This is a genomic window from Piscinibacter sp., assembly GCF_047600445.1.
Classification (GTDB): Bacteria; Pseudomonadota; Gammaproteobacteria; order Burkholderiales; family Burkholderiaceae_C; genus Piscinibacter.
Genome location: NZ_JASGKT010000001.1, coordinates 1 through 56,810, shown reverse-complemented (window position 1 = coordinate 56,810; position 56,810 = coordinate 1). Strand labels below are relative to the sequence as shown.

General features: G+C 69.6%; 51 protein-coding genes and 4 tRNA genes (1 of these 55 running past the window's edge). 43 read left to right on the top strand and 12 right to left on the bottom strand.

Annotation, left to right across the window (positions count from 1 at the left end; genetic code table 11):
- Together QM792_RS00275 and QM792_RS00270 are read right to left on the bottom strand one after the other, a co-directional pair.
- On the bottom strand, positions 1-261 hold the beginning of the coding sequence (locus QM792_RS00275) for a hypothetical protein (protein WP_415147166.1). It extends 2,718 nt beyond the left edge of the window; the window shows 261 of its 2,979 coding nt (coding positions 1-261); the start codon lies at positions 259-261; its stop codon lies off the left edge, out of view.
- Between the two features lie 25 nt (positions 262-286).
- A complete protein-coding gene (locus QM792_RS00270) occupies positions 287-1,207 on the bottom strand; it encodes an FAD:protein FMN transferase (protein ID WP_415147165.1) in 921 nt (306 codons plus the stop codon).
- Here QM792_RS00270 and QM792_RS00265 point away from each other — a divergent pair.
- Together QM792_RS00265 and QM792_RS00260 are read left to right on the top strand one after the other, a co-directional pair.
- Positions 1,206-1,340, top strand: a complete 135-nt coding sequence (locus tag QM792_RS00265) for a hypothetical protein (protein ID WP_415147164.1) — start codon at positions 1,206-1,208, stop codon at positions 1,338-1,340. The genes QM792_RS00270 and QM792_RS00265 overlap by 2 nt on opposite strands.
- A 202-nt stretch (positions 1,341-1,542) precedes the next feature.
- Positions 1,543-3,669 (top strand): TonB-dependent siderophore receptor, encoded by a 2,127-nt coding sequence (locus QM792_RS00260; RefSeq protein WP_415147163.1) that lies wholly within the window; start codon positions 1,543-1,545, stop codon positions 3,667-3,669.
- A 4-nt stretch (positions 3,670-3,673) separates the two neighbouring features.
- On the opposite strand, the gene QM792_RS00255 is transcribed toward QM792_RS00260, so the two are convergent.
- The 3 genes from QM792_RS00255 to QM792_RS00245 are packed head-to-tail and all read right to left on the bottom strand — an operon-like array spanning position 3,674 to position 6,598.
- Positions 3,674-5,026: an NAD(P)H-dependent oxidoreductase gene (locus QM792_RS00255; protein ID WP_415147162.1), complete on the bottom strand. Its 1,353-nt coding sequence runs from the start codon at positions 5,024-5,026 to the stop codon at positions 3,674-3,676.
- Positions 5,023-5,904 carry a phytanoyl-CoA dioxygenase family protein gene (locus QM792_RS00250; protein ID WP_415147161.1) on the bottom strand — a complete coding sequence of 294 codons (882 nt, stop codon included), beginning with the start codon at positions 5,902-5,904 and terminating at the stop codon, positions 5,023-5,025. The genes QM792_RS00255 and QM792_RS00250 overlap by 4 nt, the downstream gene beginning before the upstream one ends.
- A gap of 10 nt (positions 5,905-5,914) precedes the next feature.
- On the bottom strand, positions 5,915-6,598 hold the full coding sequence (locus QM792_RS00245; protein WP_415147160.1) for a GntR family transcriptional regulator: 684 nt from the start codon (positions 6,596-6,598) through the stop codon (positions 5,915-5,917).
- Between the two features lie 143 nt (positions 6,599-6,741).
- Between QM792_RS00245 and argG the strand changes: the two genes are divergently transcribed.
- Genes argG through QM792_RS00230 form a run of 3 tightly spaced genes read left to right on the top strand, consistent with a single transcriptional unit; the run spans position 6,742 to position 9,196 of the window.
- Positions 6,742-8,079, top strand: a complete 1,338-nt coding sequence (argG, locus tag QM792_RS00240; RefSeq protein ID WP_415147159.1) for an argininosuccinate synthase — start codon at positions 6,742-6,744, stop codon at positions 8,077-8,079.
- Positions 8,076-8,777, top strand: a complete 702-nt coding sequence (gene gph / locus QM792_RS00235; RefSeq protein ID WP_415147158.1) for a phosphoglycolate phosphatase — start codon at positions 8,076-8,078, stop codon at positions 8,775-8,777. Before argG ends, gph begins: the two co-directional genes overlap by 4 nt.
- A complete protein-coding gene (locus tag QM792_RS00230; protein WP_415147157.1) occupies positions 8,774-9,196 on the top strand; it encodes an HMA2 domain-containing protein in 423 nt (140 codons plus the stop codon). Before gph ends, QM792_RS00230 begins: the two co-directional genes overlap by 4 nt.
- Here the strand turns inward: QM792_RS00230 and QM792_RS00225 are convergent.
- The 5 genes from QM792_RS00225 to QM792_RS00205 form a co-directional block, all read right to left on the bottom strand.
- A complete protein-coding gene (locus tag QM792_RS00225) occupies positions 9,152-11,308 on the bottom strand; it encodes a heavy metal translocating P-type ATPase (RefSeq protein WP_415147156.1) in 2,157 nt (718 codons plus the stop codon). The genes QM792_RS00230 and QM792_RS00225 overlap by 45 nt on opposite strands.
- Before the next feature lie 10 nt (positions 11,309-11,318).
- Complete coding sequence (locus QM792_RS00220; RefSeq protein WP_415147155.1) at positions 11,319-11,639, bottom strand: hypothetical protein; 321 nt, start codon at positions 11,637-11,639, stop codon at positions 11,319-11,321.
- Positions 11,623-11,943 (bottom strand): hypothetical protein, encoded by a 321-nt coding sequence (locus QM792_RS00215; protein WP_415147154.1) that lies wholly within the window; start codon positions 11,941-11,943, stop codon positions 11,623-11,625. The genes QM792_RS00220 and QM792_RS00215 overlap by 17 nt, the downstream gene beginning before the upstream one ends.
- Positions 11,940-12,179: a hypothetical protein gene (locus QM792_RS00210; RefSeq protein ID WP_415147153.1), complete on the bottom strand. Its 240-nt coding sequence runs from the start codon at positions 12,177-12,179 to the stop codon at positions 11,940-11,942. The genes QM792_RS00215 and QM792_RS00210 overlap by 4 nt, the downstream gene beginning before the upstream one ends.
- Before the next feature lie 160 nt (positions 12,180-12,339).
- Complete coding sequence (locus tag QM792_RS00205) at positions 12,340-12,954, bottom strand: chalcone isomerase family protein (RefSeq protein ID WP_415147882.1); 615 nt, start codon at positions 12,952-12,954, stop codon at positions 12,340-12,342.
- 391 nt (positions 12,955-13,345) lie between these two features.
- Between QM792_RS00205 and trpE the strand changes: the two genes are divergently transcribed.
- The 14 genes from trpE (at position 13,346) to QM792_RS00135 (ending at position 31,362) form a co-directional block, all read left to right on the top strand.
- Positions 13,346-14,830 carry an anthranilate synthase component I gene (trpE, locus tag QM792_RS00200; protein ID WP_415147152.1) on the top strand — a complete coding sequence of 495 codons (1,485 nt, stop codon included), beginning with the start codon at positions 13,346-13,348 and terminating at the stop codon, positions 14,828-14,830.
- 21 nt (positions 14,831-14,851) lie between these two features.
- On the top strand, positions 14,852-15,802 hold the full coding sequence (locus QM792_RS00195) for an alpha/beta hydrolase family esterase (RefSeq protein ID WP_415147151.1): 951 nt from the start codon (positions 14,852-14,854) through the stop codon (positions 15,800-15,802).
- Between the two features lie 152 nt (positions 15,803-15,954).
- The gene (locus tag QM792_RS00190) at positions 15,955-17,667 is read left to right on the top strand and encodes an FAD-dependent oxidoreductase (protein WP_415147150.1); all 1,713 of its coding nucleotides are present in this window, start codon (positions 15,955-15,957) and stop codon (positions 17,665-17,667) included.
- 178 nt (positions 17,668-17,845) lie between these two features.
- The gene (locus tag QM792_RS00185) at positions 17,846-19,282 is read left to right on the top strand and encodes an aldehyde dehydrogenase family protein (protein ID WP_415147149.1); all 1,437 of its coding nucleotides are present in this window, start codon (positions 17,846-17,848) and stop codon (positions 19,280-19,282) included.
- 17 nt (positions 19,283-19,299) lie between these two features.
- A complete protein-coding gene (locus QM792_RS00180) occupies positions 19,300-21,078 on the top strand; it encodes a thiamine pyrophosphate-binding protein (protein WP_415147148.1) in 1,779 nt (592 codons plus the stop codon).
- A 175-nt stretch (positions 21,079-21,253) separates the two neighbouring features.
- Complete coding sequence (locus tag QM792_RS00175) at positions 21,254-22,486, top strand: ABC transporter substrate-binding protein (RefSeq protein WP_415147147.1); 1,233 nt, start codon at positions 21,254-21,256, stop codon at positions 22,484-22,486.
- A gap of 25 nt (positions 22,487-22,511) precedes the next feature.
- Positions 22,512-23,381, top strand: coding sequence for a branched-chain amino acid ABC transporter permease (locus tag QM792_RS00170; protein ID WP_415147146.1), 870 nt, complete (start codon positions 22,512-22,514; stop codon positions 23,379-23,381).
- Positions 23,378-25,924 carry an ATP-binding cassette domain-containing protein gene (locus QM792_RS00165; protein WP_415147145.1) on the top strand — a complete coding sequence of 849 codons (2,547 nt, stop codon included), beginning with the start codon at positions 23,378-23,380 and terminating at the stop codon, positions 25,922-25,924. Before QM792_RS00170 ends, QM792_RS00165 begins: the two co-directional genes overlap by 4 nt.
- A complete protein-coding gene (locus QM792_RS00160; RefSeq protein ID WP_415147144.1) occupies positions 25,921-26,772 on the top strand; it encodes a sugar phosphate isomerase/epimerase family protein in 852 nt (283 codons plus the stop codon). Before QM792_RS00165 ends, QM792_RS00160 begins: the two co-directional genes overlap by 4 nt.
- Positions 26,769-27,689, top strand: coding sequence for an NAD-dependent epimerase/dehydratase family protein (locus QM792_RS00155; protein ID WP_415147143.1), 921 nt, complete (start codon positions 26,769-26,771; stop codon positions 27,687-27,689). Before QM792_RS00160 ends, QM792_RS00155 begins: the two co-directional genes overlap by 4 nt.
- Before the next feature lie 5 nt (positions 27,690-27,694).
- Positions 27,695-28,117: a cupin domain-containing protein gene (locus QM792_RS00150; protein WP_415147142.1), complete on the top strand. Its 423-nt coding sequence runs from the start codon at positions 27,695-27,697 to the stop codon at positions 28,115-28,117.
- A gap of 15 nt (positions 28,118-28,132) precedes the next feature.
- The gene (locus tag QM792_RS00145) at positions 28,133-29,104 is read left to right on the top strand and encodes an NAD-dependent epimerase/dehydratase family protein (protein ID WP_415147141.1); all 972 of its coding nucleotides are present in this window, start codon (positions 28,133-28,135) and stop codon (positions 29,102-29,104) included.
- Entirely contained in the window at positions 29,101-29,844 is a 744-nt protein-coding gene (locus QM792_RS00140; protein WP_415147140.1) for an SDR family oxidoreductase, read from the top strand. Before QM792_RS00145 ends, QM792_RS00140 begins: the two co-directional genes overlap by 4 nt.
- Positions 29,845-29,850: 6 nt before the next feature.
- Positions 29,851-31,362, top strand: a complete 1,512-nt coding sequence (locus QM792_RS00135; protein WP_415147139.1) for an FAD-dependent oxidoreductase — start codon at positions 29,851-29,853, stop codon at positions 31,360-31,362.
- Here the strand turns inward: QM792_RS00135 and QM792_RS00130 are convergent.
- Positions 31,350-32,366: a LysR substrate-binding domain-containing protein gene (locus tag QM792_RS00130; RefSeq protein ID WP_415147138.1), complete on the bottom strand. Its 1,017-nt coding sequence runs from the start codon at positions 32,364-32,366 to the stop codon at positions 31,350-31,352. The two genes, QM792_RS00135 and QM792_RS00130, sit on opposite strands and share 13 nt — an antisense overlap.
- Before the next feature lie 156 nt (positions 32,367-32,522).
- On the opposite strand from QM792_RS00130, the gene QM792_RS00125 reads away from it, so the two are divergent.
- From QM792_RS00125 to rpoC, 21 genes are all read left to right on the top strand, one after another.
- A complete protein-coding gene (locus QM792_RS00125; RefSeq protein WP_415147881.1) occupies positions 32,523-33,449 on the top strand; it encodes a LysR substrate-binding domain-containing protein in 927 nt (308 codons plus the stop codon).
- A 61-nt stretch (positions 33,450-33,510) separates the two neighbouring features.
- Entirely contained in the window at positions 33,511-34,917 is a 1,407-nt protein-coding gene (gene tcuA, locus QM792_RS00120; RefSeq protein ID WP_415147137.1) for an FAD-dependent tricarballylate dehydrogenase TcuA, read from the top strand.
- Positions 34,904-36,055: a tricarballylate utilization 4Fe-4S protein TcuB gene (gene tcuB, locus QM792_RS00115; protein WP_415147136.1), complete on the top strand. Its 1,152-nt coding sequence runs from the start codon at positions 34,904-34,906 to the stop codon at positions 36,053-36,055. The genes tcuA and tcuB overlap by 14 nt, the downstream gene beginning before the upstream one ends.
- A 225-nt stretch (positions 36,056-36,280) precedes the next feature.
- Complete coding sequence (locus tag QM792_RS00110; RefSeq protein WP_415147135.1) at positions 36,281-36,865, top strand: anthranilate synthase component II; 585 nt, start codon at positions 36,281-36,283, stop codon at positions 36,863-36,865.
- Positions 36,865-37,884, top strand: coding sequence for a low-specificity L-threonine aldolase (ltaE, locus tag QM792_RS00105; protein ID WP_415147880.1), 1,020 nt, complete (start codon positions 36,865-36,867; stop codon positions 37,882-37,884). The genes QM792_RS00110 and ltaE overlap by 1 nt, the downstream gene beginning before the upstream one ends.
- 11 nt (positions 37,885-37,895) lie before the next feature.
- The gene (gene trpD, locus QM792_RS00100) at positions 37,896-38,930 is read left to right on the top strand and encodes an anthranilate phosphoribosyltransferase (protein ID WP_415147134.1); all 1,035 of its coding nucleotides are present in this window, start codon (positions 37,896-37,898) and stop codon (positions 38,928-38,930) included.
- Positions 38,927-39,721, top strand: coding sequence for an indole-3-glycerol phosphate synthase TrpC (trpC, locus tag QM792_RS00095; RefSeq protein ID WP_415147133.1), 795 nt, complete (start codon positions 38,927-38,929; stop codon positions 39,719-39,721). The genes trpD and trpC overlap by 4 nt, the downstream gene beginning before the upstream one ends.
- Complete coding sequence (locus QM792_RS00090) at positions 39,718-40,392, top strand: uracil-DNA glycosylase (protein ID WP_415147132.1); 675 nt, start codon at positions 39,718-39,720, stop codon at positions 40,390-40,392. The genes trpC and QM792_RS00090 overlap by 4 nt, the downstream gene beginning before the upstream one ends.
- Positions 40,393-40,412: 20 nt before the next feature.
- Positions 40,413-40,498 (top strand) — tRNA-Tyr (locus tag QM792_RS00085).
- Positions 40,499-40,530: 32 nt separating this feature from the next.
- Positions 40,531-40,604 (top strand) — tRNA-Gly (locus tag QM792_RS00080).
- Positions 40,605-40,669: 65 nt separating this feature from the next.
- Positions 40,670-40,744: transfer RNA gene (locus QM792_RS00075), tRNA-Thr, on the top strand.
- Positions 40,745-40,783: 39 nt separating this feature from the next.
- Positions 40,784-41,974, top strand: a complete 1,191-nt coding sequence (tuf, locus tag QM792_RS00070; RefSeq protein ID WP_415147131.1) for an elongation factor Tu — start codon at positions 40,784-40,786, stop codon at positions 41,972-41,974.
- A 13-nt stretch (positions 41,975-41,987) separates the two neighbouring features.
- Positions 41,988-42,063 (top strand) — tRNA-Trp (locus tag QM792_RS00065).
- Between the two features lie 143 nt (positions 42,064-42,206).
- Complete coding sequence (secE, locus tag QM792_RS00060; protein WP_415147130.1) at positions 42,207-42,590, top strand: preprotein translocase subunit SecE; 384 nt, start codon at positions 42,207-42,209, stop codon at positions 42,588-42,590.
- Positions 42,591-42,603: 13 nt separating this feature from the next.
- Positions 42,604-43,191 (top strand): transcription termination/antitermination protein NusG, encoded by a 588-nt coding sequence (nusG, locus tag QM792_RS00055; RefSeq protein ID WP_415147129.1) that lies wholly within the window; start codon positions 42,604-42,606, stop codon positions 43,189-43,191.
- Positions 43,192-43,311: 120 nt separating this feature from the next.
- Entirely contained in the window at positions 43,312-43,743 is a 432-nt protein-coding gene (gene rplK, locus QM792_RS00050) for a 50S ribosomal protein L11 (RefSeq protein ID WP_415147128.1), read from the top strand.
- A gap of 1 nt (position 43,744) precedes the next feature.
- Positions 43,745-44,455, top strand: coding sequence for a 50S ribosomal protein L1 (rplA, locus tag QM792_RS00045; RefSeq protein ID WP_415147127.1), 711 nt, complete (start codon positions 43,745-43,747; stop codon positions 44,453-44,455).
- A gap of 206 nt (positions 44,456-44,661) precedes the next feature.
- The gene (gene rplJ / locus QM792_RS00040; protein WP_415147126.1) at positions 44,662-45,192 is read left to right on the top strand and encodes a 50S ribosomal protein L10; all 531 of its coding nucleotides are present in this window, start codon (positions 44,662-44,664) and stop codon (positions 45,190-45,192) included.
- Positions 45,193-45,244: 52 nt separating this feature from the next.
- Entirely contained in the window at positions 45,245-45,622 is a 378-nt protein-coding gene (rplL, locus tag QM792_RS00035) for a 50S ribosomal protein L7/L12 (protein WP_415147125.1), read from the top strand.
- 252 nt (positions 45,623-45,874) lie between these two features.
- The gene (gene rpoB, locus QM792_RS00030) at positions 45,875-49,999 is read left to right on the top strand and encodes a DNA-directed RNA polymerase subunit beta (RefSeq protein ID WP_415147124.1); all 4,125 of its coding nucleotides are present in this window, start codon (positions 45,875-45,877) and stop codon (positions 49,997-49,999) included.
- A gap of 18 nt (positions 50,000-50,017) precedes the next feature.
- The gene (gene rpoC / locus QM792_RS00025; RefSeq protein ID WP_415147123.1) at positions 50,018-54,247 is read left to right on the top strand and encodes a DNA-directed RNA polymerase subunit beta'; all 4,230 of its coding nucleotides are present in this window, start codon (positions 50,018-50,020) and stop codon (positions 54,245-54,247) included.
- A 68-nt stretch (positions 54,248-54,315) separates the two neighbouring features.
- Here the strand turns inward: rpoC and QM792_RS00020 are convergent, their stop codons facing one another.
- A complete protein-coding gene (locus QM792_RS00020) occupies positions 54,316-54,720 on the bottom strand; it encodes a putative toxin-antitoxin system toxin component, PIN family (RefSeq protein ID WP_415147122.1) in 405 nt (134 codons plus the stop codon).
- A gap of 150 nt (positions 54,721-54,870) precedes the next feature.
- Between QM792_RS00020 and rpsL the strand changes: the two genes are divergently transcribed.
- The 3 genes from rpsL to QM792_RS00005 all read left to right on the top strand — a co-directional run.
- Positions 54,871-55,248 (top strand): 30S ribosomal protein S12, encoded by a 378-nt coding sequence (rpsL, locus tag QM792_RS00015; RefSeq protein WP_293433541.1) that lies wholly within the window; start codon positions 54,871-54,873, stop codon positions 55,246-55,248.
- A gap of 131 nt (positions 55,249-55,379) precedes the next feature.
- A complete protein-coding gene (rpsG, locus tag QM792_RS00010; RefSeq protein WP_415147121.1) occupies positions 55,380-55,850 on the top strand; it encodes a 30S ribosomal protein S7 in 471 nt (156 codons plus the stop codon).
- Between the two features lie 87 nt (positions 55,851-55,937).
- Positions 55,938-56,810, top strand: an 873-nt coding sequence (locus QM792_RS00005) for a GTP-binding protein (protein WP_415147120.1), incomplete at its 3' end; no start/stop codon positions are given.

Below are 56,810 nucleotides of genomic sequence, written 5' to 3'. Positions count from 1 at the left end.
CGCGGTCAGGTTGTGCTCGGGCGCGCTCGGGCTGGACTTCTCGCGCAGGATCAGGTCGCCGCCGGCCGCGAAGGGCGCGCCGTTGGTCGGGTTGATGGTCAGCGTGGTCGAGCGCTTGGCGTAGACGATGGGCACGTTGCCCTCGACCGTGACCGTGCCCTCGCTGGTGCTGCCGCCGGAGCAGCCGGCCAGCAGCGCCGCGGCCGCCGCCGCGCAGCCCAAGGACGCGATGCAGCCCTGCTTGTGCGTGAGTGTCCTCATCTTCACCTCCACTGAGTTGGCGCGGTCATTGCCGCGCCGTTTCGATCTGTCTTGTCTGCTGCGGGCCGCCCGCCAGCAGGCCCGGGGAATAGTGCAGCGCGCCGCGCGCGTCGACCACCACGGCGTCGACGCCGTCGAGCGACTCGACCAGCGCCAGCCCGCGCTCGACGCCGAGCACGAACACCGTCTTCGACAGGCCCTCGGCCATCAGCCCGTCGGGCGCCAGGATGGTCACGCTGCGCACCGCGCCGGGCGAGCGCCCGCTGCGCGGGTCGATCAGGTGGTGGCAGCGCACGCCGTCGCGCTCGAAGTAGCGCTCGTAGTCGCCCGAGGTCGAGATGGCGGTGTCCTCCAGCGGCAGCACCGCCACCACGCCGTCCTCGCGGCGCGGGTCGCGGATGGCGATGCTCCAGGGGCGGCCGCGGCGGTCGCCGAGCACGCGGCTGTCGCCGCCGGCGCTGACGATGGCGTGTTTCACGCCCAGCTCGGTGAGGATGGCCGCGGCGTTGTCCACCGCGTGGCCCTTGGCGAAGCCGCCCAGGTCGATGCGCATGCCCTCGCGGCCGAAGCGCAGCGTGCGCGTCTTCGCGTCGAGGGCCAGGTGCCGCCAGCCGATCGCCGCGAGGCCGCGCGCCAGCGCCTCCTCGCTCGGCGCGGTGCCGGCGCGGTAGTCGTACAGGTTGCCGACGCTGGCGAAGCTGATGTCGAAGGCGCCGTCGGAAAAGCGCGAGAAGGCCAGCGCGCGCTCGATCAGCCCGTACATCTCGGGCGACAGCGGCACCGCTTCACGCGCCGCGTCGCGGTTGATGCGCGACAGCTCGGAATCGGGCTTGTGCGGGCTCATCGCGTGGTCGATGCGGTGCATCTCGTCCATCACCGCGGTGATGGCGCACTGCGCGTCGCGCTCGTCCTCGCCCCACAGCTCGACGCGGATCGCCGTGCCCATGATGGCTTCCTCGCGCTGGAACCAGCTCCCGCGCGCGGACGGCGTGGCAATGGCCGCCGGCGGCGCGATCTGCGCCGCGGCTCGTCTGCCGAACGTCAAGCCGAACAATGCCAAAACCCGCCCCTGTGATTGATGCGGCGCATCTTGGGGCCTGTTCGGGGCCAAATTGCGTCAAAACTTGGCAAACGGCAATTGGCTTACATCCCGTCTCAGAAGAAACCTGCTAAGCGCGGCGGCGCAGGTGTGGCGATGTTTTTTTGCCATGGGCGGAGGTGGATGGCGGAGGGTGTGTTGGTATTGAATAGAATGCGAATCGTTATCATTATTGACTTACCATGCGCCAACGAACCATCTGCTCGCTCGCCGGCCTGGCGATGCTCTGCGCCGGCGCCGCCGTGCGCGCCCAGGTCGCTCCGGCGCCGGCTGCCGAACCCGTGCTGCCCGCCGTGCCGGTGCGCGCCGGCAGCGTCGAGGAAAAGGCCACCGCGCCGGTGGAGGGCTACCTCGCGCGGCGCAACAGCAGTGCGACCAAGACCGACACGCCGCTCATCGAAACGCCTCAGTCGGTGACGGTGATCACCGCCGACCAGATCCGCGACACGGCCGCGACCAGCATCGTCGGCGCGCTCGCCTACGCGGCCGGCGTGATCGACAACGGCGGCTTCAACCCGGCCGGCGAGAAGTATTCGCTGCGCGGTTTCGCGAGCTGGGGCGACATGTTCCGCGACGGCCTCTACTACGGCGGTGCCTGGGGTTCGCGTCAGGAGCCGTGGGGCGTGGAGCGCGTCGAGGTGCTCAAGGGCGCAGCCTCGGTGATATTCGGCAAGGCCAGCCCGGGCGGCGTGGTCAACACCATCAGCAAGCGGCCCACCGGCGAGCGGTTCGGCGAAATCGAGGCCTCGCTGGGCAGCTATTCGACCCGGCATCTCGCGGCCGACATCGGCGGGCCGCTCGGCGAGGCCGGCAGCCCATGGAGCTACCGCCTGACGATGCTGGCGCGCCAAGGCGACACGCAGGTCGACCACGTGCCGAACGATCGCGTCTACTTCGCGCCGGCGCTGACCTGGCGGCCCTCGGCGGCGACCTCACTGACGCTGCTCGGCCAGCTGCAGCGCAGCGACGTCACCTTCATCAACGGCCTGCCGGCGCTCGGCTCGCTGCTGCCCAGCGTCAACGGGCGTTTGCCGACGCGCCTGTTCACCGGCGAACCCGGCTGGGACACGGGCAAGGATAGTTCCGACTACCTCGGCTACCTCTTCGAGCACCGCTTCGACGACACGCTGCGCCTGGACCACCGCCTGCGCTACGGCGTCAACAAGGTGCACTGGCGCTACTCGTACATCACCGGCATCGACGCCGACGAACGCACCGCGCACCGCAGTGCCTACGACCGCCGCGACCGCACCGCGATGCTGACCAGCGACACCTTCCTCGAATGGAAGCTGGGCGGCGCCGACATGCGCCACACGCTGATCGCCGGGCTCGACGCCTCGCGCATCAAGGACGACACGGTTGACGCGAACTGGAACGTGCAGATGGCTGACTTCGACCTCTACGCGCCCGTCTACGGCCAGCCGGTGGTCTACGGCGAGCCCGACGTCGACTGGCACAGCAAGAGCGTGAAGACCGGCCTGTACCTGCAGGACCAGATCCAGATCGGCTCGCGCTGGACGCTGCTGGCCGGCGTGCGCCACGACCGTGTGCATGCCACCGACAACTTCGGCGGCAACGAGCGCGACCGCGCCACCACCGGTCGGCTCGGCGCTGTCTACCAGCTCGGCGGCGGTTTCGCGCCCTTCGCCAGCTATTCGCAGAGCTTCGAGCCGGTGTCCGGCTACGACCCCGACGGCAAGCGGCTCGAGCCGACGCGCGGCGAGCAATACGAGCTGGGCCTGCGCTGGCAGCCGGCCGACGCCGACACGCTGGTCAGCGCCTCGCTGTTCCAGCTGAAGCAGACCAACGTCAGCACCACCGACCCGGCCGATCCGCTGCACCCGCGCCAGATCGGCGAGGTGCGCTCGCGCGGCTTCGAGCTGGAGGCGAAGACACGCATCGCCCGGCGCGTCGATCTGACGGCCGCCTACGCCTACATCGACTCGGTGATCAGTCGCAGCCTGGATCCTGCCGTGCTCGGCGACGTGCGCCCCGGCCTGCCACGCCACAGCGCCTCGCTGTGGGCCGATGCGGCGCTGGACGGCTGGGGCCTGGCCGGCGCGAGCGTCGGCTTCGGCCTGCGCCACGTCGGCGAGCAGCGCAACGAGGAGATGAGCGATGCGCGCGCCCGCAAGACACCGGCCGCGACGCTGGTCGACCTGCGCCTGAGCTACGAGACCGGGCCATGGCGTCTGGCCTTGAATGTCGTCAACCTGGCCGACAAGATCTACTGGGCGACCTGTTCCTACGACGAATGTGTTGCAGGCGCGCGCCGCACGCTCACCGGCACGGTCGGCTACCGCTGGTGAGGCGTCAGCGGGCCGCGCTCGCGCCGAACATCGCCTCCATCGCGCGGCGCGTGCGGTAGGCGTCGGTGCCGGTGTCCATCGCCACGTCGTCCCAGGTCAGGCTCTGGCCCTTCTTCACCGCGCGCACCAGCTTCACGTTGTGCGCCAGGCCGAGCGGCAGGCCGCCCATCGCCGCCGAGGCGGCCGCCGGCAGCAGCTTGCCCCACACGGTGTAGCCGCCTTCGCCGTCGAGCATCTCGCCGGCGGCGAGGTCGCGCTTGGCGGTGGCCACCACGTCGGCGTTCCAGCCGCGCGCCACGCCGGTGGGCTCGCCGCGCAGCGCCACGCTGGCCACCGAGACGCCGACCTCCAGCCCGATCAGGTGCCAGCGCTTGTAGAGCGTGAAGTAGCGCCCGCTCGGGTCGGTGTGGGCGTTGTATTCCTCGAAGCAGTTCTTGATGTACTCGGTCTCGGCCTCGACCGTGACCCACACGCCCATGCGGATGTCGTAGGGGATCCTGCGGCCGTCCGGCTCCAGCGAGGAGATCACCTCGACCATGCCCTTCTTCTCGAGCACGCCGCCTTCGCTCTTCGGCCGCGTCACGTAGGGAATGTCCTCCACGCTCGCCGGCGGGTAGAGCAGGCCGTTGCTGGGCACCGCCAGGTCGGTGGCGTTGGAGACGGCGGTCGATTCGATCGAGGGCTTGGAGCCGTCGAGGAAGCTGTTGAACATCTTCGGGTTCAGGCCGCCGCGCCGCGCCTGCTCGGGCGTCAGGCCGTAGTGGCCCCACACCGTCTCGGGCGTGGACTCGCAGAAGTGCGGCAGCCACTTGTGGCCGCGCCCGGCCGCGACGACCGGGAAGCCGCAGGTGCGCGCCCAGTCGACCAGGTCGCAGATCAGCGCCGGCTGGTCGCCGAAGGCCATCGAGTAGACGACGCCGGCCTCGGCCGCGCGCCGCGCCAGCAGCGCGCCGCAGAAGGCGTCGGCCTCGACGGTGACGTTGACGACGTGCTTGCGCTGCTCGAAGGCCGCCAGGCAGTGCTCCACCGCCGCGATCGGGTTGCCGGTGCACTCGACGATCACGTCGATGGCCGGGTGCCGCACCAGCGCGCGCCAGTCGTCGCCGACGTGCGTGGCGCCGGTCTTCAGCGCTTCGTCCAGCGAGCCGGCCTGCGTGCGCGCCGCCTCCCAGCCGACACGCGCGAGGTTGGCCTGCGCGGCGGCCGGCGACAGGTCGGCGATGCCGACGAGCTGCACCCCGGGCGTGCGCGGAATCTGCGCCAGGTACATCGAGCCGAACTTGCCGGCGCCGATCAGGCCGACGCGCACCGGCTTGCCGTCGGCCTGGCGCTGAAGCAGCTTGGCGTGCAGGTTCATGCGGCGGCCTTGGTGGTGGCAAAGGGTTCAGACGAAGTCACCAGCGCGCTGCCGGGCATGCCGTTCTTCCACGGCAGATCGACCGGGTAGGGCTTGCGCAGGCAGTCGTCGGGCAGGCACTCGATGGGCGTGAAGTCGCGGTGCGCGATGTACTCCGGCCGCTTGAAGCGACGGATGTGGTTGCCGACCGCGCACAGGCTGAGGTAGACGCTGACGCGGTTCCACGGGCTGAGGTTGCTGCTGGACGCATGCACCAGGCAGGAGTGGAACAGGATCATCGAGCCGGCCGGACCCTTGGGCGAGACGATGCCGCCGTTGCGGCCGCCGGCGCGCTCGACCAGCTTGCCGATCAGCTCGTTGTCCACCGTCCACAGCGGGTAGCTGGTCGTGGTCAGGTCGTGCCTGGCCTCGACCACGCCCTTCTTGTGGCTGCCGGGGATGAACATCAGCCCGCCGTTGAAGTCGTTGACCTCGTCGAGGAAGATCGCCACGTTCATCGCGCGCTCGGTGGGCATCAGGTCGTCGTTCAGCCAGGTGCCGTAGTCCTGGTGCCACTGCCAGACGTCGCCCTCGAAGGCCATCTTGCCGTTGATCTTGAACTGGTGCATGTAGAGCTTCTCGCCGAACAGGTCTTCCACCGGCTCGACCATGCGCGGATGCCGCGCCAGCCGGGCGAAGGGCTCGCTGTACAGGTGCGCGGCGAAATTGGTGCGCACCGCGTCCGAGCCCTTCTCGCGCACGTTGTAGGCCTCGCGGCGCGAATACAGCTCGGGCACGGCGTCGGTCAGCGTCCTGGTCTCCTCGGCGCTGAACAGGCCGGGGAAGAACAGGTAGCCGTCGCGGTCGAATTGCGCGATCTGCTCGGGGGTCAGTCTCATCGGTGTCTCCTCAGGCGTTGTGTCGGGCCTCGGCGCCGATGGCGGCGTCGAGGTGGCGGGTGATGTGTTCGCTGGCGCGCGCGTCGTGTTCGTGCATCAGGCGCTCGGCGCGCGCCGCGTCGCCGGCGGCGATGGCCTCGGCGATGGCGGCGTGTTCGCCCCACACCGTCTCGCGCTGCGACGAGGCCTGCAGCACCGCGCCCATCGCGCGGCGGATGTGGGCCCAGTGCAGGTGCGCGCTGCGCGCGATCAGCGGGTTGCGCGCGGCGGCGTAGACGGCGTTGTGGAAGGCGGCGTCGGCCTCGATCATGGCCTGCACGTTGCGCCCGCGCGCCGCCTTGCGGCCGCGCTCGACCAGCTTCGCGTCGAGCTGCGCGCGCTGCTGCGCGGCCAGGCGCGCCGCGAGCGCGTCGAGCGCGCCGCGCACCTGGTAGACGGCCGCCGTGCCCTCGGCCGTCAGCGGCGCGACCAGCACGCCGCGGCCGGGCGCGTCGAGCACCAGGCCGTCCTGCTTGAGCAGGCGCAGCGCCTGCAGCACCGGCTGGCGCGACACCGAGAGCTGCCGCGCCAGGTCTTCCTGCGTGATGCGCGCGCCGGGCGCCAGCGTGCCGTCGCTGATCGCGCCGAGCAGCGCCTGGTAGACCTGGTCGACCAGGTCGGGCGCGACGTGCAGCTTCAGCAGCGGGGCGTTCATGGCGGGGTGGTTTCTGAACTCTGTATACAGAGTACGCTATTCCTGACCGATGTCAATCGGCGCCGGACCCGGAGGTGGCCGGCCGGCGCCTCGAATTGGCCCGAAAATACGCGGCTTCGCCCCGCTCCCGCCTTCCCGATCACATGGCAACCATCCTCCAATCGCTTCCCGCCGGCCAGAAGGTCGGCATCGCCTTCTCCGGCGGCCTGGACACCAGCGCCGCGCTGCACTGGATGAAGCTCAAGGGCGCGCTGCCCTATGCCTACACCGCCAACCTGGGGCAGCCCGACGAGCCCGACTACGACGACATCCCGCGCCGCGCGATGCAGTACGGCGCGCAGAAAGCGCGCCTGATCGACTGCCGCGCGCAGCTCGTCGCCGAGGGCATCGCCGCGCTGCAATGCGGCGCCTTCCACATCTCCACCGCCGGCGTCACCTACTTCAACACCACGCCGATCGGGCGCGCCGTCACCGGCACCATGCTGGTCACCGCGATGAAGGAGGACGAGGTGCACGTCTGGGGCGACGGCAGCACCTTCAAGGGCAACGACATCGAGCGCTTCTACCGCTACGGCCTGCTCGCCAACCCGGCGCTGCGCATCTACAAACCCTGGCTCGACCAGGCCTTCATCGACGAGCTGGGCGGCCGCGCCGAGATGTCGGCCTTCATGACCCAGGCCGGCTTCGGCTACAAGATGTCGGCCGAGAAGGCCTACTCCACCGACTCCAACATGCTCGGCGCGACGCACGAGGCCAAGGACCTGGAGCACCTCTCCAGCGGCATGCGCATCGTCAACCCGATCATGGGCGTGGCCTTCTGGCGCGACGAGGTGGAGGTCAAGCGCGAGGAAGTCTCGGTGCGCTTCGAGGAAGGCGTGCCGGTGGCGCTGAACGGCCAGGGCTTCGCCAGCCCGGTCGAACTGCTGCTGGAGGCCAACCGCATCGGCGGCCGCCACGGCCTGGGCATGAGCGACCAGATCGAGAACCGCATCATCGAGGCCAAGAGCCGCGGCATCTACGAGGCGCCCGGCCTCGCGCTGCTGTTCATCGCCTACGAGCGGCTCGTCACCGGCATCCACAACGAGGACACCATCGAGCAGTACCGCGACAACGGCCGGCGCCTGGGCCGGCTGCTGTACCAGGGCCGCTGGTTCGATCCGCAGGCGCTGATGCTGCGCGAGACCGCGCAGCGCTGGGTGGCGCGCGCCGTCACCGGCGAGGTGACGCTGGAGCTGCGCCGCGGCAACGACTACACCATCCTGAACACCGAGTCGCCCAACCTGACCTACAAGCCCGAGCGGCTGACGATGGAGAAGGGTGAGTCCACGTTCTCGCCGGCCGACCGCATCGGCCAACTGACGATGCGCAACCTCGACATCGCCGACACGCGCGAGAAGCTCGCCACCTACTCGCAGGTGGGCCTGCTGCCCTCGGGCGGCTCGGAGCTGCTGCCGCTGCTGAAGGACGACGGCGCGAAGTGAGCGTGGATCCGTCGCGCTGCGAGGCGGCCATCGTCGACCTCGACGGCACGCTGGTCGACACGCTGCCCGACTTCGTCGCCGCGCTCGACGCGATGCTGGCCGAGCTGGGCCTGCGCGCGATCGAGCCGGGCTTCGTCGCGCGCAGCGTCGGCAAGGGCTCGGAGCACCTGCTGCGCCGCACGCTGGCCGAGGTGGGCGCGCCCGAGGCGCTCTACGAACGCGCCTGGGCCGCCTACCAGCGCCACTATCGCGCGCTGAACGGCCGCGCCGCGACCGTCTACCCCGGCGCCGCCGAGGGCCTGCAGCGCCTGGCCGATGCAGGCTGGCGCCTGGCCTGCGTCACCAACAAGCCGGGCGAGTTCGCGCGCGCACTGCTCGCCGCCACCGGCCTGGCGCGCTTTTTCGCCCACACCTTCGGCGGCGATGCCTTCGCGCGCCGCAAGCCCGACCCGCTGCCGCTGCTCGAAGCCTGCCGCGCGCTGGGCAGCGCCCCGGCGCGCACGCTGATGATCGGCGACTCCAGCAACGACGCCGCCGCGGCGCGCGCCGCCGGCTGCCCGGTGCTGCTGGTGACCTACGGCTACAACCACGGCGAGCCGGTGCGCGGCGTCGATGCCGACGGCTTCGTCGCGCGGCTCGACGACATTGAGATTGCGCAGGGCGCCGCGCGCCGAGGCGGCGCAGCATCCGGGCCATGAGCCGCATCGTTTCTTCGCTTCCCGGCCGCATCCGCGTGCGCGACAAGACGCTGCGCGACGCGGCGAGCCTCGCGCAGATCCACGCCCAGGTCGAGCGGATCGCCGGCGTGAGCGCCGTCGAGTCGAATGCCGTGACCGGCAGCGTGCTGCTGCGCTTCGACGCCGCGCGCCTGGACGTGGCCGCGCTGGAGGCGAGGATAGACCGCCTCGTCGACGCGCTGGCCGCGCGCGCCAAGAGCCAGGGCGACCGGCGCATGCGCGTCAACAAGGCCGCCAAGCTCGGCATGCTGGGCAGCCTGGCGACCTCGATGGCGCTGGTGGCCGCGGGCAGCAAGAAGGGCCACGCCGCCGCCGGCTGCGTCTTTCTCGCCTGCCTAGGCGTTCACCTGACGACGCACCGGCGCCGCCTGCTTCGATAGCGGCGGCTTCGTCGCGCGCGGTCGCCGCGGCAGCCCCGCGCCCGACAGCGCGCGCAGCAGGATCGCGATGGTGCTGCCGTTGTGCAGCATCGACGCCGCCACCGGGCTGAGCAGGCCGAACGCGGCGGCCGACAGGATGCTGGTGTTCAGCCCCACGGTCAGCTTGAAGTTGCTGGCGATCAGCGCGCGCGTGGCCTGCGCCAGCGCCATCGCGTCGGCCACCTTGCCGATGTCGTCCTCGAGCAGCGCGATGTCGGAGGCCAGCCGCGCGATGTCGGCGCCGTGGTGCATCGAGATGCCGACGTGCGCGCCGGTCAGCGCCGGCGCGTCGTTGACGCCGTCGCCGACGAAGGCGATGCGCGCGCCCTGGGCGGCCAGCGCGGCCAGGATGTCGGCCTTCTCGTGCGGCAGCAGCCCGGCGTGGAAGCCGTCGAGCTTCAGCTCCGCGGCCATCGCGGCGGCGCGCTCGGGGTGGTCGCCGGTGAGCATCAGGATGCGCGCTACGCCCAGCTCGCGCAGCCGCGCCACGGTGGCGGCGCTGTCGTCGCGCAGGCTGTCCTTGAGCGCCAGCACGCCGAGCAGCTCGCCGCCGAAGCCGATGTACAGCAGCGTCTTGCCCTCGCGGTGCAGCCGCTCGATCACGTCGGCGTGCGCGGCGGTGGAGATCGCCTCGTCGTCCTCGACGAAGTGGCGCGAGCCGACCACGATGCGGCGCCCTCCGATCACGCTGGCCACGCCGTGCGCGACGATGAACTCGACCTCCTTGTGGTCGAAGTGGCGCGGGTGCGCGAGGTGGTGCGCCGCCTCCACCACCGCCAGCGCGAGCGGGTGGAAGTAGTGCTCCTCCACCGAGGCGGCCAGGTTGATCAGGTCTTCGGCGGTGTAGCGCGCGTCGAAGGCGATCGCGTCGGTGACGTGCAGCTTGCCGCTGGTCAGCGTGCCGGTCTTGTCGAACACGAAGGTGTCGGCCTGGGCCAGCCGCTCCAGCGCGCCGGCGCCCTTGACCAGGATGCCGCCGTTGCCGCCGCTGTACATCGCCGCCTTGAAGGCCACCGGCGTCGAGAGCTTGAGCGCGCACGAGTAGTCGGCCTGCAGCACCGCGGCGACGCGCCGCCAGTCGCCCGACACGCCCCAGGTGGCGCCGGCCAGGCCCAGCACCATAGGCACCAGCCGGTCGGCCAGGCGCGAGGCCTCGAGCTGGGTGTTGCTCTTGGCCGCCAGCGACTGCTCGACGTAGTCGGCGATGCGCGCCGCCGCCGAGTTGCCGCCGACCTGCTCGGCGTAGATGCGCAGCCGGCCTTCCTCGACCAGCGTGCCCGAGAGCACGCGGTCGCCGCGGCGGCGCGCCACCGGCACGCTCTCGCCGGTCATCGTTGCCTCGTTGAGCAGCGCCTCGCCGCCGAGCACCGTGCCGTCCACCGGCACGACGCTGCCGGTGGCGGCGATCACGGTGTCGCCGACGCGGAGCGCGGCCGCGTCGACCAGCACCTCCGCGCCGTCGCGCTCGACCCAGACCTCGCTGCTCGACGGCTTGAGCAGCGACTTCAGCAACTCGTCGGAGCGGCGCTCGATCGAGTGCTCCAGGTACTCGCCCAGCGCGAGCAGGAAGGAGGTGGTGTTGGCGGCGAGGTAGTCGCGCCGGCCGATCGAGATCGTCACCGCCAGCGCTTCCAGCACGTGCGAGGTGATGCCGCGCCGCAGCAGGTCGTCGACCGCCTTGCCGAGCAGCGGCACGGCGGTGGCCAGCGCCAGCGGCGCGCGCAGCCCTGGGCTCAGGCGGTTGCTGGCCAGCGCCAGCGCGCCGCTGGCCGCCACCATGCCCAGCTCGGCGCCCGGCTCGTGCGCCGCCGCCGCGCCCTGGTGCATGGCCGGCGGCTCCAGCGCGAGGATCGCCGCGGCGAGCCGCCCGGCGTCGGTACGCGCCGGCTCGTGGGCCACGACGATAGAGCGCGCGGTGGCATTGACGCGCACCGCCAGCACGCCGGCGAGCGACTCCACCGCGCGCGCGATGCGCGCCGGCTCCAGCGGCATGCCGGCGCGGCAGCGGTAGCGCAGCCGCACGCGGCCGCGCGAGCGGTGCAGCGGCTCGACGGCGGCGAACCAGACCCCCATCGTCGGCGGCTCACTCGCCCTGGTGGCGTTCGACCTCGACCTCGGCCTTCAGGTCGGCCATCTGCTCCTTCATCTCCTCGAAGCCGCCGGCCACGCCGGCGTAAAGCCTCATGCCGGCCTTGAGCAGCCTGCCGCGCAGCTCGGCGTCGGACAGCACCCAGGCCGCCGCCGCGCCCACCGCCGCGCCGAGCAGGAACTGCTCGGTGCTGCCGAGCGAGCCCAGCAGGCCCGGCCTCGATGCGGCGTCCGGGTTGCCGTTGCCCCAGCCGTTGCCGGCATCGCCGTCGTCGCGCCGGCCGGCGCCGTTGCGCTTGTCACGCTTCTTGCCCATCGCTTTTCTCCCGTGTCTTCTGCCGCCGCGGCGCGCCGTCGTCGCGCAGCAGCCGTTCGATCAACAGCACCCCGGCGGCGCCGGCGGCGGTGGCCGCCAGCGCGCGGGCGACGTCGCCGCGCTGCCAGCACGCGGCCGCCTGCTGGCCCGCCGCCAGCGCCGCGCCGCCTTGCAGCGCATGGCGCAGCACGCGCTTCGCCTGCGCCGGCGTGGCCGGCGCGGCCTGGTCGCGGAAGGCCGAGACGCAGCCGGTGGTGACGAAGCCGGTGACGAAGCCGTCGCTCAGGCGTCGTGCGGTTTTCATGCGCCGGCGCCCTTGCGCGTCTTCTTCGCGGCCGCTTTTTTCGCCGCCGTCTTCGCCGCCGCACGCTTGCGCGGCGCGGGCGGCGGCGCCGCTGCTTCGACCGCTTCTTCCGTTTCTTCCGCTTCTTCGGCCATCGGCACGTCGGCCTCGGGCGCGTCGCCGCCCTGGCGCTTGAGCAGGCGCAGCGCCGCCGCGCCGGTGAGCACGCCCAGCGCGAACGGGAACAGAGGGAACATGTCAATCCTCCTTCGGGCTTGAATGGCTGCGTTCGAGCAGCCGCATCGACGCGCCCGCGCGGTATGCGCGGAACGCCGCCGCCGACGGCGAGCCGGTGCCATTGCGAGCAGCCTAGCAGCCGCCCGGCGCGCGCCCTTGATGCGCGTCAGCGCGCTTCGTTCAGTTGTTGAACGGGTCGCGCGGCGCCGGCGCCTTGCCGAGCAGCGCGTCCTTCAGCTGCGCGTCGGCCGGCGACGCTCCGAGCCAGATCTTCAGCAGCGAGGCGAAGAACTCCGGCTCCTTGATCGGCTCGATCGAGGCCTTGCCGTTGATCAGCACCGTGGTGCCCTGGCCGGGCACGTAGTCGACCGAGAACGATTCGCCGGCGCTCAGCTTCTTCTTGGCCGAGAACAGCTCCGACAGGCGTATCGTGCCGGCGATCGACTTGGAAAACTCCTCGCGCGGCGAGTTGTCCTGCATGCCGCGCGTGAACAGCTTGCCCAGCTCGTTGGCGTCGATGTCGCGCAGCATCACGATGTGCATGCGCTTCGGGCCCGGCGCGGCCAGCACCGCCTCGGTGGTGGGCGCCTTCGCGCCGAGGTACAGCCCGGCGGTGTAGACCTTGAACACCGCCTTGTAGCGGATGCCGGCGCCGTTGAGCAGCAGCCGGGTGTTGCCGACCTGCGCGCTCGGCTCGTACTTGACGCCGGCCAGTTCGGTGACGGGTTGGGAACGCGCCAGCGGCGCGGCGAGCAGGGCCGCCAGCGCGGCGGAGACGACGAGGCTGCGACGGATCACGGCGCTCTCCTGGATGGTTGGAGTCTGTGTGCGCGGACCGACCGGGCCGCCAAAGCGGCAAGTGTGGCAAAGGCGCGGCGCCGCTGTCCATGACGCATTGCACGATCCGGGATGGCGCCTCGGTGCGGCGGCGCCCGCTGCTACACTCGGCGCCATCATGTTCTCGACGCGCAAGCAAACCACGGGGTCGAACGACCGGGGAGCCTGGCCCTGGCGCCGCTGCTCCCGCCGCCACGCCGGGCGCTGAGCGCCGGCACGTTTGCTTGGCCGCGGGCGCCGCGTTCGTCGTCGACGACCCGAAGCGCGCCCGCCGGCTCCAACCCAGCACCGAATCGAACCGTCATGCGAGGGCGCCGCGCCCTCGCCGGGCCGTGGAGGGCCCCGAGCCGTGATCACCGAACTCGAATTCAAGAGCCTGGCCGCGCAGGGCTACAACCGCATCCCGCTGCTGACCGAGGCCTTCGCCGACCTCGAGACGCCGCTGTCGCTCTACCTCAAGCTCGCCTGCGCCAACGGCAGCGGCAAGCACAGCTTCCTGCTCGAATCGGTGGTGGGCGGCGAGCGCTTCGGGCGCTACTCCTTCATCGGCCTGCCGGCGCGCACGCTGCTGCGCGCCAGCGGCTTCAGGACGGAGGTGGTGAGCGACGGCGCCGTCGTCGAGACGCACGAAGGCAACCCGCTGGACTTCATCGCCGAGTACCAGAAGCGCTTCAAGGTGGCGCTGCGCCCCGGCCTGCCGCGTTTCTGCGGCGGCCTCGCCGGCTACTTCGGCTACGACGCGGTGCGCTACATCGAGCCGAAGCTGGCCAAGACCTGGAAGCAAGGCGGCGTGGACACCCCCGACATCCTGCTGCTGCAATGCGAGGAGCTGGCGGTGATCGACAACCTGTCGGGGCGCCTGTACCTGATCGTCTACGCCAATCCGTCCGAGCCCGAGGCCTACTTCAAGGCCAAGCGGCGCCTGACCGAGCTGGGCGACAAGCTGCGCTACAGCGTCACCGCGCCGCAGGTGCGGCGCGTGGCGGCCAGCAGCGTCGAGCGCGAGTTCGCCAAGGCCGACTACCTGGCCGCGGTGGACAAGAGCAAGGAGTACATCGCCGCCGGCGACATGATGCAGGTGCAGATCGGCCAGCGGCTGCGCAAGCGCTACACCGAGAGCCCGCTGTCGCTGTACCGCGCGCTGCGTTCGCTGAACCCCTCGCCCTACATGTTCTTCTACGACATGGGCGAGTTCCAGATCGTCAGCGCCAGCCCCGAGATCCTGGTGCGCCACGAGCACGTGGCCGAGGGCGAGAAGGTGACCATCCGCCCGCTGGCCGGCACGCGCCCGCGCGGCGCCTCGCCCGAGCAGGACAAGGCGCTGGAGGCCGAGCTGCTGGCCGACCCGAAGGAGCGCGCCGAGCACGTGATGCTGATCGACCTGGCGCGCAACGACATCGGCCGCATCGCCCAAACGGGCAGCGTCAAGGTGACCGAGGCCTTCGCGATCGAGCGCTACTCGCACGTGATGCACATCGTCAGCAACGTCGAGGGATTGCTGAAGGACGGCATGACCAACATCGACGTGCTGAAGGCCACGTTCCCGGCCGGCACGCTGACCGGCGCGCCCAAGATCCGCGCGATGGAGATCATCGACGAGCTGGAGCCGAGCAAGCGCGGCATCTACGGCGGCGCCTGCGGCTACCTCAGCTTCGCCGGCGACATGGACGTGGCCATCGCCATCCGCACCGGCATCGTCAAGGACGGCACGCTGTACGTGCAGGCCGCCGCCGGCGTCGTGGCCGATTCGGTGCCGGAGATGGAGTGGAAGGAGACCGAGCACAAGGCGCGCGCGCTGATCCGCGCGGCGGAGCTGGTCGAGGAAGGCTTCTGACGGCAGCGGCACGCTGGGCTCATGAGCGGAACCGGGTCACGCATCCACACCATCGGCGCCGCGCTGCTGGCGCTGGCCGCCGCCGCGGCCATGGGGGCGGTTCCCCCGGCCGATGCCACCGCGCCGATCACGCAGGCGGGCGACTACCGCTACACGGTGCGGCACGGCGGCCTGGCGCGCAAGTACCGGGTGCACGTGCCGCCGGGCGTCGACCTGTCGAAGCCGCTGCCGCTGCTGGTCTCGATGCACGGCGGCGGCGGCAACATGGAATACCAGGCGTCCGAGGAACGCTACGGCCAGATCTCCAAGTCGGACCGCACCGGCTTCGTCGTCGTCTTCCCGAACGGCGTCGGCGCGCTGGGCGACGAGCTCGCGACCTGGAACGCCGGTCGCTGCTGCGGCCAGGCGAAGGAAAAGAACATCGACGACGTCGGCTTCATCCGGCTCGTCGTCTCGAACCTGAAGCGGCAGTTGAAGATCGACCCGGAGCGCGTCTACGCCACCGGCATGTCGAACGGCGGGATGATGGCGCACCGGCTGGCCTGCGAGGCCCCGGACGTGTTCCGCGCCGTCGCCGCCGTGGCCGGGACCGACAACACCGTCGCCTGCAGCCCGCAGCGGCCGGTCTCGGTGCTGCAGATCCACGCGCGCGACGACGACCACGTGCCGTTCGACGGTGGCCTGGGGGAGAAGAGCAGGCGCCGCCAGGTGACCGGCTTCACCGCGGTGCCGGCGACGATCGCGCGCTGGGTCGAGCGCGACCGCTGCCCGGTCGGGCCCCAGCGCGTGCTGGAAGTCCCCGGCGCCTACTGCGACCGCCACGCGCCGTGCGCCGGCGGGACGAAGGTCGCGCTCTGCGTCACCGAAAGCGGCGGCCACTCGTGGCCCGGCGCCCGGCGCAAGCGCGGCGGCGAGTCGTCGAAGGCGATCTCGGCGAACGACGTGATGTGGGAGTTCTTCGACGGGCGGTGAGGGCGGGTGCCCTCGCCTCGGCAGGCATATGCCGGCGCGATGGCTGCAATCGGAAAACGGTAGTCGTCGGCCCCGCGGTCCCGGCCTACAGTCGGCCCCGCCGACGAGGCATGGAAGCACAAGGGACGGCGCTCTCGAGTTCTGCGCAGACGATGGAACACAAGGAACCTGATCTCGTCGTGATCGGTTCGGGCGCTGCCGGCCTTGCCGCGGCTTGCGCTGCCGCGGCGGCGGGTGCCCGCGTGCTGCTGCTGGAGCACACCGACCGCATCGGCGGCACCACGGCCGTGTCGGGCGGGATGGTGTGGGTGCCGGCCAACCACAAGATGGGCTCGGTCGGCGTCGAAGACAGCCGCGCCCTGGCCCTGACATACCTGCAGGCCACCGTACCGGGTGCGCCCGGCGACCCGCGCATGCGGGCCTTCGTCGATCAAGGCGATGCGGTGGTCCGCCACCTCGAGCAGCACACCTTGCTGAGACTGCAACCGGTGCGCCGCTACCCCGACTACTACCCCGACCTGCCTGGCGCCACGGCGGGCGGCCGCGTGCTCGAGCCCGTCGCGTTCGACGGCCGCGAACTGGGGGGCGAGTTCGCGCACCTGCGCGACCCGCTGCCCGAGTTCATGCTGTTCGGCGGCATGATGATCAGCCGCGAGGACATCCCCAAGCTGCGCAAGGCTGGTCGCTCGATCCCGGCGGCCTGGCACGTCGGCAAGCTGCTGGCCCGCTATGCCTTGCAAAGGGTTCGTGCTCACCGGGGGACGACGCTGGTGCTGGGCAACGCGCTCGTCGCGCGATTGTTCAAGTCGGCGCTCGATCTCGGCGTCACGATCGTTCGGGGTGCGCGGGTCGAGCGTCTCCTGGTCGAAGAGGGTCGGGTCGCAGGCGTGCAATGGCGGCGCGGCGATGATCCAGGCGGAGTCGCCCGCCCAGGGGCCGGCGTGGTGCTGGCGACGGGCGGCATGTCGCACGACGCCGCCTTGCGGCGCGACTACGTGCCCGCTGCCGCAGGCGATCGGTCGGCCACGATCGCGTCTGGCGCTCCGCGCAGCGGCATGCGTCTCGCGCTCCAGTGCGGCGCGGCCCGGAGCGCTGCGGCGAGCGGGGTCGACGACGCCCTGGCCTTCTGGGTGCCTACCTCGTCCTGGCAGCGGGACGATGGCGCCACGGCCTTGTTTCCCCACACCGTGACGGATCGCGCCAAGCCCGGGCTGATCGCGGTCGATGCGGCGGGGCGCCGCTTCGTCAACGAGGCGGTCTCCTATCACGAGTTCGTGCGTGCCCAGTTGCGCCGCGCCGAAAGCGCCATACCGGCTTGGCTGATCTGCGATCGGCGCTTCTTGTGGAAGTACGGCCTCGGCCGGGTGCGGCCATTCGCCCTGACCACCCGGGCCGACCTCGCCTGCGGCTATCTGAAGCGGGGCGACACGCTGGAAGCGCTGGCAAGGGAAATCGGCGTGCCGGTCGAGCGCTTCGTTGCCACCGTGACGGCCTACAACCTCGATGCGCGCAACGGGCGGGACACCGAATTCGGGCGCGGCGAGAACATCTACCAGCGCCACCTGGGCGATGCCGACCACGGGCCCAACCCCTGCGTCGCGCCGATCGAGCAGGGGCCGTTCTACGCGGTGAGCGTGGCGCCGGCGGACCTGGGCATGTCCGCGGGACTGCTCACCGACGAGCACGCCCGCGTCCTGCGTCCGGACCAGTCGCCGATTCCGGGCTTGTACGCGTGCGGGAACGACATGCACTCCGTGATGAACGGGGCCTACCCGGGGCCGGGCATCACGCTCGGCCCGGCGCTGGTCTTCGGCGTGATCGCGGCGCGGCATGCACTCGGACTGCCTCCGCTCGATGCGCGATAGCGCATAGCGCCATGGAACATTGATCCTTCGGCGCGCGCGATGCCGGCACGCATAAGCCGCCGCTATGGCAGGCCTCGGAAAACAGTAGTTCTCCACGCGTGGAGCGGTTCCTACACTGCGTCGCCATGGATCGGATGACCTCTGCGAGCGCGGGCTCCAGTGGACCGAAGGAACCACGATGACCGAACTCTCCGCTTCGCTGCCCGAAGTCCGCCTGCTCATCGACGGCAACTGGGTCTCCGGCGCAGCCCAGACGGCCGTGCTGGACAAGTATCGCCTCGAGGCCTGCGCGCGCCTGCAGTTGCCGTCGCGCGAGCAGGTCGGCGCCGCGGTGGCGGCGGCGCAGCGCGCCTTCGCCGCCGACGGCCGGGCGGCCTACGAGCGCGGAGCGGTCCTGGAACGCGCGGCCTTGCTGATCGAGCGGGACGGCGAGCGCTTCGTCAAGGCGCTGCAGGCCGAAGCCGGCTTCACGCTGGCCGATGCGCAGGGCGAACTCAAGCGGTGCATCCAGACCTTTCACCTTTCGGCGGAAGAGGCGCGCCGCGTCGTCGGCGAGATGGTGCCCCTGGAAGGCGCGCCGCAGCAGGCCGGGCGGCTCGGCTTCACGATGCGCGTTCCACTCGGCGTGGTGTGCGCGATCACGCCGTTCAATGCGCCGCTCAACACGGTGGCCCACAAGGTCGCGCCCGCGCTCGCGGCCGGCAACGCCGTGGTGCTGAAGCCGTCGACCCACACGCCCACGCCGGCGAACCTGATGGCGGAGGTGCTGCTGGAGGCCGGCCTTCCCCCCGGCCTGATGACCGTGCTGCACGGCGGCGCCGACGTTGCCTCGTGGTTGCTCGACGAGCCGGCGGTGCGCTTCTTCGCCTTCACCGGCAGCACGGAGGTGGGCCGGTCGATCCAGCAGCGCGCCGGACTGCGCCGGACCCAGATGGAACTCGGCAGCATCGCCTTCACGATCCTTTGCGACGACGCCAACCTCGACGTCGCATTGCCCAAGGTGACGGCGGCCGCCTACCGCAAGGCCGGTCAGGTGTGCACGTCGGTCCAGATGCTGCTGGTCCAGCGCGGGCGCCTGGCCGAGGTCGAGGAGCGCCTGGCGCGGCAGGTGCAGGCGCTGCCGTACGGCGACCCGCGCGACCCTGCCACGCAGGTCGGCCCGGTGATCAGCCTGGCCGCGGCCGAGCGCATCGAGCGCTGGATCGAGGAGGCGGTGGCGTCGGGCGCCCGCCGCCTGGCCGGCGGCGCGCGACGCAACGCGGTGGTGCCCCCGACGCTGCTGGCCGGCATCACCGAGCGGATGTCGGTCGGCTGCTGCGAGGTCTTCGGCCCGGTGATGTCCATCGTGCCCTTCGACACGCTGGACGAGGCGGTCGCCCGCGTCAACGCCACGCCGTACGGGCTGGCGACCGGCCTGTTCACGAATCGGCTCGACGCCGCCTTCCAGGCCGCGCGGCGCCTGCACGTCGGCGGCGTGCACATCAACGAGACCTCGAGCTCGCGCGTCGACCTGATGCCCTACGGCGGCGCGAAGGACTCGGGCTTCGGGCACGAAGGCCCGCGGTACGCCATGCGGGAGATGAGCGAAGAGCGCTTGATCACGCTGACCGTCTGAGAACCACGGAGCAGACAATGACGACGATGAAGGGCGGTCGACTGATCGCCGAGACGCTGGTGAAGGAGAAGGTGCCGTACGTCTTCGGCATCTGCGGCCACGGCAACGTGGGCATCCTCGATGCGCTGTACGACGTGCGCGACCGGCTGCAGTTGATCTCGCCCCGCCACGAGCAGTGCGCGGGCCACATGGCCGATGCCTACTTCCGCGTGAAGCACCGGCCGGTGGCCACGCTCACCTCCACCGGGCCGGGCTCGGCGAACATGGTGATGTCGCTGGCCACCGCGCTGTCCGACTCGTCGGCGTTCCTGGCGATCACGGCCAACGTGCCGACCTCTCAGCACAACCGCGCGCCGTTCCAGGAGCTGTACAAGCACAACCAGGCGGACTTCGCGCAGGTGATGCGACCCGTCGTCAAGCGCGCCTTCCAGCCGACGCGCGTGGACATGCTGCCGCTGGCGCTGCGCCAGGCGCTGGACACCATGGTGACCGGCCGGCCCGGGCCGGTGAACATGGACGTTCCGTACAACGTGTTCCAGGAGGAGGCCGACGTCGAGCTGCCGCCCGCGTCGCACCTGGACCGCCCGCATCGCCCGGGCGCCAACGACGACGACATCCGGGCGGTGGTGGACCTGTTGGCCGCGGCGCACAAGCCGGTGCTGTTCATCGGCCACGGCGCCACGCTGTCCGAGGCCGGCCCCGAGCTCGCGGAGCTGCAGGCTTCGCTCGGCCTGCCGGTGATCACCTCGCCCAACGGCATGGGCTGCGTGCCGGCGGATGACCCGCTCACGCTGGGCTTCATCGGCCGCAACGGCGCCTACCCCGCGAACCAGGCCGGCCGCCATGCCGATCTGGTGATCACGGTGGGCACGCGCTTCGACGACCGGTCGTCGTCGACCTGGCTTCCCGGCTACTCGTGGAACTTCCCGACCACGAAGCTGGTGCATGTCGACATCGACCCGCAGGAGCTGGGGCGCAACTACGCCACCACGCTGGGCATCGTGGCCGACGCCAAGGTGTTCGTTCGCCAGTTGCTGAGCGCGCTGCGCGCCCAGACGGCGGTGCAGGCGCCGCGCTACGCGCCGTGGCGCGACGAAGTGAAGGGCTGGGTGCGGGAGTGGGAGTCCTTCGTGCGGCCGCACTTCGAGGACTCCACCAGCCCGCTTCGCCCCGAGTTCGTCGTCGGCACCTTGCAGAAGACCCTGCCGCGCGACGTCATCCTCTCGCTGGACTCCGGCGTACACCACAACTGGTTCATGCAGTTCTGGCGCCCGCAGCGGCCGCAGAGCATGCTGAACAGCTGGGGCTATTCGTCGATGGGCTTCGGCGTCTGCGGCGTGATGGGCGCGCAACTGGCCGCCCCGGACAGGCCGTGCGTGGCCGTGGTGGGCGACGGCGGCTTCACGATGGCGCCGTACGTGCTGTGCACCGCGGTCGAGTACAACCTGCCGGTCGTCTGGATCATCTGGAACAACTTCGCCTGGGGCGCGATCCGGGATCTGCAATACGGCCTGTTCGATGGCCGCGAGATCGGAACCGCCTTCTACAAGGGCAGCAGCGGCGAGCGCTACAACCCGGACTTCGCCGCCTGGGCCCGCGCGTGCGGCGCGGACGGCATGACCGTCACCCGCCCGCAGGACCTGGGCCAGGCCGTCGAGCTGGCGCTGCGCAACAAGCGGCCCTGCGTGATCGACGTGCATGTCGACGCCGAGGTCAGGCCGCCGTCGACCGGCACCTGGCAACTGCCGCCGATTCCCTTCAAGGAACCGGCCTTCGGCAAGCCGCATCGCCCCTGAGTCCGCGCAAAGGACGGGCGCGATGACGACACATAAGGCTGCGCTATGACGGGCGTCGGAAAACAGTAGTTCTCCGCGCACGAGGCACTTCCTACACTCGAACGCGCCCCCTTCCTCCGCGACGCCTGCAGTGCTGATTTCCACTCGCAACCATCGCACAACAACAGGAGACAACATGACCTCGCGCAATTTCTTGAAGTTCATCCGTCGCCGCGACCTGGCGGCGCTGGGCGCCGGCCTGGCGCTCGGCTTCGGTGCCATGGCCCAGGAAACCGGGCCCGTCCGCATCGGCCTGATCTACGCCAAGCAAGGCCCCGGCGCGGCCATCGGCGAATACCTGCAGCGCGGCAGCGAGTTCGCCGTCGAGCAGGCGGGCGGCAAGGTGCTGGGCCGCCCCATCGAGCTGGTCTGGCTGGACGAGCCGAACCCCCAGGTGTCGCAGCAGAACATGCAGAAGCTGATCGACGAGAACAAGGTCGTCGCCGTCGTGGGCGGCAACTACAGCTCGTCGGCGCTGGCGATGATGAGCGTGGCCAACCGCGAGAAGATCCCCTTGATCCTGCCGGGCGCGGCCGCCAGCGACATCACCGGCAAGAGCTGCAGCCGCTACACCTTCCGCACCCAGGCCACGGTGCCGGTGCAGATGCGCGGCCTGATGCCTTATGTGGGGCAACTCGGCAAGAAGGTCTACTTCATCACCGCGTCGTACGCCTTCGGGCAGGACATCCTGCGCGCGTCGCGCTCGATGCTGAAGGAGAACGGCCTGACCGAAGTCGGCGTCGACGAGGTGCCGGTCAACACGGCGGACTACAGCTCGTACATCCTGAAGATCCGCCAGGCCAAGCCCGACGTCATCGTCGGTGGCCTGGTCGGCGGTGACTTCTCGAACTTCCTGAAGCAATGGAACGAGATGGGCATGCGCGAGAAGATTCCCTTCGTCGCCGTCGCAGTCACCGATACCGATTTCTGGGATGTGGGGCCCCAGGCGTCCACCGGCATCTACATCAAGCCGTGGTACTACAACGACGCGAGGAACACGGCGGCGGAGAAGCGCTTCACGGCCGACTTCACGAAGAAGTACGGCAAGCCGCCTTCCGACAAGTCGTGGTCGGGCTGGATCGCCATGCGATCGCTGCTCGAGTCGATCAACGCCGCGAAGTCCACCCAGCCGAAGGCCATCGTCGAGTCGCTGGAGAAGTGGAAGAACGCCGAGGGCGCGTTCCCGTTCTACTTCCGCGAGTGGGACCACCAGCTCGTGCGCCCGGCGGTCATCGTGAAGGTGAAGTCCAAGGTCGCCGACAAGTGGGACTACTTCGACGTGCTGAAGGACACGTCGGCCAGCGCCGCCGAGACGGAGGCGGCGTTCGGCAGCAAGGCCGAGATCGGCTGCGCGATGCCCGCACTCTGACGCCTCTGACGCGGACGTTCCGATCGTGCTCGAGACGCTGGTTTCCCAGTCGGCCAACGGCTTGGTATTGGGGTTCATCTATGTGCTGATCGCCGTGGGCTTGTCGATCACGTTCGGCCTGCTGGGCGTGATCAACTTCGCCCATGGCGCGTTCTTCGCGCTCGGCGCCTACGTGGCCTACCAGTTGTTTCACCTGTGGGGCTGGGCGGCGGTGCTGCTGGCGCCGCCCATCGTCGGGCTCATCGGCATGGTGGTCGAGGTCACCCTGATCCGCCGGCTGTATGGCAAGGAGCCGCTGCTCAGCCTGATCGTCACCTTCGCGCTGGCGCTGCTGATCGAGGCGCTGATCCGCTTCTTCTGGGGCGCGGACGGCAAGCCGTTCAACCCGCCGCCGTTCCTGACGGGCATCGTCGAGCTGGGGCCGCTGCTGATCACGAAGTACCGCGTCGCGGTGCTCGCGGCCACCGTGGCGACGCTGCTGGCGCTGTGGGCCTTCCTGGCGTGGACGCCGTACGGCCGCATCCTGCGCGCCGGCAGCCGCGACCCCGAGATGGTCGAGCTGCTGGGCATCAACCTGCCGCGCGTGCTGACGGCGGTGTTCGGCCTGGGTTGCGCGCTCGCGGCCACGGCCGGGGTGCTGGCCGCGCCGCTGTGGACCGTCTCGCCGTCGATGGCGGCCAACGCGATCATGCCGGCCTTCGTCGTCGTCGCGATCGGCGGCCTGGGGTCCTTCCCGGGGGCGGTGGTTGCCGGCCTGGCGGTCGGCGTCGTGATGTCGCTCACGATCCAGTTCAAGGCCGACGCCGCGGCCGCGTCGATGTACGCGTTGATGTTCATCGTGATGCTGCTGCGTCCGCGAGGCCTGTTCGGCGAACGCTGGGAGCGTTTCGAATGAGCGCGACGCCTCGTCCGTCGATCTGGGAGCATCCGGTCGCGATCGCCGCGCTGGTGCTGGCCGGCCTGACCGGGGCCGCCTGGATGATGGGCATGCCGGTCAACCGCATCACGCAGATCGCGATCTACACGCTCTACGGCGCGGGCGTGAACTTCCTCATCGGCTACCTCGGCCTCGTGCCGTTCGGCGCCTCCTTCTTCTTCGGGTGCGCAAGCTACGCGGTGGCCATCGCCGCCTTGACCTGGGGCGGCAACGAGATCAGCGGCGTGCTCATCGCCGCGCTGTTCTCGCTGCTGCTGGCGCTGGTCGTCGGCGCGGTGATCCTGCGTCGCCGCGGCCTGTACTTCTCGCTCCTGACGCTGGCGTGTTCGCAGATCGCCTTCGAGATCGCGTTCAAGTGGACCTCGGTGACCGGCGGCGAGAACGGATTGCAGAACGTCGCGCGGCCCCTGTTCGAATCGGCGTGGGCGTTTCATGGCTTCACGCTCGTGCTGACGCTGGCACTGCTGTGGTTCATGTGGCGCGTCGCCCACGCGCCGTTCGGGCGCCTGATGCAGGCGCTGCGCGACAACGAGCAGCGCGTCGCGAGCCTGGGCTACGACGCCTATGCCACCAAGCTGGGCGCGCTGGTCATCGCCGGCGGCGTGATCGGCGTGGCCGGCGGCCTGATGGCGCTGCTGCTGCAGGGCGTGTACGCGAACAACCTGAACTGGCAGCACGCCGGCGACCCGGTGCTGATGGCGGCGCTGGGCGGCGTGCACCACGCGCTGGGGCCGCTGTGGGGGGCGATCACGTTCATCGTGCTCGAGGACCGCTTGAGCGCGATCACCGAGAACTGGTGGCTCTTCTTCGCGCCGCTGATCATCCTGTTCGCGTTGCTGTCGCCCGAAGGCATGCAGGGCGCGCTGCAGCGCCTGCGCGGCCGCAGCCGCTGGACGCTCACGCGCGGCGGCATCCCGGCGCGCCCCGCGCGCATCGCGCCATACCGCCCCGCCGACACCGGCCGCGCCGGGGCCGGGCCGGTGCTGTCGGTCCAGCACCTGTCGAAGCGCTTCGGCTCCATCGTCACGCAGGACGACATCTCTTTCGACGTGCATCGCCACCAGGTCCACAGCCTCATCGGCCCCAACGGCGCGGGCAAGACCACCTTCTTCAACCTGCTCAGCGGTTTTCTCGCGGCCGACGGCGGACGCATCGTCTTCGAAGGCGAGGACATCGGCCGCCTGCCGCCGCACCTGCGGGCGCGCCGGGGGCTGGCGCGGTCGTTCCAGATCCTGAGCGTCTTCCCGAACCTCTCCGCGTTCGAGAACGTGCGCATCGCCGTGCAGGCGGCTCAGGGCCAGTGGGGCGGGCTCTGGCGCGACGCGCACGGCGACGAGGTCGCCAACGCGAAGGTCTGGTCGCTGCTGGATGCGGTGGGCCTGGCCGACCGCGCCGCGGACCTGTGCATGGCGCTGTCGCACGGCGAGAAGCGCCTGCTCGAAATCGCCGTGTCGCTGGCATCGGGGGCCCGGCTGCTGCTGCTCGACGAACCGCTGGCGGGCCTGGCCGAGTCCGACCGCGAAGTCGTCGGCGCGCTCATCCAGCGCCTCGCGCAATCGCACACCGTGCTGCTGATCGAGCACGACATCGACCGCGTTCTGGCCATGTCGCATCGCATCAGCGTCTTGCACCAGGGGCGCCTCATCGCCGACGGCAGGCCGGCCGAGGTGGCGCGCGACCCTGCCGTGGTCAGCGCCTACCTGGGCCGCGACCGCGGCGAGCACGCCGAGCTGCCGGTGGCGGCTCGTGCGCCGGCGCCCGCGGCGAGCCGCCCCTTGCTGCAGTTGGAAGGCGTTCGTGCGGGCTACGGCGGCGGCACCGTGCTCGAAGGCGTCGACATGACGGTCCATGCGGGAGAGGTCGTGGCGCTGCTGGGCCGCAACGGCGTCGGCAAGACGACGGCGCTGCGAGCGATCACCGGCGTACTGCGGCCGAGCGCGGGGCGCATCGTGTTCGACGGCGTGGACCTGGCGTCGCTGCGTGTGGACCGCATCAACCACCAGGGCATCTCGCTCGTGCCCGAGGGGCGCCGCCTGTTCCCCAATCTGACGGTGCACGAGAACCTGATGCTGGCGGCGCGGCATGGCGGCGCATCGGTGGACGAGGTGTGCGAGCTGTTCCCCAAGCTCAAGGTGCTGATGCGCGCGCGCGCCGAGAACCTCTCGGGCGGCGAACGCCAGATGGTGGCGATCGGCCGCGCATTGATGGTGCCCAGCCGCCTGATCCTGCTGGACGAGCCGTTCGAGGGGTTGGCGCCCGCCGTGGTGCACGAGGTGCGCGATGCGGTGGGCAAGCTGACCACCAAGGCCAGCCTCGTGATCGTCGAGCACCATGCCGAGTCGGTGCTGGCGATGGCCGACCGGGCTTACGTGCTGGTCAACGGCAAGGTGGCATTCGGCGGCACCGCCGCCGAACTGGCGGCGGACCCGGCACTGCAGCAGCGGCTGCTCGGCGTCGCCGAGATCGAAGCCGAGAGCCCGGGCGCGGGGGCCGGCCGATGAGTCGCACCGGCGCGCGGCCGGAACTGGGCGTCAATACCTACGGCTACATCTGGTCGACACCGGCCCTGGCGTGTTTGCGGCGCCTGGGCGAGCTCGGATACCGGTCGTTCGAGCTGGTGGTGAACCCGCCGCATTTTCCGCTGGACGGCTGGAGCGCCGCGCTGCGGCGCGACTTCGGCGGCACGCTGGCGAGGGACGGGCTCTGCGTGCCTTCGCTCAATCTGCCGAGCCTGGACACCAACCTGGCCAGCCCCCTGGATCGAATGCGGGCGTATTCGGTGGCGGTCTTCCGCGACGTCATCGACCTGGCGGCGGACCTGGGCATCGCGCAGGTCGTCACCGTGCCCGGCCGGCTCAACCCGCTGCTGGCGCCGCCGCGCGCCGATCGCGACGCGTGGCTGCGCGAGAGCCTGGACGCGCTGGTGCCGCACGCCGAGCGCCGCGGCGTCGGCCTGGCGCTGGAGAACGTGCCATTCGCCGCGCTGCCGGACGCCGCCTCGCTCGGCGCGTTCGTGCGAGGCTACGGCTCGCCCGCATTGGGCGTGTGCTACGACGCGGCGAACGCGCACTTCATCGGCGAGGCGCCGGCCGACGGGCTGCGCGGCCTGCGCGACCTGGTGCGTGTCGTCCACCTCTCCGACACCACGCGGACCGCCTGGCGCCATGACGAGGTCGGGCGCGGCGACGTGCCGTTCGACGGCATGGCCGATGCGCTCGACGACATTCGATTCCAAGGGACGTGCATGCTGGAAATCATCGACCCGCAGCCCGAAGACGCCATCCTGCGCAGTCACCGGGCCCTGGCATCCCGCGGCTTCGCGCCGTGCCCCGCCGGGCAGGCCGCATGAGCCGCGTTCTGGTGACCGGCGCGGCCGGCCTGCTGGGGCGCTTCGTCGTCGACGAGCTTCTGAGCCGTGGCCATCAGGTGCGTGGATTCGACCGGCGCGCCGGCAAGGCCGACATCGAGTGGCAGGTCGCCGACGTCACCGACCCCGCCGAGGTCCGGAAGGCCGTGAAGGGCATGGAGGCCGTGCTGCACATCGCCGCGGTGCCGAACATCTGGTCGGGCGACGGGCAGACCATCATGCGCGTGAACACGCTCGGCACGTACACGGTGCTCGACGCCGCGGAAGCGGAAGGCATCGGCCGCATCGTGTTCTGCTCCAGCGACTCCGTGGCCGGGTACACCGTGAGGGAGGGGCGCATGCTGCCGCCTCGCCACGCGCCGCTGGGCCTCGAGCATCCGCTGCAGGCCACCGACCCCTACGCGATCAGCAAGATCCTCGGGGAAGACCTGTGCCGGGCCTACACGCTGCGCGGCATGTCGGTCGTGGCCCTGCGCACCGTGTTCGTGGCCTACCCGGAGATGGCGGGCGAGATCGTCGCGCGCGCGAAGGATCCGGCGCACTACAAGGGCCCGGCCGTCGGCGGGCCATCTTCGGCGGGCGGCGGGCCGCTGCACCACCACATCGACCCCCGCGACCTCGCGCGGGCGTTCCGACTGGCGCTGGAGCGGCCGATGCCGGCCGGCGCCTTCGAGCGCTTCTACCTGTCCGCCCGCGTGACCTTGTCGCCCGAGCCCACGCTGGCGCGCCTGCGCCGCCTGCACGGCGATGCGGTCGAGGTGCGCGACCCGTCGGTCTACGCGCGCGAGCCGTTCGCGCCGCTGTACGACCTGAGCCACGCCGCCCGGGAACTCGGCTTCGTCGCCGAGTTCGACCAGCGGCATCTGCTGGCCGGGCTGCCCGGCTTCGAGAACAACTGAACACCATGCCCAACATCGTGCCCGACGACAAGCAGTACAGCCGTGCTGCCACCGAGAAGCGCGCCGTCACGCGCAACCTTGCCGAGCTGCTGTGGGTCCAGTACCCGGGCCACTTCAACCAGGCGCTGTCCAAGGCCATCGTCACGCCGGAGACGGTGGGCAGCCGCTTCTTCGACCACCGCATCTCGTGCTACGAGCCCGGCGCCTACGTGGAGAGCCACGTGCACCAGGTGCAGGAGCAGATCTATCACGTGCTCGGCGGCGAGGGCGTTCTGGTCGTCGACGGCGAGCGCCGCCTCGTGCGGGCCAACGACGTGACCTACATCCCGCCCGGCGTGGTGCACGAGTTCCACTGCACCGGCACCGAGACGCTGGTGTTCCTGGTGATCACCAGCCCGCCCACCGATGCCGAACCCCAGCCGCGCTGACGCCGGAGATTGCCGATGAAGAAGATTCTCGTGACGGGTGCCTGCGGCTGGCTGGGCGCCGCGATCGTGCGTGCGCTGCTGGCCCGCGGCGACGCGGTCGTGGCCACCGACCTGGCCATCAGCCCCGCGATGGACGCGCTGGCCCGCGACCAGTCGCGCCTGACGACCGCGGCAGCGGACCTGGGCGAATGGCCTCAGGTGGCGCGGCTGTTCGAGCAGCACCGGCCCGATGCGGTGGTTCATGCCGCAGCCATCGTGGGCGTGGTGCAGTGCGCGGACATCCCGATCAAGGTGCATCGCGTCAACGTCGAAGGCTCGATCAACCTGTTCGAGTCGATGCGGATCGCCGGCGTGAAACGCGTGGTGCACATCAGCACCGAAGAAACCTACGGTGACTTCAACGCCGAGCGAATCGACGAGGAGCACCCGCAGAAACCCGTCAGCATCTACGGCGCCACCAAGCTGGCCGTGGAGCATCTGGGGCGGGTCTATTCGCGCGACCACGGCCTGGAGTGTGTCAACGTTCGCACCTGCTGGGTCTATGGACCCCATCTGCCCCGCCTGCGCGTGCCGCGCACCTTCATCGAGGCCGCGCTGCGCGGCGAGCCCCACCACCTGCCCGAAGGCGGCGAGCTGGCGGTCGACCAGGTCTACATCGACGACACGGTGGCCGGCGTGCTGCTGGCGCTCGACAAGGACACGCACCGTTTCGACAGCTACAACATCGCCACCGGCCAGGCGCCGAGCATTGCCGACGTGGCGAACGCGGTGAACCGCGCGATCCCGGGCGCGCGCATCACGGTGGGCCGCAGCGGCGAGGGCTACCGTCACGGCGGCACGGTGCCGAGCGCCCGGAAGGGCGCGCTCGACATCCGGCGCGCGACGGCCGAACTGGGCTATCGGCCGCAGTACGACATCCAGAAAGGCATCGAGGCCACGATAGCGATCACGCGCATCGAGATGGCGAAGCACAGGGAGGGGAAATGACGGCTCCCGCTCGCCCGCTGGCGCTCGTCGTTGGGGGATCGCGCGGCATCGGTGCGGCCAGCGTGCGCGCGCTGGTCCGCGATGGGTTCGATGTGGCGCTGACCTATGTCTGCCGGCCCGACGACGCCCGGCAATTGCAGGCGCAATGCCCGCCGGCCTCGCGGGTGGGCAGCTACGCGCTCGACGTGGCCGATCCGCAGGCCGTGGCGCGTATGTTCGCCGAGGCCGCGCGCGACTTCGGCCGCGCGCCGCGTGTGGTGGTGGTCAATGCGGGCATCAACGTGCCGCCCGCGCCGCTGGCGCAGTTCCCGGACGATCGGTTCCGGCGCCTCATGGAGGTCAACCTGCTGGGAGCGTTCCACGTGCTGCGCGAAGCGGCGCGCCGGGTCGAGGACGGCGGCGCGATCGTCGCGCTGTCGACGTCGCTGGTGCGCCATGCGGTGCCCGGGGCGGGCCCCTACGCCGCGACGAAGGCGGCCGTCGAATCGCTGGTGCGCTCGATGGCGCGCGAACTCGCGGGCCGCGGCGTGCGCGTGAACGCCGTGGCGCCGGGCCCGGTGGACACCGAGCTGTTCAATGCGGGCAAGACGGAGGAGGCCAAGCAGCGGATGGCCGCGATGAGCCCGTTCCAGCGCATCGGCACGCCCGAGGAGGTGGCGGAGGTCGTGGCGTTCCTGGCATCCGATGCCGCGTCCTGGGTGCACGGTCAGGTCGTGCAACCCAACGGCGGGCTCGTGTGAGAAGGCATGCCGACGCGCAGCAGTGAACCCGCCGACGAGCGCTTCGACGTCGTGGTCGTCGGCGGCGGTGGTGCCGGCCTGGCGGCGGCCATCGAGGCGGCGGAGTGCGGCGCCCGCGTGGTGCTGCTGGAGAAGAACGCCGAGCCCGGCGGGTCGACGGCATGGTCCATCGGTTCGGTCACCGCCACCCGGACGCCGCACCAGCGAGCCAAGGGGATCGTCGACAACCCCGACGATCATTGGGCCGACATGCCCGGCTTCGCGGGCGATCTGGCGGCGCGCGACAACGACGCGCTGCGTCGCGTCCTGTGCGAAGCGATGCCCGACACCTTCCAGTGGCTGCTGGACTCCGGCGTCCGCTTCATGGGGCCGATGCCCGAGCCGCCGCACCGTCGGCCGCGCATGCACAACGTGCTGCCGAACTCGCGCTCGTTCATCTATCACCTGAGTCGCCGCGCGTTGCGCGCGGGTGTGCAACTGCGCTGTTCGATCCGCGTGCTGGAACTGGTGTGGGAGGACGGGCGGGTCCAGGGGGTCGTTGCCGAAGACGCAAAAGGCAGGCGCTGCCGCATCGACGGGCACGGTGGCGTGGTGCTGGCGGCGGGCGACTTCACGAACAACCCGGTGCTCAAGGCGCGTTTCATGGGCGCGCAGGAGGCCAAGGTGGGGGCGGTCAACCCCGGCGCCACCGGCGACGGCCAGATCATGGCCGAGGCCCTGGGCGCGCAGGTCGTCAACGGCGATCTGGCGCTCGGCCCGGAAATCCGCTTCATCGCCCCGGAAAAAGAGAACTTCGTGCGGCGGCTTCCGCCGTGGCGCGCGCTCGCGGTCACCATGCAATGGGCGCTGGAGCACGTGCCGCCGTTCATCCTGCGGCCGTTCATGATGAAGTTCCTGACCACCGCGCTGGCGCCGGCGACCGCGTTGTTCGACGACGGCGCTCTGCTGGTGAACGCCCGTGGAGAGCGCTTCGGCAGCGAAACCGACGGGCCGGCGTACCGGCTGGCCGACCAGCCGGGCGGCATCGGCTACATCCTGATCGACGGTCGGCTGGCGCAGCGCTACTCGGCCTGGCCGCATTTCATCTCCACCGCGCCGGGCATCGCATACGCCTACATCGACGACTACAGGCGCAATCGTCCCGACGTCTGCCGCGAGGCGGCGACGCTCGACCAACTCGCTGCCAAGACGGGGATGGACCCCGAGGCGCTTCGGCGCAGCGTGTCGGCGGCGGGCGGCCGCGCGCCGGGGACGGCGCCGTACATCGCGCTCGGCCCGGTACGTGCCGTCTTCGTGCATGCCGAGGGTGGCCTGAGCGTCGACCTGGAGCACCGCGTGCTGGACGCCTCCGGTCAGCCGCTGCCCGGTCTCCGCGCCGCGGGTTCGACCGGCCAAGGCGGCTTGCTCCTCAAAGGCCACGGCCACCACCTCGCGTGGGCCTTCGCTTCGGGACGCCGGGCGGGTCGATTCGCGGCGCAGGCCGCATGCCAGGCCCAGGCGGGCGTTCAGGCGCCGTGAAGGGCGTGGGCGTTCTCGTCGTCGGCCGGTTCGATCGACTCCGGCGTGCCGGTGTCCGTCGATTCGAGCGTGGTGAGGCGGACGCCTTCCCAGCGGCCATCCTCGATGAGCTGCCGCACCACCTGCTTGACCTCGCGGCGCACGATCGCGGCGCACGGCGACAGCTTCTCGGGGGGCAATGCGTAGAGGTAGTTCGCGCGGGTCATGTGCGCGTCGGCGATCGGCAGGCAGCGCCAGCGCGAAGGCGCATCGCCCAGCGCGTGCACGGCGGCCATCGGCTTGATCGTGGCGCCGACGCCGTCGGCCACGCAATGCATCAGCAGCGGCAGCGAGTCGATTTCCGAGACGGCGTCGACGGCGAGGTTCACGCGCTCGAACTCGATGGCGATGCGCCGGCGCAGGCCATGGCCCGGGCTGGGCAGGATCAGCGGCAGCGCCGAAACCTCCTGCAGCGTGAGCGACCGCTTGTGCGCGGCCACCAGCCGGGTATCGCGCGGGAAGATCACGAACAGCTCTTCTTCCAGCAACGGCTCGGAGGTGAGTTCGGCCGCCGCGGTGGGGCTGAACAACACGGCCAGGTCCAACTGGCCCAGGCGCGTCATGTGATCGAGGTGGCCCGACAGCCCTTCCACGACATTGAGCACGATTCCCGGGTACTTCGCCCGCAGGTGCTTCATCAGCGGCAGCCCGAGCGCGCACACGGTCGTGGGCGCCAGGCCGAGCGCCACGCGTCCGCTCATGCTGGCCTGCTCCTGGCGCGCCACGGAGATGGCCTGGTCGAGTTGGCGCAGCATAAACTTGGCGTGGTGGTAGAGCGCCTCGCCGTTCTCCGTCGGCGTCACGCCGCGGGCCGAGCGCACGAGCAGCGACTTTCCGACCTCCTCTTCCAGCCGCGTCATCTGCTGGCTGAGCGCGGGCTGGGCGATGAACAACTGGCGCGACGCCTTCGTCAGACTGCCGCTCTCGACGATCTGCACGAAATACTTCAGTTGCCGCATGTCCATCGTCGTCTCCAAGCTCAGCGCGCCGAGTCAATGCGCAATGGTAAGCCGGCGCAATCGGCTGCACATCGGTGCGATCCAGGCCTCGCGGACCGCGGCGGATGACCCGGCATGTCCGTTGTCGAACCCGAACTCCTTCTCGCAGACGAAGAGCGCGCCGTGGAACTGAGGCAACTGCGCTACTTCGTGCGGGTGGTCGAACTCGGCAGCATGGGACGCGCCGCGGCCGAGCTCGGCGTCGTGACGTCGGCGCTGAGCCAGCAGATCACGCGGCTGGAAAGCGAGCTGTCGACCCGGTTGTTGCAGCGCACCAAGACCGGCGTGGTGCCCACGGACGCGGGCCTCGCCTTTCTGCGCCAGGCACAACTGACGCTGCGCCACGCCGCCGATGCGGTGCAGGCGGCGCAGGAGGCCCGCCTGTCGGGGCACGTCAGCCTGGGCCTGGCCACCAGCACGGCGAAGGTTCTGGGCCTGCCGTTGATCCAGGCGATGACGCAGCGCTATCCCGACGTGCGCCTGCACATCGTCGAAGGCCTGTCCGGCCACCTGTCGTCCATGCTGAACGCGCGCCAGTTGGACCTGGCCGTGGTGTTTCGCGGCGACGGCGGCCGGCGCTGGAGCCTGATGCCGCTGCTCGATGAACGCCTCTTCCTCATCGGCCGGGATGACTTGCCGGGCATGCCGAGAGGATCGAGCGTCACGATGGCCGAGGTCGCGCGACTGCCGTTGATCCTGCCGACCGGTTCGCATGGCTTGCGCGCGCTCGTCAACGCGATCTTCGAGCGGGCCCGCATCGAACCGAACGTCGCGGCCGAGATCGACGGCCTGTCGGTGCTGATGGACGCCGTGCGGGCCGGGCTGGGGGCGACGCTGCAGCCCGGCGCCGCCGCGGCGCGAGAGCAGCCCGGCATGCTGCGCTGCATCCCGGTGGCCGACGCCGACGCCCGGCGGCAGACTCTGCTGGCCAGCCTCTCGGACGACGAGCTGTCGCCCGCCGCGCTGGGCGCGCGCGTGGTGCTGACGGACGTGGCCCGACGCCTGGTCACCGAAGGGCGCTGGCCCGGCGCCACCCTTCACGAATCATGAAGACGTCTTGCGGCGTGGCGGCTGTGCGCCGGCGCCGCGGCCTCCTACAGTCGTTGCCAGGATGATCGATGTTCTCGTGATCGGCGGCGGCAACGCCGCGCTCTGCGCGGCGCTGATGGCGCGCGAGGCGGGCGCCACCGTGATGCTGCTCGAGGCGGCTCCGCGTGAATGGCGCGGCGGCAACTCGATGCACGTGCGCAACCTGCGCTGCATGCACGACGCGCCGCAGGACGTGCTGGTCGATGCCTATCCCGAGGAGGAGTACTGGCAGGACTTGCTGAAGGTCACCGGCGGCAATACGAACGAGCATCTGGCGCGAATGGTGATCCGTGCGTCCTCCACCTGCCGGCCCTGGATGCGGCGACATGGCGTTCGCTTCCAGCCGTCCTTGTCCGGCGCGCTGCATACCGCGCGCACCAACGCATTCTTCATGGGAGGCGGCAAGGCGCTCGTCAATGCGTACTACCGCAGCGCGCAGGCCCTGGGGGTGAAGGTGCGCTACGAGTCCCCCGTCGACCGGATCGAGCTGCGCGACGGGCGCTTCGTCGCCGCCTGCACGAAGGCAGAGCGCATCGAGGCGCGCGCCTGCGTGCTGGCCGCCGGCGGCTTCGAGTCCAACCGGGAGTGGCTGCGCGATGCCTGGGGCATGAACGAGCGCGGCGAATACCCGGCCGACAACTTCCTGATCCGGGGCACGCGCTTCAACACCGGCACGCTGCTTCGCTTCATGATCGACGCCGGCGCCGATGCGATCGGGGACCCGACCCAGGCCCATATGGTGGCCATCGACGCGCGCGCTCCGCTGTACGACGGCGGCATCTGTACGCGCATCGACTGCGTTTCGCTCGGCGTGGTGGTCAACCGCGAGGGCCGGCGCTTCTACGACGAGGGGGAGGACTTCTGGCCCAAGCGCTACGCGATCTGGGGGCGGCTGGTGGCGCAGCAGCCGGGGCAGATCGGCTACTCGATCATCGACCAGAAGGCCATCGGCCGGTTCATGCCGCCGGTGTTTCCCGGCGTCGTCGCCGGCTCGCTCGCCGAATTGGCCAGGAAGTTGAATCTGCCGGAAGAGAACTTCGTGCGCGTGCTGAACGACTACAACGCCGCCTGTCGCCCGGGCACCTTCGACCACACCGCGCTCGACGACTGCCGCACCGAAGGGCTGGCGCCGCCGAAGACCCACTGGGCGCGGCCGATCGACACGCCCCCGTTCTACGGCTACGCGCTCAAGCCCGGCGTCACCTTCACCTATCTTGGCCTCAAGGTCGACGAGCGGGCGGCCGTGCACTTTGCCGGCGAACCGAGCCCGAATCTCTTCGTGGCCGGCGAGATGATGGCCGGCAACGTGCTGGGCAAGGGCTACACCGCCGGCGTCGGCATGTCCATCGGCACGGCCTTCGGGCGGATCGCGGGGACGCAGGCGGCTGCGGCGGCATGGCGCGAAGGGGTCGAACATGCAGGCGCTTGACGGGCGGCCCGCCGTGATCCCGATCCTGAGCGAGGCCGAAGCCGAGGTCGGGCGGCAGATGCAGATCTGCAACGCCTGCCGCTACTGCGAAGGCTTCTGTGCCGTGTTCCCGGCCATGACGCGGCGGCTGGACTTCGCGCGGGCCGACATCCACTACCTGGCCAACCTGTGCCACAACTGCGGCGCCTGCCTGCATGCCTGCCAGTACGCGCCGCCGCACGAGTTTGCGGTGAACGTGCCCAGAAGCATGGCCGAGGTGCGGCGCCAGACCTATGTCGACTACGCTTGGCCGCCCGCGCTCGGACGTCTGTACAGGCACAACGGCCTGACGCTGTCGCTGGCGTTGGCGGCGGGGCTGGCGATATTCCTGATGCTGATGGCCGCCTTGCACGGCTCGCCGTGGCGAACCCGGGCCGGGGCCGGCTTCTACGACCTGTTCCCGCACAACCTGCTCGTCGGGATGTTCGCGCCCGTTTTCCTGTTCGCGGTGTTGGCGCTGGCGCTCGGCGTCAGGCGCTTCTGGCGCGAGGTGACGCCGGCGACCAGCGCAGCCGCGCTCAGCCCACCGGCCGCTGCGGAGGCGACCGATGCCATCCTGAAGCTCCGGTACCTCGACGGGGGCCATGGCGAGGGCTGCCACAACGAGGACGACGCCTGGACGCTGGCGCGCAAGCGCTTCCACCATTTCACCTTCTACGGCTTCCTGCTGTGCTTTGCCGCGACGAGCGTCGCCACGCTGTACCACTACCTGCTCGGCTGGCCCGCACCGTATGACTTGCCGAGCCTGCCCAAGCTGCTCGGCGCCGTGGGCGGGGTCAGCCTGCTGATCGGAACGGGCGGCTTGTGGCGGCTGAACCGTTCGCGGCACGCGCTGCAGGGCGACCCGGCCCAGAAGCCCATGGACCTGGGCTTCATCGCGCTGCTGTTCCTCACCAGCGCGAGCGGCCTCGCACTGTGGCTCGGCCGCGGTACATCGGCCCTCGCGCCGCTCCTGTGCCTGCACCTGGGCGCCGTGATGGCGCTGTTCGCGACGCTGCCTTACGGCAAGTTCGCCCATGGCGTCTTTCGCGCCGCCGCGCTGCTGCGGTACACGATCGAGAAGCGCCAGCCCAACCCGATCGGGATCGGCGACGACTGATCGGTGTGGTCGGCGCGCAAGCCATAATGCGCCCCATGTCTGCGATCCGCCCGATCACCGCAGCGCGCTCCGGCTGGCGTTGGCGCAAGCCATCCGCCTGACCCTTTCCCATCGCGCCCGCTCGGGCGCCTCGATCCCCGCCCTGCATGCCTTGCGGGCATCCCGGCGGGCACGACTTCCGGGTCCGCGCCGGCGGCCCGGCAAGATCCAAGAGATGGAGCGCACATGCTGCTGATGATCGACAACTACGACTCCTTCACCTTCAACCTGGTGCAGTACTTCGGCGAGCTGGGCGAGGACGTGCGCGTCTTCCGCAACGACGAGATCGACACGGCCGGCATCGCGGCGCTGAAGCCCGACCACCTGGTGCTCTCGCCCGGGCCGTGTTCGCCGGCCGAGGCCGGCGTGTGCGTCGAGGCCATCCAGGCCTTCACCGGCAAGCTGCCCATCCTCGGCGTGTGCCTGGGCCACCAGGCGATCGGCGCGGCGCTGGGCGGGCGCATCGTGCGCGCGAAGACGCAGATGCACGGCAAGACCGACCTGATCAGCAACGACCGGCACGGCGTCTACACCGGGCTGCCGGCGCAGTTCACGGTGATCCGCTACCACTCGCTGGTGATCGAGCCGGCCTCGCGGCCCGAGGTGCTGGAGGTCAGCGCCACCTCGCAGGACGGCGAGATCATGGGCGTGCGCCACCGCGAGCTGGCCGGCACCAGGACGCCGCTGGAAGGCGTGCAGTTCCATCCCGAATCCATACTCACCGAGCATGGCCACGCGATGCTGAAGAACTTCGTGGAGCTGCGGCCGTGATCGTCGATCTTCGAAGCGATACCGTCACGCGGCCCACGGCCGCGATGCGCGAGGCGATCGCGCGCGCCGAGGTCGGCGACGACGTGTTCGGCGACGACCCCACCGTCAACGCGCTGCAGGAGCGCGTCGCCGCGCTGTTCGGCAAGGAGGCGGCGCTGTTCGTCACCAGCGGCACGCAGGGCAATCTGTGCGCGCTGATGAGCCATTGCCAGCGCGGCGACGAGGTGCTGGTCGGCCAGCTCGCGCACGGCTACCGCTACGAGGCCGGCGGCGCGGCGGTGCTGGGCAGCGTGCAGCCGCAGCCGCTGCCGCAGCAGGCCGACGGCACGCTGCTTTTGTCCGACATCGCCGCGGCCATCAAACCCGACGACGAGCACTTCGCGCGCACGCGGCTGCTCGCGCTGGAGAACACCTGGAACGGCAAGGTGCTGCCGCAGCGCTACCTCGACGACGCGACCGGGCTGGCGCACGAGCGCGGGCTGGCGACGCACCTCGACGGCGCCCGGCTCTTCAACGCGATCGTCGCCTCGGGCACCGAGCCGGCGCGGCTGGTGCGCGGCTTCGACAGCGTTTCGGTGTGCTTCAGCAAGGGCCTGGGCGCGCCGGTCGGCTCGGTGCTGGCCGGCCCGCGCGACTTCATCGCCCGCGCGCGCCGCGTGCGCAAGGCGCTCGGCGGCGGGCTGCGCCAGGCCGGGCTGCTGGCGGCGGCGGCGCTGTACGCGCTGGACCACCACGTCGAACGCCTCGCCGACGACCACGCGCTGGCCAGGCGGCTCGCCGACGGGCTGGCGAAGATCGACGGCATCAGCGTCACCGCGCCCGACACCAACATCGTCTTCGCCGAGGTGGCGAACGGCGCCGCGGGGCGCACCGAGGCGCTGCTCGCGCACCTGCAGCAGCGCGGCGTGCTCGCCACCGGGCTGATCGGCCTGCGCTTCGTGACGCACCTCGACGTCGACGCGGCCGGCGTCGATCGGGCTGTTGCTGCCGTCGGCGAATTCATGAACAAGCCGCATTGAGGGAGACCCGCATGGCGATCACCGACAACGAAGCCCTGACCCGCACCATCGAGCACCGCGAGATCTTCCACGACGAGATGCTGGCGCTGATGCGCCGCATCATGGGCGGCGAGATGTCGCCGGTGATGATGGCCGCGCTGCTGATCGGGCTGCGCGTCAAGAAGGAGACCATCGGCGAGATCACCGCCGCGGCGCAGGTGATGCGCGAGTTCTCCACCAAGGTCGAGGTGGCCGACCGCCGGCACCTCGTCGACATCGTCGGCACCGGCGGCGACGGCTCGCACACCTTCAACATCTCCACCTGCTCGATGTTCGTCGCCGCCGCCTGCGGCGCGCGCGTCAGCAAGCACGGCAACCGCAGCGTGTCCAGCAAGTCGGGCAGCGCCGACGTGCTGGAGGCGCTGGGCGTCAGCCTGGCGCTGAAGCCGGCCGACATCGCGCGCTGCATCGCCGACACCGGCATCGGCTTCATGTTCGCGCCCAACCACCATCCGGCGATGAAGAACGTCGCGCCGGTGCGCAAGGAGCTGGGCGTGCGCACGATCTTCAACATCCTCGGGCCGCTGACCAACCCGGCCGGCGCGCCCAACATCCTGATGGGCGTGTTCCACCCCGACCTGGTCGGCATCCAGGTGCGCGCGCTGCAGCGCCTGGGCGCCGAGCACGCCCTGGTGGTCTACGGCCGCGACGGCATGGACGAGGTCTCGCTGGGCGCGGCCACGATGGTCGGCGAGGTCAAGGACGGCGACATCCGCGAGTACGAGATCCACCCCGAGGACTTCGGCCTGACGATGGCGAGCAACCGCGCGCTGAAGGTCGAGACGCCCGAGCAGAGCAAGGCCATGCTGCACTCGGTGCTCGACAACGAGGCCGGCCCGGCGCGCGACATCGTGATCCTCAACGCCGGCGTGGCGCTGTACGCCGCCAACGTGGCGGCGACCATGGCCGACGGCATCGGCATGGCGCGCGAGGCGCTGGCCTCGGGCAAGGCGCTGGCGAAGATGCACCAGTTCGTCGCGCGCACCAAGGAGCTGGCGGCGGCATGAGCGGCGGCGACATCCTGGCGAAGATCGTCGCCGTCAAGCGCGAGGAGATCGCCGCCGCCCGGCGCGTGCGCGGCGAGGCCTCGCTGCAGCGCGAGGCCGAGGCGCTGGGCGGGCAGCGCGACTTCATCGGCGCGCTGCGCGCCAAAGCCGCCGCCGGCCGCGCCGCGGTGATCGCCGAGGTGAAGAAGGCGAGCCCGAGCAAGGGCGTGCTGCGCGAGCACTTCGTGCCGGCCGAGATCGCGGCGAGCTACGAGCGCGGCGGCGCGGCCTGCCTGAGCGTGCTGACCGACGAACGCTTCTTCCAGGGCTCGGCCGAGTATCTGAAGCAGGCCCGCGCCGCCTGCGCGCTGCCGGTGCTGCGCAAGGACTTCATCGTCGATTCGTACCAGGTGGCCGAAGCGCGCGCGATGGGCGCCGACTGCATCCTGCTGATCGTCGCCTGCCTGGGCGACGCGCAGATGGCCGAGCTGGAAGCGCAGGCGCAGGCGCTGGGCATGGCGGTGCTGGTCGAGGTGCACGACGGCGCCGAGCTCGACCGCGCGCTGAAGCTCGCGACGCCGCTGGTGGGCATCAACAACCGCAACCTGCGCAGCTTCGAGGTCACGCTGGACACCACGCTGGCCCTGCTGCCGCGCGTGCCGGCCGAGCGCCTGCTGGTCACCGAAAGCGGCATCCTGGCCGCGGCCGACGTGCGGCGCATGCGCGATGCCGGCGTGCACGCCTTCCTCGTCGGCGAGGCCTTCATGCGCGCGGGCGACCCCGGCGCGGCGCTGCAAGACCTGTTCGCATGACCGCCGACGACCTGCCGGCCGCCTTCGCGAGCCTGCCCGCCGCCTGGAGCCGGGCGCTGCCGCAGTGGACGCCCGAGCGCTTCGCCACCATCGTCGAGCGCGTGCGCGCGGTGTCGGACGGGCGCGAGATCGCCCCGGCCGATCCGTTCCGCGCGCTGCGCTTCGCGACGCCGGAGCAGGTCAAGGTGGTCATCCTCGGCCAGGACCCGTACCCGAAGCCGGGCCATGCCGACGGCCTGGCCTTCTCGGCCGGGCACGGCAAGCCGGCCTCGCTGCGGCGCGTCTTCCAGGTGCTGGCCGAAGACAAGCCCGGCTTCAAGCCGCCGGCGGCCTGGAAGCTCGACGGCTGGGCGCGCCAGGGCGTGCTGCTGCTGAACCCGACGCTGAGCATCGAGGTGGGCCGCATCGGCAGCCACATGAATTGTGGTTGGCAGGCACTCACATCCGATATCGTGAAGATTCTGTGCGAGCGTGTCGATCCGCCGGTGTTCATGCTGTGGGGCGACAAGGCGCGTGCCTTCTTCGACGCCGCCTGCCCGCCGGGGGCGGCCGTGCGCACGCTGCCGACACGCCATCCCTCCAACGACTTCCAGCGCCGCTTCATGGCCGATGACCGCCATTTCCTCGCCACGGCCGACTTGGTCGATTGGTGGGCGATATCGGCAATGTGATATAGTCGCGGGCTCTGCGTGGAGGGGTGCCCGAGTGGCTAAAGGGGGCAGACTGTAAATCTGTTGGCTTACGCCTACGCTGGTTCGAATCCAGCCTCCTCCACCACCAGAAACAAGCGATAGAAGCAGTGCTCCCGGGCGGGAGTAGTTCAATGGTAGAACCCCAGCCTTCCAAGCTGATGACGCGGGTTCGATTCCCGTCTCCCGCTCCACGTCGCCAGAGGCTTGGTATCCCCTCCCGGAGCCAGGCCTGTGTCGACGGTCAGTTCGTTGATCGGCCCATGTGGCTCAGTGGTAGAGCACTCCCTTGGTAAGGGAGAGGTCGCGCGTTCGATCCGCGCCATGGGCACCAAAGGTTTGAACTTCACTCTCGTGTTCGAGGAGCGAAAAGATGGCAAAAGGCAAATTTGAGCGGACCAAGCCGCACGTGAACGTTGGGACGATCGGTCACGTGGACCATGGGAAGACGACGCTGACGGCGGCGATCACGACGATCCTGGCGCAGAAGTTCGGAGGCGAGGCCAAGGCCTACGACCAGATCGACGCGGCGCCGGAGGAGAAGGCACGCGGCATCACCATCAACACCGCGCACGTCGAATACGAGACCGCCAACCGCCACTACGCGCACGTCGACTGTCCCGGGCACGCCGACTACGTGAAGAACATGATCACCGGCGCGGCGCAGATGGACGGCGCCATCCTGGTCGTGTCGGCCGCGGACGGCCCGATGCCCCAGACCCGAGAGCACATCCTGCTGGCGCGGCAGGTCGGCGTGCCGTACATCATCGTCTTCATGAACAAGTGCGACATGGTCGACGACGCCGAACTGCTCGAACTCGTCGAAATGGAAGTGCGCGAACTGCTCAGCAAGTACGACTTCCCCGGCGACGACACCCCCATCATCAAAGGCTCGGCCAAACTCGCCATGGAAGGCGACAAGGGCGAACTCGGCGAAGGCGCCATCCTCAAGCTCGCCGAAGCGCTGGACGCCTACATCCCCACGCCCGAGCGCGCCGTCGACGGCGCCTTCCTGATGCCCGTCGAAGACGTCTTCAGCATCAGCGGCCGCGGCACCGTGGTGACCGGCCGTGTCGAGCGCGGCATCGTCAAGGTCGGCGAAGAAATCGAGATCGTCGGCATCCGCGCCACCCAGAAGACCACCTGCACCGGCGTCGAGATGTTCCGCAAGCTGCTCGACCAGGGCCAGGCCGGAGACAACGTCGGCATCCTGCTGCGCGGCACCAAGCGCGAGGATGTGGAGCGCGGCCAGGTGCTGTGCAAGCCCGGCAGCATCAAGCCGCACACCCACTTCAGCGCCGAGGTGTACGTGCTGAGCAAGGAAGAAGGCGGGCGCCACACCCCGTTCTTCAACAACTACCGGCCGCAGTTCTACTTCCGCACGACGGACGTGACCGGGGCGGTGGAGCTGCCCAAGGACAAGGAGATGGTGATGCCCGGCGACAACGTCAGCATCACGGTCAAGCTGATCGCGCCGATCGCGATGGAAGAAGGCCTGCGCTTCGCCATCCGCGAGGGCGGCCGCACCGTCGGTGCCGGCGTCGTGGCAAAGATCATCGAGTAAGGAGCAAGGCGAGAGGGGCATAGCTCAATTGGCAGAGCGCCGGTCTCCAAAACCGGAGGTTGGGGGTTCGAGACCCTCTGCCCCTGCCAGAACGAGGCCCTGACGGGCCGCACCGGCTGGCCGCAGCAGCCCGCGAGGCGACGAAAAGTCCCTCCCGGGCTTTGCTGCTCCAAGGCAGGCCCGCTTGACCGATGGCATTGGCCCGCTCACGAAGCTCACCCAGGCGAATCACATGGCGAATCCCGAAGTCCAAACCGTTTCCACCGGCGCCGACAAGGCCAAGCTGGCCGTCGCCGGCGTGCTGGTCATCGGCGCGGTGGCGGCGTTCTACGCGCTGGGCGCGCAGGATCTGTGGGTCCGCGTGCTGGCGCTGCTGGCGCTGCTGGCCGCGGCCATCGGCGTGTTCTTCACCGCCGAGGCCGGCCGTCAGCTCGCCGCCTACGGACAGGACTCGATCAAGGAGACCCGCAAGGTCGTCTGGCCGACCCGCAAGGAGGCCATCCAGATGACCGGCTACGTGTTCGCCTTCGTGTTCGTGATGGCGCTGTTCCTGTGGCTGACCGACAAGACGCTCGAGTGGGCGCTGTACGACCTGATCCTGGGCTGGAAGCGTTGAGGACGACCGAGCGATGAGCACCGAGCAAGCAACCCAGAGCGTCACCCCCGAGACCGTCGCGCCGGCCACCAACAAGCGCTGGTACGTGGTGCACGCCTACTCCGGCATGGAGAAGGCGGTCGAGCGCAACCTGCGCGAGCGCATCGACCGCTCCGGCCTGCAGGACAAGTTCGGCCGCATCCTGGTGCCGATGGAAGAAGTCGTCGAGCTGAAGAACGGCAAGAAGTCCGTCACCGAGCGCCGCTTCTTCCCCGGCTACGTGCTGGTCGAGATGGAGATGGCCGACGAGACCTGGCACCTCGTCAAGCACACCAGCAAGGTCACCGGCTTCGTCGGCGGCGCGAAGAACCGCCCGGCGCCGATCTCCGAGGCCGAGGTGCTGAAGATCGTCCACCAGATGCAGGAAGGCGTGGAGAAGCCGCGCCCCAAGGTGGAGTGGTCGGTCGGCGAGCTGGTGCGCGTCAAGGAAGGCCCGTTCACCGATTTCAACGGCGCGATCGAGGACGTCAACTACGACAAGTCCAAGGTGCGCGTGTCGGTCACCATCTTCGGCCGCGCCACGCCGGTCGAGCTGGATTTCTCGCAGGTCGAAAAAGTCTGAGTTTTCCCGGGCGCGCCCCGCCCCGACCCCGGGGCGCGCCGTCGACAGCAGGGTCGTTTTGGAACGAGGAGCCGAAGCCGCGCGTGCGGTGAAGGCGCTTGAACTCGACAGGAGCCATTCATGGCAAAGAAGATCGTCGGCTTCATCAAGCTGCAGATCCCGGCGGGCAAGGCCAACCCCTCGCCGCCGATCGGCCCCGCGCTGGGTCAGCGCGGCCTGAACATCATGGAGTTCTGCAAGGCGTTCAACGCGCAGACCCAGGGGCTGGAGCCGGGCCTCGTGCTGCCGGTGGTGATCACCGCCTTCGCGGACAAGTCGTTCACCTTCATCCTCAAGACGCCGCCGGCCACCGTGCTGATCAAGAAGGCGGCCAAGGTCGACAAGGGTTCGCAGAAGCCGCACGTCGACAAGGTCGGCAAGCTGACGCGCGCCCAGGTCGAGGAAATCGCCAAGACCAAGATGAAGGACCTGACCGCCGCCGACCTCGACGCCGCGGTCCGCACGATCGCCGGCTCGGCCCGCTCGATGGGCATCACCGTGGAGGGTGTCTGACATGGCCAAGCTGACCAAGCGCCAGAAAGCCCTCGAGGGCAAGGTCGAGACCACCAAGCTGTACCCGCTGGACAGCGCGCTGGCCATCGTCAAGGAATGCGCCACCGCCAAGTTCGACGAGGCCATCGACGTCGCGGTGCAGCTCGGCGTCGACGCCAAGAAGTCCGACCAGGTCGTGCGCGGCGCCGTGGTGCTGCCCAACGGTACCGGCAAGACCAAGCGCGTCGCGGTGTTCGCGCAAGGGGCCAAGGCCGAGGAAGCCAAGGCCGCCGGCGCCGACATCGTCGGCATGGACGACCTGGCCGCCGAGATCAAGGCCGGCAAGATGGACTTCGACATCGTGATCGCCTCGCCCGACACCATGCGCATCGTCGGCACGCTCGGCCAGGTGCTGGGCCCGCGCGGCCTGATGCCGAACCCGAAGGTCGGCACCGTCACGCCCGACGTCGCCACCGCGGTGAAGAACGCCAAGGCCGGCCAGGTGCAGTTCCGCGTCGACAAGGCCGGCATCGTGCACGCCACGATCGGCCGCCGCTCGTTCGATGCCGACAAGCTCGGCGACAACCTGCGCGCGCTGATCGAGGCGCTGAACAAGGCCAAGCCGGCGTCGAGCAAGGGCATCTACCTGCGCAAGGTGGCGGTGTCGTCGACCATGGGCGTGGGCGCGCGCGTCGACGTCGCGACGATCAACGCCGCGCCGGTGCAGGCGTAGCAACAGAGTTTGGTGGGCTGCGCGCCTCGCAAGGGACGCGCAGGCCATCGAAGACCGCTGGTGCGGAGTCCAACTCCTCCGCTTAATGGCCAGCGCAGATGGCGGTCCCGCCGTGATGGATTCGGTTCCAGAAGCGGTAGGTCGCTGAAACCCGGTGTGCGGGGAGGTCGCGAGACCGAACCGCACGTGTTAGTGAGGAGCAGACCTTGAGTCTCAACCGCAACGAGAAAGCAGCCGTTGTCTCGGACGTCGCCGCGCAGGCGGCCCGTTCGCAGACGCTCGCGCTGGCCGAGTACCGTGGCCTCACCGTGGAACACCTCAACGTGCTGCGCAAGCAGGCGCGCGACAAGGGCGTTTATCTTCACGTGCTGAAGAACTCCCTGGCTCGCCGCGCCGTGCAGGGCACGCCGTTCGAGGTGGCCTCGGAGGCGATGGTCGGTCCGCTGATCTACGGCTTTTCCGAAGACGCCGTTGCCGCGGCGAAAGTCATCGCCGACTTCGCCAAGGGCAACGACAAGCTGATCGTCAAGGCCGGCGCCTATGCCGGCCGCGCGCTCGACGCCGATGGCGTGAAGGCGCTGGCGTCCGTGCCGAGCAAGGAAGTCCTGCTCAGCCAGATCGCCGGCCTGCTGATGTCGCCGGTGCAGCGCATGGCCGCCGTGGTGGCCGCGCTGGCCGAGAAGCGCGGCGGCGGTGCCGCCGAGCCGGCGGCCGCCGAAGCGCCCGTGGCCGCCTGAAGACGACGATCCTTTTTTTGAACCGAATCCAACTGATATCTAGGAGCCCCAAATGGCTTTCGACAAAGACGCATTCCTGACCGCCCTCGACAGCATGTCGGTGATGGAACTCAACGACCTGGTCAAGGCGATCGAAGAGAAGTTCGGCGTGTCCGCCGCCTCGATGGCCGCGCCGGCCGCCGCGGGTGGTGGCGGCGCCGCCGCCGCGGTGGAAGAGAAGACCGAATTCAACGTCGTGCTGCTCGAAGCCGGCGCCAACAAGGTGTCGGTCATCAAGGCCGTGCGCGAACTGACCGGCCTGGGCCTGAAGGAAGCCAAGGACCTGGTCGACGGCGCGCCCAAGCCCGTCAAGGAAGCCATCGCCAAGGCCGACGCGGAAGCCGCCGTGAAGAAGCTGGTGGAAGCCGGCGCGAAAGCGGAATTGAAGTAAGGCAGTCGCTCTTGCGGCGCCTCGCGGCGCTGCGAGAGCACTTCCGAGCATGGCGCGCTGTGCTCGGAAGTGTTCTCTGATCCGACTGCAGAGAACGGGTTTGGTCGGACTCCGGTGCAACGCCGGGGTTGTCCGCCAGCGGCAGGTAGTGGCCTGCCACCAAGCTTCGAACGCAAGCTTCGATGACAGTCGCCGACGGAATCGCCCGCCACGGCCGGGTGGGCGTTCCTGAGACGGAGTGAGAAATCACCTATGGCGCAGCAAACCACCCCCTACAGCTACACCGAGCGCAAGCGCATCCGCAAGAGCTTCGGCAAGCGAGAAGCCGTCCTGAACGTCCCCTACCTGCTGACGATGCAGAAGGACTCGTACGTCGCCTTCCTGCAGAAGGACGTGCCGCCCGCCAAACGCAAGCCCGAGGGGCTGCAGGCCGCTTTCCTGTCCGCGTTCCCGATCGTCTCGCACAACGGGTTCGTCGAGATGAAGTTCATCGAGTTCAACATGGCCAAGCCCGCGTTCGACACGCGGGAGTGCCAGCAGCGCGGCCTGACCTACGCCGCCGCGGTGCGCGCCAAGCTGCAGATGATCATCTACGACCGTGAATCGCCGCAGGCGAAGACCGTCAAGGAGATCAAGGAGCAGGAGGTCTACATGGGCGAAGTGCCGCTCATGACCGACTACGGCTCGTTCATCATCAACGGCACCGAGCGTGTCATCGTCTCGCAACTGCACCGCTCGCCGGGCGTGTTCTTCGAGCACGACAAGGGCAAGACGCACAGCTCGGGCAAGCTGCTGTTCAGCGCGCGCATCATCCCCTACCGCGGCTCGTGGCTGGACTTCGAGTTCGACCCCAAGGACATCCTGTACTTCCGCGTCGACCGGCGCCGCAAGATGCCGGTGACCATCCTGCTCAAGGCGATCGGCCTGAACCCGGAAGCGATCCTGGCGCACTTCTTCGTCTTCGACAACTTCCGCCTGATGGATTCGGGCGCGCAGATGGAGTTCGTCGCCGACCGCATCCGCGGCGAGATCGCGCGCTTCGACATCACCGACAAGAACGGCAACGTGATCGTCGAGAAGGACAAGCGCATCACCGCGCGCCACGTGCGCCAGCTCGAGCAGACCGAGACGCAGTTCATCAGCGTGCCGGAAGACTTCCTGCTCGGCCGCGTGGTCGCGCGCAACGTGGTCGACGCCGACACCGGCGAGATCATCGCCAAGGCCAACGACGAGCTGACCGAGGCGCTGCTGAAGAAGCTGCGCGCCGCCGGCGTGAAGGAGATCCCGGCGATCTACACCAACGAGCTCGACGAAGGCGCCTACATCTCGCAGACGCTGGCGTCGGACGAAACCGCCGACCAGCTCGCCGCGCGCGTGGCCATCTACCGCATGATGCGCCCCGGCGAGCCGCCGACCGAAGACGCCGTCGAGGCGCTGTTCCACCGCCTGTTCTACTCGGCCGACACCTACGACCTGTCGCGCGTCGGCCGCATGAAGTTCAACGCCCGCGTCGGCCGCGACACGCCGGAAGGCGCGATGACGCTGTCCAACGAGGACATCCTCGACGTGGTGAAGATCCTCGTCGAGCTGCGCAACGGGCGCGGCCAGGTCGACGACATCGACCACCTCGGCAACCGCCGCGTGCGCTGCGTCGGCGAGCTCGCCGAGAACCAGTACCGCTCGGGCCTGGCGCGCATCGAGAAGGCCGTGAAGGAGCGTCTGGGCCAGGCCGAGACCGAGGCGCTGATGCCGCACGACCTGATCAACTCCAAGCCGATCAGCGCGGCGCTCAAGGAGTTCTTCGGCGCGAGCCAGCTCTCGCAGTTCATGGACCAGACCAACCCGCTGTCCGAGATCACGCACAAGCGGCGCGTCTCGGCCCTCGGCCCGGGCGGCCTGACGCGCGAGCGCGCCGGCTTCGAGGTGCGCGACGTGCACGTCACGCACTACGGCCGCGTCTGCCCGATCGAGACGCCGGAAGGCCCGAACATCGGCCTGATCAACTCGCTGGCGCTGTACGCGCAGCTCAACGAGTACGGCTTCCTCGAGACGCCGTATCGCCGCGTCGCCGACGGCAAGGTCACCAACCAGATCGACTACCTCTCGGCCATCGAGGAAGGCAAGTACGTCATCGCGCAGGCCAACGCCACGCTCGACAAGGACGGCAAGCTGACCGACGAGCTGGTCTCGGCGCGCGACAACGGCGAATCCATCCTGACCTCGCCGGAGCGCATCCAGTACATGGACGTGGCGCCGACGCAGATCGTCTCGGTGGCCGCCTCGCTGGTGCCCTTCCTCGAGCACGACGACGCGAACCGCGCGCTGATGGGCGCCAACATGCAGCGCCAGGCGGTGCCGACGCTGCGCCCCGAGAAGGCGCTGGTGGGCACCGGCGTCGAGCGCGTGGCGGCGAAGGACTCCGGCACCGTGGTCGCGGCGCGCCGCGGCGGCGTGGTCGACTACGTCGACACCAACCGCATCGTCATCCGCGTCAACGACGCCGAGACGGTGGCCGGCGAGGTCGGCGTCGACATCTACAACCTGATCAAGTACCAGCGTTCCAACCAGAACACCAACATCCACCAGCGCCCGATCGTCAAGCGCGGCGACAAGGTGGCGGCCGAGGACATCATCGCCGACGGCGCCTCCACCGACATCGGCGAGCTGGCGCTGGGCCAGAACATGCTGGTCGCGTTCATGCCCTGGAACGGCTACAACTTCGAGGACTCGATCCTGATCTCGGAGCGCGTGGTCGCCGACGACCGCTACACCTCGATCCACATCGAGGAGCTGGTGGTGATGGCGCGCGACACCAAGCTGGGCGCCGAGGAAATCACCCGCGATATTCCCAACCTGAGCGAGCAGCAGCTCGCGCGGCTCGACGAGTCGGGCATCGTCTACGTCGGCGCCGAGGTCGGCCCCGGCGACACGCTGGTCGGCAAGGTCACGCCCAAGGGCGAGACCACGCTGACGCCGGAAGAGAAGCTGCTGCGCGCGATCTTCGGCGAGAAGGCCTCCGACGTGAAGGACACCTCGCTGCGCGTCGACCAGGGCACCAGCGGCACCGTGATCGACGTGCAGGTGTTCACCCGCGAGGGCATCCAGCGCGACAAGCGCGCCCAGCAGATCATCGACGACGAGCTCAAGCGCTACCGCCTCGACCTGAACGACCAGCTCCGCATCGTCGAGGCCGACGCCTTCGACCGCATCGAGAAGCTGCTGGCCGGCAAGGTCGCCAACGGCGGCCCGCAGAAGATCGCCAAGGGCACGACGATCGACAAGGCCTACCTCGCCTCGGTCGAGAAGTACCACTGGTTCGACATCCGCCCGGCCGACGACGACGTGGCCAACCAGCTCGAGTCGATCAAGAACTCGCTCGACCAGACGCGCCACAGCTTCGACCTCGCCTTCGAGGAGAAGCGCAAGAAGCTGACGCAGGGCGACGAGCTGCCCGCCGGCGTGCTGAAGATGGTGAAGGTCTACCTCGCCGTCAAGCGCCGCCTGCAGCCCGGCGACAAGATGGCCGGCCGCCACGGCAACAAGGGCGTGGTCTCCAAGATCGTTCCGGTCGAGGACATGCCCTACATGGCCGACGGCACGCCGTGCGACATCGTGCTCAACCCGCTGGGCGTGCCTTCGCGCATGAACGTCGGCCAGGTGCTCGAAGTGCACCTCGGCTGGGCCGGCAAGGGCATCGGCCAGCGCATCGGCGACCTGCTGCAGCAGCAGGCCCGCGTGGCCGAGCTGCGCAAGTTCCTCGACGAGCTGTACAACAAGTCGGGCGGCAAGACCGAATCGCTCGACGGCCTGAGCGACGCCGAGGTGCTGGAGATGGCCGGCAACCTCGCCAAGGGCGTGCCCTTCGCGACGCCGGTGTTCGACGGCGCCGCCGAGAGCGAGATCCGCGCGATGCTCAAGCTCGCCTACCCGGACGACATCGCGAAGGCCAAGGGCCTGACCGAGACGCGCACGCAGGCCACGCTGCACGACGGCCGCACCGGCGAGGCCTTCGAGCGCCCCGTCACGGTGGGCTACATGCACGTGCTGAAGCTGCACCACCTGGTGGACGACAAGATGCACGCGCGCTCCACCGGCCCGTACAGCCTGGTGACGCAGCAGCCGCTGGGCGGCAAGGCGCAGTTCGGCGGCCAGCGCTTCGGCGAGATGGAAGTGTGGGCGCTGGAGGCCTACGGCGCCTCGTACATCCTGCAGGAGATGCTGACCGTCAAGTCGGACGACGTGAACGGCCGCACCAAGGTGTACGAGAACATCGTCAAGGGCGAGCACTCGATCGAGGCCGGCATGCCGGAGTCGTTCAACGTGCTGGTCAAGGAAATCCGTTCGCTCGGCATCGACATCGAGCTCGAGCGCAACTAAGCAGGAAGGAAACAGAACATGAAGGGTTTGCTTGATCTGTTCCGCCAGTTCACGCCCGATGAGCATTTCGATGCCATCAAGATCGGACTGGCCTCCCCCGAGAAAATTCGCTCCTGGTCGTTCGGCGAGGTGAAGAAGCCGGAGACCATCAACTACCGCACCTTCAAGCCGGAGCGCGACGGCCTGTTCTGCGCCAAGATCTTCGGCCCGATCAAGGACTACGAGTGCCTGTGCGGTAAGTACAAGCGCCTGAAGCACCGCGGCGTGATCTGCGAGAAGTGCGGCGTCGAGGTCACGCAGACCAAGGTGCGCCGCGAGCGCATGGGCCACATCGACCTGGCCGCGCCGTGCGCGCACATCTGGTTCCTGAAGAGCCTGCCGAGCCGCCTCGGCCTGGTGCTCGACATGACGCTGCGCGACATCGAGCGCGTGCTGTACTTCGAGGCCTACGTGGTGGTCGACCCGGGCATGACGCCGCTGAAGAAGTTCAGCATCATGACCGAGGACGACTACGACGCGAAGCGCACCGAGTACGGTGACGAGTTCGTCGCGCTGATGGGCGCCGAGGGCGTCAAGAAGCTGCTCGAGGAGATCGACCTCGACGTCGAGATCGACAAGCTGCGCAACGACATGACCGGCAGCGAGCTGAAGGTCAAGAAGAACTCCAAGCGCCTGAAGGTGATGGAGGCCTTCAAGAAGTCGGGCATCAAGCCGGCCTGGATGGTGATGGAGGTGCTGCCGGTGCTGCCGCCGGACCTGCGCCCGCTGGTGCCGCTGGACGGCGGCCGCTTCGCCACCTCCGACCTGAACGACCTGTACCGCCGCGTCATCAACCGCAACAACCGCCTCGCGCGGCTGCTGGAGCTGAAGGCGCCCGAGATCATCGTGCGCAACGAGAAGCGCATGCTGCAGGAGGCGGTGGACTCGCTGCTCGACAACGGCCGCCGCGGCAAGGCGATGACCGGCGCGAACAAGCGCGCGCTGAAGTCGCTGGCCGACATGATCAAGGGCAAGAGCGGCCGCTTCCGCCAGAACCTGCTGGGCAAGCGCGTCGACTACTCGGGCCGCTCGGTCATCGTGGTCGGCCCGACGCTCAAGCTGCACCAGTGCGGCCTGCCGAAGCTGATGGCGCTGGAGCTGTTCAAGCCCTTCATCTTCAGCCGCCTGGAGGCGATGGGCATCGCCACCACGATCAAGGCGGCGAAGAAGGAAGTCGAGAGCGGCACGCCGGTGGTGTGGGACATCCTCGAAGAGGTGATCAAGGAGCACCCGGTGCTCTTGAACCGCGCGCCGACGCTGCACCGCCTGGGCATCCAGGCCTTCGAGCCGGTGCTGATCGAGGGCAAGGCGATCCAGCTGCACCCGCTGGTGTGCTCGGCCTTCAACGCCGACTTCGACGGCGACCAGATGGCCGTTCACGTGCCGCTGTCGATCGAGGCGCAGATGGAAGCCCGCACGCTGATGCTGGCGACCAACAACGTGCTGTTCCCGGCCAACGGCGAACCGTCGATCGTGCCCAGCCAGGACGTGGTGCTGGGCCTGTACTACGCCACCCGCGAGCGCATCAACGGCCGTGGCGAGGGCATCGTCTTCGCCGACATCGCCGAGGTGCAGCGCGCGCTGGACAACGGCCAGGTCGAGATCACCGCGAAGATCAGCGTGCGCCTGACCGAATGGGTGCGCGACAAGGACAGCGGCGAGTTCGTGCCCGAGACCAAGCTGGTCGACACCACCGTCGGCCGCGCGCTGCTGTCGGAGATCCTGCCCAAGGGCCTGCCGTTCTCCAACATCAACAAGGCGCTGAAGAAGAAGGAGATCTCCCGGCTCATCAACGCCTCGTTCCGCAAGTGCGGCCTGAAGGAGACCGTGGTCTTCGCCGACAAGCTGCTGCAGAACGGCTTCCGCCTGGCCACGCGCGCCGGCATCTCGATCGCCATCGACGACATGCTGGTGCCCAAGGAGAAGCACGGCCTGATCGAGCGCGCCGAGAAGGAGGTCAAGGAGATCGAGCAGCAGTACGTCTCGGGCCTGGTGACCGCCGGCGAGCGCTACAACAAGGTGGTCGACATCTGGGGCAAGACCGGCGACGAGGTGGGCAAGGTCATGATGGCCCAGCTCGCCAAGCAGAAGGTGGCCGACCGCAACGGCAAGGAAGTCGACCAGGAGTCGTTCAACTCCATCTACATGATGGCCGACTCCGGCGCGCGCGGCTCCGCGGCGCAGATCCGCCAGCTCGCCGGCATGCGCGGCCTGATGGCCAAGCCGGATGGCTCGATCATCGAGACGCCGATCACGGCGAACTTCCGTGAAGGCCTGAACGTCCTGCAGTACTTCATCTCGACCCACGGCGCCCGCAAGGGCCTGGCGGACACCGCGCTGAAGACCGCGAACTCCGGCTACCTGACGCGCCGCCTGGTCGACGTGACGCAGGACTTGGTGATCACCGAAGACGACTGCGGCACGCACAACGGCATGAACCAGCGCGCGCTGGTCGAGGGCGGCGAGGTGATCGAGTCGCTGCGCGACCGCATCCTCGGCCGCGTCACGGCCGTCGAGGTGCTGCACCCCGAGACGCAGGAAACGCTGGTGCCGCCCGGCACCATGCTCGACGAGGACACGCTCGACGCGCTCGAGGCGGCCGGCGTCGACGAGGTGAAGGTGCGCACCGCGCTGACCTGCGGCACGCGCTTCGGCCTGTGCGCCAAGTGCTACGGCCGCGACCTCGGCCGCGGCGGCGTGGTCAACCGCGGCGAGGCGATCGGCGTGATCGCGGCGCAGTCGATCGGCGAGCCGGGCACGCAGCTCACGATGCGCACCTTCCACATCGGCGGCGCGGCCTCGCGCGCGGCGGTGGCCTCCAGCGTCGACGCGAAGAGCGACGGCATCATCGGCTTCAACGCCACGATGCGCTACGTCACCAACGGCAAGGGCGAACTGGTGGTGATCTCGCGCTCCGGCGAGATCGTCATCACCGACCCGCATGGCCGCGAGCGCGAGCGCCACAAGGTGCCCTACGGCGCGCTGCTGTCGGTCAAGGCCGACCAGCCGATCAAGGCCGGCACCGTGCTGGCGAACTGGGATCCGCTGACGCGCCCGATCATCACCGAGTTCGCCGGCAAGGCGAAGTTCGAGAACGTCGAGGAAGGCGTCACCGTCGCCAAGCAGGTCGACGAGGTCACCGGCCTGTCGACGCTGGTGGTGATCGACCCGAAGCGCCGCGGCGCCGCCAAGGTGGTGCGCCCGCAGGTCAAGCTGCTGGACGCCGGCGGCAACGAGGTGAAGATCCCCGGCACCGACCACTCGGTGACGATCGGCTTCCAGGTCGGCTCGCTGATCCAGATCCGCGACGGCCAGGATCTCGCCCCGGGCGAGGTGCTGGCGCGCATCCCGGTCGAGGGCCAGAAGACCCGCGACATCACCGGCGGCCTGCCGCGCGTGGCCGAGCTGTTCGAGGCGCGTTCGCCCAAGGACAAGGGCACGCTGGCCGAGATCACCGGCACGGTGTCGTTCGGCAAGGAGACCAAGGGCAAGGTGCGCCTGCAGATCACCGACCCGGACGGCAAGGTCTACGAGGAGCTGGTGCCCAAGGAGAAGAACATCCTGGTGCACGAGGGCCAGGTGGTGAACAAGGGCGAGCTGATCGTCGACGGCCCGGCCGACCCGCAGGACATCCTGCGCCTGCTGGGCATCGAGGAACTGGCGCGCTACATCGTCGACGAGGTGCAGGACGTCTACCGCCTGCAGGGCGTGAAGATCAACGACAAGCACATCGAGGTGATCGTTCGCCAGATGCTGCGCCGCGTGCAGATCGTCGGCCCGGGCGACACCTCCTACATCGCCGGCGAGCAGGTCGAGCGCTCGGAGCTGCTGGACACCAACGACCGCATGCTCGCCGAGGGCAAGATGCCGGCCACGCACGCCGACGTGCTGCTGGGCATCACCAAGGCCTCGCTGTCCACCGACTCGTTCATCTCGGCGGCCTCGTTCCAGGAGACCACGCGCGTGCTGACCGAGGCCGCGATCATGGGCAAGCGCGACGAGCTGCGCGGGCTGAAGGAAAACGTCATCGTCGGCCGCCTGATCCCGGCGGGCACCGGCATGGCCTTCCACGAGGCGCGCAAGGTGAAGGAGGCGATGGACGACGCCGAGCGCCGCGCCATCGCGATGCAGGAGGCCGAGGAACTGGCCGCCGTGCAGATGGCGCAGGTCGATGCCGCCTCGGGCGGCGGCGAGCCGGCGGCCGAGTAGCAGGCGATTGCCGCGAGGCAACGAAAAAGGGGCGGCTTGGGGCCGCCCCTTTTTTCATCCCGCGGCGCTCAGGGGCGCCAGCCCGCCGGGCTGAGGATGCTCACGCCGTGCGCCCGCGCGCGGCCGGCCAGCTTCAGCACGGCGCGGTCGCGGCTCAGCAGCGTGCAGCGGCCGAGCTGCAGCGCGAGGTCGATGAACTTCTGGTCGTCGGGGTCGGTGCAGCGCAGCGGCGGCACGAGCGACGCCGGCTGCGGCTCGACGGGTTCCGCCCAGCGCTGCCACTGCGCCAGCACCGCGGCCGGGTCCGGAGACCAGGCTTCGATTACTTGATAAGTCAGCACTTGCTCCAGCTCCGAGCGCATCGCGGTCGTCGCGTGCCAGCGCCAGCCGCCGGCGGCCAGCGCAGCCTCCAGCGGCGTGGCCGACGGATCGCGGAAGACCAGCCAGTCGAGCACCACGTTGGTGTCGAGCACGAGGGCGGTCGGGGGCGCGGGTGTGGGGCTGGGCACGGGCTGCCTTGCGGGGGCGAGTGGGGCCGAATATAATCGCGGGCTTTTCGGAAGATTCTGCTGCGCACTTCGTCGGGCGGCTCAATCTGACTTCACACGGGAACAAGTCAAGCCATGCCAACCATCAACCAGCTCGTGCGCCAAGGCCGCCAGGTCGAGGTCACGAAGTCCAAGTCGCCTGCGATGCAGAACAGCCCGCAGCGCCGCGGTGTCTGCACGCGCGTCTACACGACGACGCCGAAGAAGCCGAACTCCGCGCTGCGCAAGGTCGCCAAGGTGCGCCTGACCAACGGTTTCGAGGTGATCTCGTACATCGGCGGCGAAGGCCACAACCTGCAGGAGCACAGCGTCGTGCTCGTGCGCGGCGGCCGCGTCAAGGATCTGCCGGGCGTGCGCTACCACATCGTGCGCGGCTCGCTGGACCTGCAAGGCGTCAAGGACCGCAAGCAGTCGCGCTCGAAGTACGGCGCCAAGCGGCCCAAGAAGGCCTGAGGCCGCGGCACAGCGGCCTCATCGCGAGGCCGGCCGCCGGGGCCGGCCATGTAAGTGAAAGGTCCGGATGGCCTTTCGCGGCGCGCGGCGCAAGCCGGCTCGCCAACTGAAGCAAACCAAGGAAGATTGAAATGCCACGTCGTCGCGAAGTACCCAAGCGCGAGATCCTGCCCGATCCGAAGTTCGGTTCGGTCGAACTCTCCAAGTTCATGAACGTGATCATGGAGTCGGGCAAGAAGGCCGTCGCCGAGCGCATCATCTACGGCGCGCTCGACCAGGTCGAGAAGAAGTCCGGCAAGGATCCGCTGGAGATCTTCAACGTCGCGCTGAACAACATCAAGCCGATGGTCGAAGTGAAGTCCCGCCGCGTCGGCGGCGCGAACTACCAGGTTCCCGTGGAAGTTCGCCCGGTGCGCCGGCAGGCGCTGGCGATGCGCTGGCTGAAGGAATCGGCGCGCAAGCGCGGCGAGAAGTCGATGGCCCAGCGCCTGGCCAACGAGTTGCTGGAGGCCGTCGAGGGCCGCGGCGGCGCGATGAAGAAGCGTGACGAAGTGCACCGCATGGCCGAAGCGAACAAGGCCTTCTCGCACTTCCGCTTCTGACCCCGGCTCCCCCGCCCGCAACGATCTCTCGGCCGCCTATCGGGTCAACCCTGACCCGCGGGCGGCCCAAGTATTTGGAGTGACATCATGGCCCGCAAGACCCCGATCGAGCGCTATCGGAACATCGGCATCTCGGCGCACATCGACGCCGGCAAGACCACGACCACCGAACGCATCCTCTACTACACCGGCGTGAACCACAAGATCGGCGAGGTGCACGACGGCGCGGCCACGATGGACTGGATGGAGCAGGAGCAGGAGCGCGGCATCACGATCACCTCGGCGGCCACCACCTGCTTCTGGAAGGGCATGGACCTGTCCTATCCGGAGCACCGCTTCAACATCATCGACACCCCGGGGCACGTCGACTTCACCATCGAGGTGGAGCGCTCGATGCGCGTGCTCGACGGCGCGTGCATGGTGTACTGCGCCGTGGGCGGCGTGCAGCCGCAGTCCGAGACCGTCTGGCGCCAGGCCAACAAGTACAAGGTGCCGCGCCTGGCCTTCGTCAACAAGATGGACCGCACCGGCGCCAACTTCTTCAAGGTCTACGACCAGATGAAGACGCGCCTGAAGGCCAACCCGGTGCCCATCGTCGTGCCGATCGGCGCGGAGGAGAACTTCGTCGGCGTCGTCGACCTGTTCAAGATGAAGGCCATCGTCTGGGACGAGGCCAGCCAGGGCATGAAGTTCGAGTACGGCCCGATCCCGGCCGAGCTCGAGGCCGACTGCAAGAAGTGGCGCGAGAACATGGTCGAGGCCGCGGCCGAGGCCAGCGAAGAGCTGATGAACAAGTATCTCGAAAGCGGCGAGCTGAGCGAGGAGGAGATCAAGCAGGGCATCCGCACCCGCACGATCGCCACCGAGATCCAGCCGATGCTGTGCGGCACTGCGTTCAAGAACAAGGGCGTGCAGCGCATGCTCGACGCCGTGATCGACTTCCTGCCCTCGCCGGTGGAC

Excerpts from the sequence above, each read along its gene's own strand:
- QM792_RS00260 (WP_415147163.1), top strand. The coding sequence starts at position 1,543 with ATGCGCCAACGAACCATCTGCTCGCTCGCCGGCCTGGCGATGCTCTGC.
- rpsG (WP_415147121.1), top strand. The coding sequence starts at position 55,380 with ATGCCACGTCGTCGCGAAGTACCCAAGCGCGAGATCCTGCCCGATCCG.
- rplL (WP_415147125.1), top strand. The coding sequence starts at position 45,245 with ATGGCTTTCGACAAAGACGCATTCCTGACCGCCCTCGACAGCATGTCG.
- argG (WP_415147159.1), top strand. The coding sequence starts at position 6,742 with ATGGCAACCATCCTCCAATCGCTTCCCGCCGGCCAGAAGGTCGGCATC.
- tcuB (WP_415147136.1), top strand. The coding sequence starts at position 34,904 with ATGCAGGCGCTTGACGGGCGGCCCGCCGTGATCCCGATCCTGAGCGAG.
- trpC (WP_415147133.1), top strand. The coding sequence starts at position 38,927 with ATGAGCGGCGGCGACATCCTGGCGAAGATCGTCGCCGTCAAGCGCGAG.
- QM792_RS00215 (WP_415147154.1), bottom strand. The coding sequence starts at position 11,943 with ATGAAAACCGCACGACGCCTGAGCGACGGCTTCGTCACCGGCTTCGTC.
- QM792_RS00210 (WP_415147153.1), bottom strand. The coding sequence starts at position 12,179 with ATGTTCCCTCTGTTCCCGTTCGCGCTGGGCGTGCTCACCGGCGCGGCG.
- tuf (WP_415147131.1), top strand. The coding sequence starts at position 40,784 with ATGGCAAAAGGCAAATTTGAGCGGACCAAGCCGCACGTGAACGTTGGG.
- QM792_RS00230 (WP_415147157.1), top strand. The coding sequence starts at position 8,774 with ATGAGCCGCATCGTTTCTTCGCTTCCCGGCCGCATCCGCGTGCGCGAC.
- rpoC (WP_415147123.1), top strand. The coding sequence starts at position 50,018 with ATGAAGGGTTTGCTTGATCTGTTCCGCCAGTTCACGCCCGATGAGCAT.
- QM792_RS00190 (WP_415147150.1), top strand. The coding sequence starts at position 15,955 with ATGGAACACAAGGAACCTGATCTCGTCGTGATCGGTTCGGGCGCTGCC.
- QM792_RS00270 (WP_415147165.1), bottom strand. The coding sequence starts at position 1,207 with ATGGGCACGGCGATCCGCGTCGAGCTGTGGGGCGAGGACGAGCGCGAC.
- QM792_RS00265 (WP_415147164.1), top strand. The coding sequence starts at position 1,206 with ATGATGGCTTCCTCGCGCTGGAACCAGCTCCCGCGCGCGGACGGCGTG.
- QM792_RS00135 (WP_415147139.1), top strand. The coding sequence starts at position 29,851 with ATGCCGACGCGCAGCAGTGAACCCGCCGACGAGCGCTTCGACGTCGTG.
- QM792_RS00175 (WP_415147147.1), top strand. The coding sequence starts at position 21,254 with ATGACCTCGCGCAATTTCTTGAAGTTCATCCGTCGCCGCGACCTGGCG.
- QM792_RS00130 (WP_415147138.1), bottom strand. The coding sequence starts at position 32,366 with ATGGACATGCGGCAACTGAAGTATTTCGTGCAGATCGTCGAGAGCGGC.
- QM792_RS00185 (WP_415147149.1), top strand. The coding sequence starts at position 17,846 with ATGACCGAACTCTCCGCTTCGCTGCCCGAAGTCCGCCTGCTCATCGAC.
- QM792_RS00255 (WP_415147162.1), bottom strand. The coding sequence starts at position 5,026 with ATGAACCTGCACGCCAAGCTGCTTCAGCGCCAGGCCGACGGCAAGCCG.
- QM792_RS00180 (WP_415147148.1), top strand. The coding sequence starts at position 19,300 with ATGACGACGATGAAGGGCGGTCGACTGATCGCCGAGACGCTGGTGAAG.
- QM792_RS00220 (WP_415147155.1), bottom strand. The coding sequence starts at position 11,639 with ATGGGCAAGAAGCGTGACAAGCGCAACGGCGCCGGCCGGCGCGACGAC.
- tcuA (WP_415147137.1), top strand. The coding sequence starts at position 33,511 with ATGATCGATGTTCTCGTGATCGGCGGCGGCAACGCCGCGCTCTGCGCG.
- nusG (WP_415147129.1), top strand. The coding sequence starts at position 42,604 with ATGAGCACCGAGCAAGCAACCCAGAGCGTCACCCCCGAGACCGTCGCG.
- QM792_RS00140 (WP_415147140.1), top strand. The coding sequence starts at position 29,101 with ATGACGGCTCCCGCTCGCCCGCTGGCGCTCGTCGTTGGGGGATCGCGC.
- QM792_RS00245 (WP_415147160.1), bottom strand. The coding sequence starts at position 6,598 with ATGAACGCCCCGCTGCTGAAGCTGCACGTCGCGCCCGACCTGGTCGAC.
- rpoB (WP_415147124.1), top strand. The coding sequence starts at position 45,875 with ATGGCGCAGCAAACCACCCCCTACAGCTACACCGAGCGCAAGCGCATC.
- rpsL (WP_293433541.1), top strand. The coding sequence starts at position 54,871 with ATGCCAACCATCAACCAGCTCGTGCGCCAAGGCCGCCAGGTCGAGGTC.
- QM792_RS00145 (WP_415147141.1), top strand. The coding sequence starts at position 28,133 with ATGAAGAAGATTCTCGTGACGGGTGCCTGCGGCTGGCTGGGCGCCGCG.
- secE (WP_415147130.1), top strand. The coding sequence starts at position 42,207 with ATGGCGAATCCCGAAGTCCAAACCGTTTCCACCGGCGCCGACAAGGCC.
- QM792_RS00250 (WP_415147161.1), bottom strand. The coding sequence starts at position 5,904 with ATGAGACTGACCCCCGAGCAGATCGCGCAATTCGACCGCGACGGCTAC.
- rplA (WP_415147127.1), top strand. The coding sequence starts at position 43,745 with ATGGCCAAGCTGACCAAGCGCCAGAAAGCCCTCGAGGGCAAGGTCGAG.
- trpD (WP_415147134.1), top strand. The coding sequence starts at position 37,896 with ATGGCGATCACCGACAACGAAGCCCTGACCCGCACCATCGAGCACCGC.
- rplK (WP_415147128.1), top strand. The coding sequence starts at position 43,312 with ATGGCAAAGAAGATCGTCGGCTTCATCAAGCTGCAGATCCCGGCGGGC.
- QM792_RS00110 (WP_415147135.1), top strand. The coding sequence starts at position 36,281 with ATGCTGCTGATGATCGACAACTACGACTCCTTCACCTTCAACCTGGTG.
- QM792_RS00165 (WP_415147145.1), top strand. The coding sequence starts at position 23,378 with ATGAGCGCGACGCCTCGTCCGTCGATCTGGGAGCATCCGGTCGCGATC.
- QM792_RS00155 (WP_415147143.1), top strand. The coding sequence starts at position 26,769 with ATGAGCCGCGTTCTGGTGACCGGCGCGGCCGGCCTGCTGGGGCGCTTC.
- QM792_RS00150 (WP_415147142.1), top strand. The coding sequence starts at position 27,695 with ATGCCCAACATCGTGCCCGACGACAAGCAGTACAGCCGTGCTGCCACC.
- QM792_RS00160 (WP_415147144.1), top strand. The coding sequence starts at position 25,921 with ATGAGTCGCACCGGCGCGCGGCCGGAACTGGGCGTCAATACCTACGGC.
- QM792_RS00090 (WP_415147132.1), top strand. The coding sequence starts at position 39,718 with ATGACCGCCGACGACCTGCCGGCCGCCTTCGCGAGCCTGCCCGCCGCC.
- QM792_RS00225 (WP_415147156.1), bottom strand. The coding sequence starts at position 11,308 with ATGGGGGTCTGGTTCGCCGCCGTCGAGCCGCTGCACCGCTCGCGCGGC.
- QM792_RS00195 (WP_415147151.1), top strand. The coding sequence starts at position 14,852 with ATGAGCGGAACCGGGTCACGCATCCACACCATCGGCGCCGCGCTGCTG.